The sequence below is a fragment of the Cupriavidus taiwanensis genome, assembly GCF_900250075.1.
GTDB classification, from domain to species: Bacteria; Pseudomonadota; Gammaproteobacteria; order Burkholderiales; family Burkholderiaceae; genus Cupriavidus; species Cupriavidus taiwanensis_C.
Map to the genome: position 1 here is coordinate 1 of NZ_LT977070.1, position 54758 is coordinate 54758.

Genomic DNA, 54758 nt, shown 5'->3' on the forward strand with positions numbered 1-54758 from the left:
CCGCGCCAACCTTCCGGTCGACCCCGCAACCCTTGCTGCGCCTGCCTTGCAGTGCCGCGTTGTGTTGCGAGGGGGCGAATAGTAAGCGAGCGCAGCGGGGTTGGCAAGCGGTTCCACGAAATAATTCGATGACGCCGGAAAGACCTGCCCAATGCGCACGACGATGAGCACAGTTTGTCAGCCGCAGCACCATGATTCATGATCTGGGGCTGGAGCGAAGCAGGCGCACCGCCGCCGCGGCTCTGCATGGCGGCCAGAACCAAACCGGGATCCTCATGACCATCAGAATCGTAAGACTGGGTACACCGCGCGCGGCTGACGAAGGACTGCGCGTCGGTACTGTACGCCGGCCGCCGCGGGGCGTGCCCAAATCGGAGTTTGCGAGCCGCGACTACTATGATGTCTGGTATCCGGCGCTTTCCCCATCACCGGAGCTAGTCGCCCAGGCGCTGCATGCGACCGACGACAAGCAATGGCGCGCCTTCGTGCGGCATTTCCGCAAGGAAATGGCCGAGCCGGACGCCAGCCGCACGCTGGACCTGCTGGCGGCGCTGTCGCACCAGACCAATTTCTCGGTGGGCTGCTATTGCGAGGACGAAGCGCGTTGCCACCGCTCCGTCCTGCGCGAGTTGCTCGCGGAGCGCGGGGCCGTGATCGACTGAGTTGCGCGACGTGCCGGCATCTTCGCGGCATTGTTTTCACGCTTTTCCGCTCCCCTTTTCCCGCTTCCCAATTTTCCGATGGCGCTGAACGTAGTCTGGCTCGGCTTCTTCCTGATTTCCTTCGCCGCCGCCTGCGTTCGGGTGGCGCAGGGTGACCTCGCGGTCTTTCCGGCGATGCTCGGCAGCCTATTCGACAGCGCCCGCACGGCCTTCGAGATCGCGCTCGGACTGGCCGGGGTAATGAGCCTGTGGCTGGGCATCATGCGTATTGGCGAGCGCGCCGGCGTTGTCGACGCGTTTGCCCGGCTGGTGAACCCGCTGCTGCGGCACTTCTTTCCCGGGGTGCCCCAGGGCCACCCGGCACAGGGCGCGATGATGATGAACGTGTCGGCCAACCTGCTCGGGCTCGACAACGCCGCCACGCCGCTGGGGCTGAACGCCATGCGCGAGCTGCAGACGCTGAACCGGCGCCCGGACGTCGCCACCGACGCCCAGATCATGTTCATCGTGCTGAACTCTGCCGGGCTGACGCTGATTCCGACTTCGGTCATCGCCATCCGCCAGGCCATCGCGGTCAAGCAGGGCCTGGTCGGTTTCAACGCCGCGGACATCTTCTTGCCGACGTTGCTGGCCACAGGCGGCGCCTGCCTGGCCGGATTGCTCGCGGTGGCGTGGGTCCAGCGGATCAACCTGCTGCGGCCCGCGGTGCTGGTGACGTTCGGACTGGTGATCGCGTTGCTGGGGGTAATGTTCGCGTGGTTGCAGCATGCGCCGCCCGAGCAGGTTGGCACCGTGACGGCGCTGGCTGGAGCCGGCTTCATCCTGTCCTTGATCACTCTCTTCCTGATTTGCGGCGCGCTGCGCCGGGTCAATGTGTATGAGGCGTTCATCGACGGCGCCAAGGAAGGCTTCGGCGTCGCGGTGCAGATCATTCCCTATCTGGTTGCGATCCTGATCGCCATTGGGCTGTTCCGCGCTGCCGGCTGCATGGACGTGCTGATGCGCTGGCTCATGCACGGCTTCGCCATGCTGGGCGTCAACACCGACTTTGTCCCGGCGCTGCCGGTCGGGCTGATGAAGATCCTGTCCGGTGCCGGGGCGCGCGGGTTGATGGTGGACGTGATGACCACTTATGGCGTCGATTCCTTCCAGGGACGCCTGGCGGCGATTATCCAGGGTTCTACTGAAACGACCTTCTATGTACTGGCGGTCTATTTCGGAAGCATCAATGTGCGCAACACGCGCCACGCGCTTGGCTGCGCGCTGGTTGCGGACGCGGCTGGCATTATTTGTGCCGTTGGCGCCGCATACCTATTCCGCTGACCGCCCCGGGGGTGTCGGTTTGTTGCCGTCTTACAACAATATTGTGCGCATCATCGTACATTGACACATTGCACTTGGTGCGTCGCAACAAAGCCTGTATAGTGAAGTCTGTCTCCTCCACCACCTCGGTGGATTCCAACCCACGCACAACCTGCGTGGGTTTTTTTTCGTCCGTATGCAGCCACTGCCGCGATGGATTTCCGCATCGCAACAACGGGGGCCCAAAGGCCAAGCCATGGCAGGTCAGCGGAACATCGGCGACGAGGGAAACATCGTATGGACGGGCAGCTTGGCGCGGGGCTTTACGGAATGCCGACTTGGCCTATATTGATTGGATACGCCCGCCGCCAGCACGAGGCACGCCATGCCAGACATCACGTTCCCTCGCAGCCTCCCCACCTACTGTGCAGCCAGCCTGACGCTGTCCTGCCCCGCGACGGTCAACGGCAGTCCCACCTTGTATTCCGTCACCGCCGAGGCGCTCGAAGCCCATTTCGGGGCGCGCTCGCCGCGCGAGGAAGATCTGGTGGCTGCCTTCACCAGTAACCGCCAGCGCATCGAACGCCTCGCCGAAAGCCTGTTCGAGCTGACCGAGGCGCGCGAAATCGTGCTGCGCAGCGGCCACTTCCGCTTTGCGGGCTGAGCTTCAGAGGCGCTTCAGTCGGCTTTCGCTTCGCCGCGCACCAGCAGCACCGGCACGGTGGACTGGCGGATCACCGCTTCGGCCACGCTGCCCAGCACCAGCCGGCGCACGCCGCGTCGGCCATGCGTGCCGATTACCAGAAGGTCTGCTCCCCATTGGCGTGCGGCCTCATTGATGGAAGCACCAATGTCCCCAGGCACCGCAGCTACGGTCACGAGTTGGGTTTCGTGCGTGACGCCGGCACCAGCCAGGCGCCGTGCTGCGTCCTGCAGGGCGCGCTGCCCGCTTTCCTCGAACGCCTTCTGCACCTGGCTTGGGTCGTAGTAGCCGGCGTCGAACATCGGCGTGCCGGTATCGACCACATAGAGCGCCAGCACAGTGGCTCCGCCTGGAGATGCCACGCGAATGGCTTCGTCCACCGCCAGGTCTGACGTGCTGCTGCCGTCCACCGCCACCACGATCCTGCTGTATGCCGCGCTTGTCATGAGCGTACCTCCGTCGATGGAAGAGAGATGCGGCGCGGGGCCGCCTGTCTTGAATAGTACACATCGGGCGAAGCCGGCATCATGCGCCGACGCAAACCCACCGGCGGGCATACCGGCTTTAATTGACCGACCGGTCGGCTTATATATAATAGGGCCAGCCACGCCGGACCGATTTGGCGCGGCGCCCCCGCCAGAGGAGACGATATGTACACGCAGAGTCTTGACCTGCCCGGCCAGCACGCCGATGCAGCACAGGCCAGCGCGCCCCCCGATGAAGCCGCCCGCCAGGCAGCGTTTGACGCCTGCATGGCCGCCGACGGCAAGATCGAGCCGCAGGACTGGATGCCGCAGGCCTACCGCAAGACCCTGGTGCGGCAAATCTCGCAGCACGCGCACTCCGAGATCGTCGGCATGCTGCCGGAGGGCAACTGGATCAGCCGGGCGCCGTCGCTCAAGCGCAAGGCGATCCTGCTGGCCAAGGTCCAGGATGAAGGCGGCCACGGGCTCTACCTGTATTCGGCGGCCGAGACCCTGGATGCGTCGCGCGACGACCTCGTCGATGCGCTGCACAGCGGCAAGGCCAAGTATTCGTCGATCTTCAATTACCCGACGCTGACCTGGGCCGACGTGGGCGTGATCGGCTGGCTGGTCGATGGCGCCGCGATCATGAACCAGATTCCGTTGTGCCGCTGCTCCTACGGGCCGTATGCGCGCGCCATGATCCGCATCTGCAAGGAAGAGTCGTTCCACCAGCGTCAGGGCTTCGACGCGCTGCTGGCCATGATGCGCGGCACCGACGCGCAGCGCGAGATGGTGCAGGACGCGGTCAACCGCTGGTGGTTCCCGGTGCTGATGATGTTCGGCCCGCCCGATGCGGCCTCGACCAACAGCGCCCAGACCATGGCCTGGGGCATCAAGCGCATCTCCAACGACGACCTGCGCCAGAAGTTTGTCGACGCCACCGTCGAGCAGGCGCGCGTGCTGGGCGTGACCCTGCCCGACCCCGGCCTGCAATGGAATGCCGAACGCGGCCACTACGACTACAGCCCGTTGGATTGGGATGAATTCTGGCGTGTCATCAATGGCGACGGCCCGTGCAACAAGGAACGTTTGGCCACCCGCGTGAAGGCGCACGAGGACGGCGCCTGGGTGCGCGAAGCCGCGCTGGCGCACGCCGCCAAGCTGGCCGAACGCGAATCCGGCGCCGGTCGCGCCGCCGCCTGAGCCCTGACATCGCCGAGGAGACCACGATGCAACGCAAGGAATGGCCGCTGTGGGAAGTGTTCGTGCGCAGCAAGCAAGGCCTGGAACACAAGCATTGCGGCAGCCTGCACGCGGCCGACGCGCAGCAGGCGCTGCACATGGCGCGCGACGTCTATACGCGGCGCCAGGAAGGCGTGTCGATCTGGGTGGTGCCCTCCGCGGCGATCACCGCCAGCGTGCCCGAGGAAAAGCCGGAGCTGTTCGACCCGATGGCCGACAAGATCTACCGGCATCCGACGTTCTACCAGCTGCCCGACGAAGTCAACCACATGTAAGGCCCGCACGATGACCGCGTCACCACAGCCCGCCGTGCCCGCTTCGATCGACCACCTGCCACCGGCCCGCACCGCCGCGCTGCGCTACGTGCTGCGCCTGGCCGACAACGCCCTGATCCTCGGCCAGCGCAATGCCGAATGGTGCGGCCATGGGCCGGTGCTGGAAGAAGACATTGCGCTGGCCAATATCAGCCTCGACCTGATCGGCCAGGCGCGACTGCTGTATGGCCGCGCCGGCGAACTAGAGGGCGAGCTGACCGGCCTGCCACGCCATGAAGATGACTACGCCTACTGGCGCGCGGAGCGCGAGTTCCACAACTGGACGCTGCTGGAGCTGCCGCATCGCGGCCCGCTGGCCGGCAACGCCGCCGCCGAACGCGACTACGCCGTCACCATCGTGCGCAACTTCCTGTACAGCGCGCTGATGGTCGAACTCTGGCAGGCCTTGCACGCCAGCCGGGACGAACAGCTGGCCGCAATCGCCGCCAAGGCGATCAAGGAGGCGCGCTATCACCTGCACCACGCCGCCGGCTGGATGGTGCGGCTGGGCGACGGCACCGAGGCCTCGCACGCGCGCATGCAGCGCGCGCTGGAACACCTGCTGCCGTACATGAACGAGTGTTTTGCGGAGGACGCGGTCGAAAGCGACGCCGCCGCGCAGGGCATCGGCGTGGTCACCGCCACGCTGCGCCCGGCCTGGGACGCCACCGTCGCCGAGACGCTGCAGGCGGCCACGCTCGCAATGCCGCCGGCCACCGGCTTTGTCTCGGCCGGCAAGCACGGCGTGCATTCGGAACACATGAGCTACCTGCTGGGCGAGATGCAGGGACTGGCGCGGGCCCATCCGGGCGCGCAATGGTGAACACACTGGTGAGCGCACGCTTCAACGCAAAGGCCCGATCCACATGAACGTCACCGCCCTTCCATCCCATCACGTGGACAACGCAGGGGCCACCGACGCGCGCGTCGCGCGCGCGTGGGCGGCGCTCGAGGCGGTGCCGGACCCGGAGATCCCCGTGGTGTCGATCCGCGAACTGGGCATCCTGCGCGAGGTGGCAGCGGCGCCGGACGGCGTGCTGGAAATCGTCATCACGCCCACCTATTCCGGCTGCCCGGCGATGTCGCAGATCAGTGAGGACATCGGCCACGCGCTGGCCCGCGCCGGGCTGGCGCCGTGGCGCATCCGCACCGTGCTGGCGCCGGCCTGGACCACGGACTGGATCACGCCGGCCGCGCGCGAGCGCCTGCGCGCGTTTGGCATCGCGCCGCCGGGCCAGTGCGGAGCGCCGGCCATGGGGCAGCCGCTGCGCTTCGTGCCGCGCGCCGCGCGTGCCGGCGCGCCCGATGCCGTGCCCTGTCCACGCTGCGGCAGCGTCCATACGCAGGAGATCTCGCGCTTTGCCTCGACCGCCTGCAAGGCGCTGTACCGGTGCCTGGACTGCCGCGAGCCGTTCGACTATTTCAAACCCTACTGAGCCCCCGGGCCGAGCCAGGCTGCCATGACTCCACAGTTCCACCCGCTGCGCGTGGCGCAGGTGCGCCCCGAGACCGCCGACACCATCTCGATCGCGTTCGAGGTCCCGGACGCGCTGCGCGATGCCTACCGGTTTACGCAAGGCCAGTTCCTGACGCTGAAGGCGCCGGTCGACGGCAAGGACCTGCGGCGCTCCTACTCGATCTGTTCGGCGGTGCAGGACTATGACGCGCATGGCGAATTGCGGGTCGCGGTCAAGCTGGTGGAGGACGGGCTGTTTTCCAGTCATCTGCACGATTCCATCGCCCCCGGGCAGGTGATCGATGTGATGACGCCCGACGGGCGCTTCCACGTGCCGCTGGATGCCGATGCCGCGCGCCACTATGTCGCCTTTGCCGCCGGCAGCGGCATCACCCCGGTGCTGTCGCTGGTCCGCACCACGCTGCAGGCCGAGCCACACAGCCGCTTTACGCTGGTTTATGGCAACCGCAATGTCGACAGCATCATCTTTTCCGAAGCGCTGGAGGACCTGAAGAACCAGTACCTGGCGCGCTTCACGCTCTATCACGTGCTGTCGCGCCAGCCGCAGGAAGTAGACCTGCTGCATGGCCGGCTCGACCACGCCCGGGTGACCGCCTTCCTGCAGACGCTGATCCCGGTCGACGATATCGACGCGGCCTTCGTGTGCGGGCCGGCCTCGATGATCGACGAGGTCGAAGCGGCGCTGCGCGATGCGGGCCTGGACCCGCACCGCATCCACGCCGAGCGCTTCGGGGTGCCGCTGGCACCGACCCGGCGCAAGCCGGCCGCCGCCCATGCCGCGCACGCTGACCATGCCGGCACCGCGGAGCTGGTGGTGGTGCTCGATGGCAAGCAGCACAGCATGCGCCTGCCGCTGGAAGACGCCAACGTGCTCGACACCGCGCTGGCCGCCGGGCTGGACCTGCCCTACGCCTGCAAGGGCGGTGTCTGTTGCACCTGCCGGGCCAAGGTGCTGGAAGGCAAGGTCGAGATGGAAAAGAACTACACGCTCGAGCCCTGGGAGATGGACAAGGGCTTCGTGCTTACCTGCCAGGCACGCGCGCTGACGCCGCGGGTGGTGGTCAGCTACGACGAACGCTGACCCCGGCGCGCCGTCGCGTGCGTCGTCAGACAATTGCCGACATTGGCCAGCACGGGCCGTGACTACAATGGCGGCAGGCGGCGCCCTGCTGGCGCGATGCTTGCAGGCGGGTGATCAGGCGCGCGGTGCGGGCAGCTGTCGCGCCGCCGCCGCGGCGGCGCCAGCGAACCGCCTCACCCATATACAATCACGGCCATGCAATATATCCACGTCGTCAACGGTGATGTAGCAGGCACGACCCTGCGCCAGGCGCTGGCCCAGGCGGCGCGGCCTGATCCTGTCGTGGTGCTGCGCGACGATCTCGCCGTCGGGCCGCTGGCGGACATCGACAGCACCGGGATGATCCGCTCCGGATTCTGGCAGCGCGTCGCCCCGCACACCGACATCGACTTCGCCGCCGAGATGCGCCAGGCGCTGGACCAGTTGCTGGCGCTGCGGCAGGACGACATGGAAGTGGCGATCTGGCACGGCCAAAGCGCGGCGGACCAGCTGATGCTGCGCCGGGTGGTGTTCCACCTGTACCAGGCGCCGCAGCGGATCAACGAGGTCGCGATGGACCTGCGCGAACTCGAAATGCCCGCGCAGGGCAACCTGGCTGCCATCGGCATGTACTCGCCGGCGCGGCTGGCGCGGCGCTTCTCCACCATCGCGCCGGTCTCGGTGCTGCGGCTGGGGCGCCTGGGTTACGAATGGCAGCAGAACGTCAAGGAAAACGCCGACGTGCGGCTGTGGAAGGGCAACACGCTGGTGCCGGCGGCCTACCGCACCATTGACGACATCATCATGGAGCGCGCGCCGGCCGAATGGACCCCCGCGGCGCAGGTGGTGGGCAGCGTAATGGGCGCGATCGAGGGCCTGCTGGCCAGCGACTGGTTCGTGTTCTGGCGCTGCCGCGAACTGATCGCCATGGGGCAGCTGGTGCTGCGCGGCAACGCCGACTCGCTCGACACCTGTGAGCTGCGCCGCCATGCCGGCGGCGGGGGCGAATAAACAAGAATATATGGCCCGTACCAAGGCACCCGATTTCGAGGCGCAGCGCGAGCAGATCCTGGACCTGGCCGCCGCCGCCTTTGCCAACAGCAGCTACCCCAGCACCTCGATGGCCGACCTGGCCGCCGCCTGCGGCACCTCCAAGGCGCGGCTGTACCACTACTACGAGAGCAAGGAAGCGATCCTGTTCGACCTGCTGGACCGCTACACGCGCCGGCTGATGCTGCTCGTCACCGAGGTCGAAGCCGATGCCGAGCGCCATGCGCGCACCGACAAGGACGCCTTCGGCAACCTGATCCGCGCCTTCCTGGCCGAATACGAGACTTCGCAGACGCGCCATATCGCGCTGATCAACGACGTCAAGTTCCTGGCCGAGACCCAGCGCGACCTGATCCTGGGCCGCGAGCGCGACGTGGTCGCGGCGTTCTCGCGCCTGCTGCGCCGCGCCTACCCGGAGCGCGTCACGCGCGAAAACCAGACCGCGCTGACCATGACCATCTTCGGCATGATCAACTGGACCTTCACCTGGCTCAAGCCGGGCGGCCGGCTCTCGTACGCGGACTTTGCCGAGATGGTGGTGGACCTGCTCGAAGGCGGCCTGCCCGGCCGCGCTGCCGCCGGCCGCTAGGCCGGCCACGCCGGGCCACGCCAGCGCCTACATCCACTCGGCCTCTTCACGCTGGCGCCGCTGCTCGCGGTCCTGGCGGAACATCTCTTCCAGCTCGTCGCGCGCCTGGCGCGCCAGCGAGACCAGCTTCTTCTGGTCGGTGTAGTGCGGGTAGAAGCGGTCGATCGCCTCGATGTTGTGGCGCCGGAACCGCAGCGCCACGTTGCGCGCCTCGCCCGGATCGAAGCCCAGCCCTTCCAGCACGCGCCGGCCCAGCATCAGCGAGCCCTCGAACATCTCGCGTTCGAACAGCTGCACGCCGCGGTCCTTGAGCTGGTAGACATGCGAGACGTGGCGCGCGCGGGCGTAGATCTGCAGATCGGGGAAGCGCTCGCGCACGCGATCGATCAGCGCCAGGCTGTCCTCCATGCTGTCGATGGCCACCACCAGGATGCGCGCGTCGGCAATGCCGGCGGCCTCCAGCAGGTCCAGCCGGGTGGCGTCGCCATAGAAGACCTTGAAGCCGTACTGGCGCAGGAATTCGATCTGGTCCGGATCGTGGTCCAGCACCGTCACGCCCACGCCCTGGGTGTACAGCAGGCGGCCGATGATCTGGCCGAAGCGCCCGAAGCCGGCGATCAGCACCGGGTTGTGCTGCGGCGTGATGACTTCGTCCAGCCGCGCCTTGCCGGCGCCGATGCGCGGCGCCACCAGCCGGTCATAGGCCAGCAGCAGCAGCGGCGTGGCCACCATCGACAGCGCCACCACCAGCACCAGCAAGGCCTCGGTCTCGCGCGGCAGCAGCCCGGCGCCGCCGGCGACGCCGAACACCACGAAGGCGAACTCCCCGCCCTGCGAGATCAGCAGCGCGAACAGCAGGCGCTGGCCGCGGGCAATCGCAAAATACCGCGCCAGCAGCGCCAGCACCGCGGTCTTGGCCACCACGAAGGCCGCCACCAGGCCCAGCACCAGCCAGGGCGAGCGCGCCAGCACGGCAAAGTCGATCGACATGCCGACCGCCATGAAAAACAGCCCCAGCAGCAGACCCTTGAACGGCTCCAGGTCCGCCTCGAGGGCGTGGCGGTATTCCGAATCGGCCAGCAGCACGCCGGCCAGGAAAGTGCCCAGCGCCATCGACAGGCCGACCGCGTCCATCATCAGCGCGATGCCCACCACCAGCAGCAGCGCAAAGGCGGTGAACATCTCGCGCATGTCGGTGCGGGCGATGAAGCGCAGCGCCGGGCGCACCAGGTAGCGGCCGCCGGCCACCACCGCGCCGATGACCGCCACCGCCTTGCCCGCCGCGAGCCAGCCGGCCGCGCCGGTGCCGGTCCCTTCGGCGCCCTGCGTGGCCAGCAGCGGCAGCAGCGCGATCATCGGGATCGCGGCGATGTCCTGGAACAGCAGGATGCCAAAGCTGGCGGCGCCGGCCGGCGTGCCGAACAGGTTGCGCTCGGTCAGCGTCGCCAGCGCGATCGCGGTGGACGACAGCGCCAGCCCCAGCCCCGCCACCAGCGCCACCTGCCAGGGCGCGCCGGCCAGCGCCGCGGCCACGCCGATCACCAGCGCGCAGGCGGCAAGCTGCGCGCCGCCGTAGCCGAAAATGCTACGCCGCAGCGCCCACAGCTTGCGCGGCTCCAGTTCCAGCCCGATCACGAACATCATCAGCACCACGCCAAACTCGGAGAAGTGCAGGATCGATTCGACATCGGTCACCAGGCGCAGCGCGAACGGCCCGATCGCCGCCCCGGCCAGCAGGTAGCCCAGCACCGCGCCCAGTCCGCCGCGCCGCGCCAGCGGCACCGCCACCACCGCCGCAACCAGGAACACCAGCAGCGCAATCAGGAAATCATGCTGGTTCATCCCTGCACCTCCGCCGGCGCCGCATGCGTGCCCAGCCGCCCGCAGACGTGGGCGATATGGTCGGCCAGCGCCTGCGCGTCGGCATTGTTGGCGTCGTGCAGCACCACCGGCGGCAGCCAGGTCATGCCGCACAACAGGGCGGTCTGCTCCAGCGGCAGCAGGAATTCGGCGATCGGGTGGCCATGCGTGCCTTCGGGCCCGTACGCGTCGGCCGTGCCGCCCGTGCTGACCACCGCCAGCAGCGACTTGCCGCGCAGCGCGGTGCCGCCCGGGCCATAGGCCCAGCCCGGCTCGAGCACTTCATCCAGCCACAGCTTGAGCAGGGCCGGCACGCTGTACCAGCGCACCGGGAACTGCAGCACGATCGTGTCCGACACCGACAGCACGCGCTGCTCGGCGACGACATCGATGTCGTAGTCGACATAGCTGCGGTAGAGGTCGCGTACCTGGACCTGCGGCAGCGCGTCCAGCGCGTCGGCCAGCGGCCGGTTCACGCGCGAGCGGCTGGGCGTCGGGTGCGCGTAGATCACAACGATGGGGGGCTCTTTCATTGAAAGAAGTCAGGGCTGTCTGGGTGATCGGAAAGTTCGGCAGGGTGCTTGTGAATTGCCGCGTTGCACCAAATCCACACCTGACGGCGCGCAACAATTCATCACATTTTTTTAAGTCGTTGTTTTTACTTAAATTTATTTCCCAGCGTGGCCGCAAAGGCTTCTGCTGCGGCGCAGGATGCTTACGTCAAACTGACAATTCCACTACAATACTTTTCGTGCTGCATCAAGTTGGTGTTTCCCCGAGTCTCGCACGGTTTCGGGGAAAAGTGCCTGGAAAAACACCACCGCAGTGCCTATTTTTTTATCTGAGAGCACCGGAAGGAATCATCGTGAACCCGCTCGAACTGAGCAAGGCCGTCGGCGCACTGACCGACGAAGATCTACGCAAGGCAGCCGAAGCCGCCCAAGCCGCCCACCGCGCCACCGTCCTGGTGCGCGAGCTGTCGGCCCACCACCGCTCGCGCCTGCTCAAGCATTTCCTCGCCCTGGGCGAGGAGGATCGCCTGCTCCGTTTCGGCCAGTCGGTGGGCAACCACGTGATCGAGGCCTATGTCGACAGCATCGACTTCGACCACGACAGCGTGTTCGGCGTCTACGACGACAAGCTCGAGCTGATCGGCGTGGGCCACTTCGCCAACCTGCGCGACAACGCCCAGGGTCGCGTGGCGGAGTTCGGCGTGTCGGTGTCGGGCAGCGCCCGTGGCCGCGGCATCGGCAGCGCGCTGTTCGAGCGTGCCGCCATCCACGGCCGCAATACCAATGTGCGCACGCTCTACATGCACTGCCTGTCGCGCAACGCGGCGATGATGCATATCGCCAAGAAGGCCGGCATGAAGGTCCAGTACGCCTACGGCGAAGCCGACGCCTACCTCGAACTGCCGCCGGCGGATACCGCCAGCCGCCTGAGCGAGGCACTGGACGAGCAGCTCGCCGACCTGGACTACGCGGTGCGCCGCAACCTGCGCGACGCCCGCCGCTTCGGCCTGCGCTTCTGGCGCACCATGGTGCCGCAGAAGCATACCGCCTGAGCGGCCGCAACCCGGTCCGCACGGCATCGACAAAAACGGCGCATCGCAACGATGCGCCGTTTTACTTTGCCGGCCCGGGCCGCGCCGCTCAGGCCGCGCCGCCCACCGGCAGTGCCGTGGTGTCCTTGATGCTTTCCAGCGCAAAGCTCGAGCGCACGTCGATCACCGATGGATGCGCCAACAGCTGTTCCTGCATGAAGCGCGCAAAGTGCTCCATGTCCTCGACATAGACCTTGAGCAGCAGGTCCATCTCGCCGGTCATGGCATGGCACGCCGCCACTTCCGGCCAAACGGCGATCGAGGCGCGGAACAGGTCCAGCGGAGCCTTGCCCTTGGGCGCGCCGCCATGCTTTTCCAGCCGCACATTGATATAGGCCAGCAGGCCGAGTCCGATCTTGTTGGGCTCAAGCAGCGCCGCGTACTGCCGGATCACGCCGATCTCTTCCAGCCGCCGGATGCGGCGCAGGCAGGGGCTGGGCGACAGGTTCACGCGCTCGGCCACCTCCAGGTTGGTCAACCGGCCGTTGGTCTGCAGCACTTCCAGGATCTTCCGGTCGATCTTGTCCAACTCCACCTTGCTCACGATATTGTTGCTCCGCAATATGTTTATTGGCAATTTTTTTGCGCAAATTTAGCAAGCCGTGCACAAGTACGCAATTTTTTATGAAATTACATCCGATCCGCGCCCGATTTAGTGGGTGGGCGGCCTTATCGGTCACTCGCGCTTCAGCCGTTCTGGCCGGGCAAATCCCAGTCTGGCGGCGCTGCCCGGGTGTCGCAGCCGCGCGCTGACCGGAGAACGGGCGAGGTGGTGCGCAGGTTCCGGCAAACAGGGGAAGCGGCATTCTACGGGCGTTTGCGTCCGCGCCAGTGCGTTCCTGTCCCGGAGTTCTCCACGATGTCCGCTGAACGGACAAAAAAAGCGCGCGGCCCTCAGGCTCGCGCGCTTGGTCGGTATGCCGGCAGCGGCGCTCGGGCGGCGCTACCGGGACCGTTCAGCCGCCGCTGGTCGACGGCGCTGCCGGGTTGGCGGGCGCCGGCTGGTTGTCCGGGGCGCCCTGGCCGCGCGGGCCGCGTTCGCCACGCTCGCCGCGATGGGGACGATCGCGGTGCATCTTCTCCATGCCGGCGCGGATTTCATCGCGGGTCAGCTTGCCGTCGCGGTTGGCGTCGAGCTGGTCGAAGCGCTTGGCCAGGCGCGGCAGGCCGGCGTTGGCCTCGGCCTTGGTCAGCGCGCCGTCGCCGTTCTTGTCGGCGGCCTTGAACTTCTCGTCGAAGGCGGCCTGCATGCGCGCGTGATGCTCGGCCATGGCGGCCTTGCGCTGTGCGTCCATCTCGGCCTTGTCGATCTTGCCGTCGCGGTTGGTATCGAGCTTGTTGAACCACGCGTCGGCCTCGGCCTTGGAAATGGCGCCGTCGCCATCGGTATCGATCGCCTTCATCCACATGCCGCCCCCGTGGTGGCGGTGGTGGTGGCCCATGCCGGGCTTGCCGGCCGGTGCTGCGCCCGGTGCAGCGGGAGCGCTGGCCTGGGCAAAGGCGCCGCCGGCGACCAGCAGCGCGGCCGAGGCGGCCAGGAACTGTTTCAGGATCTGCGGCTTGTGATTGCGTTGCATGTCTTGCTCCTTGTCATCACGTTGGCATGTACGGATTAGAACGCAGACGATGCAGCGGAGTTGGCGCTTTTAATACGATGTTACCCGCCTCACAGAAAGCCGGGAGCGGCGTAAGGGAACGCAAGCAAGCGCGAATATTCGGTGCGCCGGCAGCCTAGGGCTGCGCTTTCGGCACGATCTGGCCTTCATCCGCCGCCTCGGGCGATATTCCAGGCTGGTACTGACGCGGATCGACGGGTTGAGGCTGGGGCTGGGCCGGCTGGACCGATGGGGCCGGCTGGACAGGTTGTGGCTGAGGCTGGACTTGTGGCTGGATCTGGGACTGGGCTTGCGGCTGCGGCTGGGCCTGTTGCCCGGGCGGCTGGCCACGCGGCGGCTGGGCCGGGGTGGGCTGCGCGGCGGCCTGCGCTGGCGGCGGCATGGGCGTTGCCATGGGCGCCGCCGCGCCGGCGGGCGGGGTCGGCAGCGGGCTGGCGGCACGCGGCGCACCGCGCGTGGCAGCCGCCTGCAGCGGCAGGGCAATCTCCTGGCGCACGCCATTGCGCTCGATCACCACGCCGCGCTGGCGCACTTCCACCAGCCGGATCTGCGGCGCCAGGTCGGCACCCATGCGCACCGCCTTGGCCGGGCCGCCATCGATGGAGACGATCGCCGCGCTGGCGCCACCGCCGAGCTCGGCCACCACGCCGAGCAGCTGCACGTTGCTGGGGCCGGCCTGCGCGGAGCCGCCGAACAGCGTGGCGATCGCGCCGGTCTCGACCGCTTCGGTCTGCGCCACGCGCGCGCTCTTGGGCACCGGAATGGTCCGCATCGCACTGAACGTCAGCACCCAGTAGGTGACCAGCGCGCACAGCGCGATAAACAGCGCCACGCTGGCCAGGCGCGGCAGCCACAGCGCGGAGGCATCGAAGCGGAACGAAGGCCGGAGGGACAATTGCATGGATCGGGACCCTGGATACCCGCCGCGGCGGGTCATGGCGCGAGAGCGCGGACGCGCCAAGCGTACCAGAGCCCCATGACGCTGTCTGCCGCGCCGGCGATGCTGCCGCCGGCCCGGCCCGGGCGCTTAAAGCAGGTCGTCCAGCAGGTCGGGACCGAACACTTCGCGCTCGATATGCGCCACCGGCACGCCCGCGCTGAGCAGCGCGTGACGCTGCGCCTGCATGAAGCCAAGCGGCCCGCACAGGTAGAAGCGGCCATCGACGAAGCGTTGCAGCTCGGGCTGGCGCAGCATCTCGGCCAGCGGCATGGTGCCGGCGTGGTCGTAATCGCGGCCTGCGGCGTCGCCGGCTTGCGGGAATTCGTAGCTGATGTGCGTGACCAGTCCCGGCAAGCGCTCGCGCGCCCATTGCAGGTCGGCGCGATGGGCATGGTGGTGGCCGTCGCGGGCGGCGTGGGCGAACAGCACCGGCCGCTGCGAGCCTTGCGCGGCCAGGGTGCGCAGCACCGACAGCATCGGCGTGATGCCGATCCCGCCCGACAGCAGCACCAGCGGCCGGCGGCTTTCCAGCGCCGGCGTGAACTCGCCGAACGGCGCGCTCACCTTGAGCCCGGTACCCTCGTGGGCGTTGGCGTGCAGCCAGTTGGAGACCGCGCCGGCCGGCGTGGCCCGGTCGCCGTCCTCGCGCTTGACCGAGATGCGCCAGGTCGGCAGGCCGGCCTCGGCCGACAGCGAGTACTGGCGCAGCTGGCGCGCGCCGTCGTCCAGGCGCGCCTCGACGCTGATGTACTGGCCCGGGCGGAACTCACGCAGCGGCTGGCCGTCGGCCGCGGCCAGCGTCAGCGCCACCACCTGGCTGCCCTGCCCTTCGCGTCGCACCACGCGCACCGGCATCAGCTCGCCGGCGGCGACGCCGGTGCGCTGGTACAGGCGCGCCTCGGCGGCGATCAGCTCGCCCGCCAGCAGCCAGTAGGCCTCGTCCCACGCCGCCAGCAGCGGCGGCGTGGCGGCTTCGCCCAGCACCGCGGCGATGGCGCCGAGCAGGTGGCGGCCGACGATCGGGTAGTGCGCGGGCGTGATGCCCACCGCCGCATGCTTGTGCACGATGCGCTCGACCACCGGCCCCAGCGCCGCCGCGTTGTCGATGTTTGCGGCGTAGGCGAACACCGCCGACGCCAGCGACTGCTGCTGGCTGCCGTTGGCCTGGTTGCCCATGTTGAACAGCTGGGTCAGCTCGGGCCGGTCGGCGAACATCTCGCGGTAGAAATGCGTGGTGATGGCCAGGCCATGCTCGCGCAGCACGGGCACGCTTGCATCGATATAGGGGCGGGAAGCGGCGGACAGCATCAGGTATCACTCCGTTTTATTCATGCAAACCATATGCATGTTTTTGGACAACAAAAAACCGGCATTCGCCGGCCACGCGCGGATCCCATCCGCTCAGGCCGAACGCCGGTTCAGGAAATCACGATGCAGGCGGATGATCGATTCGGCGGTGTGGCTGCCGGTGACATCGGCCAGCGTGACGTCGTCGAGCGCGCGGTAGAAGGCTTGCTCGGCCACGTCCAGCGCGCGCTTCAGGTGGCAGTTGCCGTGCAGCGCGCAGGGCGGGTTGTCGCAGTCGATCACCGGCCGGTGCCCTTCCAGCTCGCGCAGGATGGTGCCGATGGTGAGGCGCTCGGCGCCGGGGCCCAGCTGCAGGCCGCCGTGGCGCCCGCGCGTGGCGCTGACCCAGCCCAGCTTCGACAGCCGCGCCGCCACCTTGACCAGGTGGTTGTGCGAGATGCCGAACTGCTGGCCGACCTCGGCGATCGTGATCGGCCGGCTGCCGTCGCCACGGGCGACGTACATCAGCAGGCGCAGCGCATAGTCGGAGAAGCGGGTCAGTTGCATCGTGGCGTCATGTTAAAAAAGATGCATCCTGGATGCAAGTTATATTTTTCCGCGGCGTGCTACGGTTCGGGATCCGCCAACAGGCGCCGGCCACCATTGTGATTCACAACAGACTTCGCTGCAGCCCCATCCAGGGCCGCCCATAAAAGAGTCATAAGGCGCCGGTTATACTGATTGGCGAACCCGGCCCCGCCCGCCCCGTGGCGCGGGGCCTCGCCATTCCAGCAACGAGGTCTTACCAACAATGCGCAGATTCACTTCCCAGCTTGCCCGCCCCGCCCGTCCTGCCCGCCGCGCGCGCGGCTTTACCCTGATCGAGATCATGGTCGTGATCGTGATCCTCGGCGTGCTGGCGGCACTGGTGGTGCCCAAGATCATGAGCCGTCCGGACGAAGCCCGCATCGTCGCGGCGCGCCAGGATATCTCGTCGATCATGCAGGCGCTCAAGCTGTACCGCCTTGACAACAGCCGCTATCCGAGCACCGAGCAGGGCCTGGGTGCGCTGGTGGCCAAGCCTACCACCGAGCCGGTGCCCAACAACTGGAAGGGCGGCGGCTACCTGGAAAAGCTGCCCAAGGATCCGTGGGGCCATCCGTACCAGTACCTGAACCCCGGCGTGCGCGGCGAAATCGACGTGTTCAGCTTCGGTGCCGACGGCCAGGCCGGCGGCAACGCCAACGACGCCGATATCGGCAACTGGGAGTAAGCGCCCCTGCCGCCCGCCCTTGCCGCTTCCCTGATGACCACGGCGCCGCGCCGCCGCGCCCTCCGGCAGCGGCACTCCGGCTTCACGCTGCTGGAGTTGCTGGTGGTGATGGTGATCGCCGGCATCGTGATCTCGCTGGTCGCGGTCAATGCCTCGCCCAACGAGCGCGGCCGCGTGCTTGACGACGGCCAGCGCATCGCGCGGCTGTTCGAGCTGGCGCAGGAAGAAGCGCAACTGGGCGCGCGCCCGATCGCCTGGGAAGGCGACGCCGGCGGCTGGCGCTTCCTCGAATCGACACCCAACGGCTGGATCCCCTTGCGCACCGACGTGTTCGCGCCCGGCACCTGGCGCCTGGCGCTGGACCAGGTCATCGTCGCCGAAGGCGGCCGCAGCACCGGCACCAACAGCCCGCCGCGGCTGATTTTCGGGCGCGAGCTGATCGATGCCCCGCAGCGCCTGGTTCTTGTGCGCGGCGATATCCGCGTCGACGTGGCCGGCGACGGCAGCGGCCGCTATTTCGCCAGCACGCCATGATGCGCCCGCGCTTGCCCGCACGCCGGCGCGCCCGCGCCGCCGGCTTCACGCTGATCGAAGTGCTGGTGGCACTGACCATCCTGGCGGTGGCTTTGACCGCGGCGATGCGTGCGATGGGCTCGATGGTCGATGCCAGCGCGTCGCTGCAGACCCGCATGCTGGCCGAATGGAGCGCCGAGAACCACCTGGCCTCGCTGCGCCTGGCCAAGACCTGGCCCGAGCCCGGCGTCAGCGGCTATGCGTGCCCGCAGGGCGGCACGCCGCTGTACTGCGAGCAATCCGTGTCGGCCACGCCCAATCCGGTATTCCGCCGCGTCGAGATCGCGGTCTATCCGTCGGCCACCGACAAGTCGGTGCGGCTGGCGTGGCTCGTCACCATCGTTCCCAATGAAATCCGCAACGTGCTCTGAGCGCCGGCGCGGGCGCCGATCCGCCGGCGGCTTCACGCTGCTGGAAATGCTGGTCGCCATCACGCTGCTGGCGGTGATGGCGGTGATCGGCTGGCGCGCGCTGGACAGCCTGACGCGCGGCCGCGAACGGCTGATCGACCATGACACCCGGCTGGATGCGCTGAAGGTGCTGTACGGCCAGCTGCAGGCCGATTGCGAGCATTTGGCCAACCCCACGCTGCTGCAGGGCAGCCCGGTCGAGCTCGGCCCGGACCGCCTGCTGCTGGTGCGCGACCGCCGCGACGAAGGCCAGCCGCCGGCATGGCAGGCGCTGTCCTACCAGCTTGACGGCAACACGCTGGTGCGCGTGGCCGCGCCGCCGGTGAGCAACCGCGCCGCGCTGCAGTCGTCGCTGCTGGCGCTGCGCCAGGGCGGGGAAAACAACGCGCAGGTGCGGCGCGTGCTGGGCAACGTCGACGGCATGAGCGCGCGCGCCTGGGTCGAACCCGGCGGCTGGCAGGCCGACAGCAACCGCATCCGCAACGTGCTGTTCAGCGGCAACGCGGCCAGCGCGGTGCAAGCGTCGGAGGCCGGCGCGGCGGTGCCCAATACCGCGGTGCGCGCGGTGGAACTGACCATCCTCGCCCGCATGGGCGACGGCGACGCGCCGCGGCAGTTCCAGAAGATCTGCATGTCGGGGCTATGACGCACGCCCGCCGCCCCCTCCGCCCCCTCCGCCCCCTCCGCTTCAGGCCTTTGCGCCGCGCGCGCGGCGCCGCCGTGGTCACCGCGCTGCTGATGGTGACGCTGGCCGTGGTGGTGGTGTCGGGCATGCTGTGGCGGCAGCAGGTGCAGATCCGCGCCATCGAGAACCAGCGGCTGCTGGCCCAGGCCACCTGGATCGAGCGCGCCGCGGTCGACTGGGCGCGGCTGATCCTGCGCGACGACCAGCGCCGCAGCAATGTCGACGAACTGGGCGAGCCGTGGGCGGTGCCGATCGCCGAGACCCGCCTGTCGGATTTCCTGGGCGCGTCGCTGCGCACCGACGTGGCGGGCGAGACCTCGTTCCTGTCCGGGCGCATCCTCGATGCGCAGGCGCGCTTCAACCTTGCCAACCTGGTGACATGGTCCGCCACCGGCGGCCAGGGCGCGCCGGCCGGGCGGGTCGCCAATATCGACCAGTCGGCACAGGCCGCCTATGGCCGGCTGCTGCGCACCGTGGGCCTGAACCCGGCGCTGGCCGAGTCCACCGCGCGCCACATGCTGCAGGCCGCGCAAGGCGGCCACGGCGGCGAGGGCTCCGGCCGGCAGGCGCCACGCCCGCTCGACAGCGTGCAGGGCCTGCTGGCGCTGCCCGGCTACACGCCCGAGATGGTGGCGGTGCTGGAGCCCTTCGTGATCGTGCTGCCCGAGCGCACCCTGGTCAATGCCAACACCGCCGAGGCCGAGGTGCTGGCGGCCATGATCGACAAGCTGCCGCTGGAGCGCGCGCGCGAACTGGTGCGCCAGCGCGACCGGGCGTACTTCAACAATATCGGCAACCTGCAGACGCAACTGTCCACGCTGGCGCCGCAGGCCAGCAGCGGCAACCTGGGCAACCTGCTCGACGTGCGCACGCATTACTTCCTGGTCTACGGGCTGGTGCGGCACGAGCGCGCCAGGCGGCTGCAGGTGTCGCTGATCTACCGCGGCGAACCGCTCGGTGCGGCCAACACCACCCGCGTGGTGTGGGTCCAGGACGCGGACCGGCTGCCGGACCTGCGCTGAACCATGCAAGGCGGCCTGGCGCACATATGAAAACGGCACACCGGAGCAGACGGGGAGAATGGTATTGACGCGATTTTGTCACGCAGGCAAGGTATGCTGCGGCGCTGGCGCGAGCCTGACACCAGCCCGCTCGCCGCTGATCGGCCTCCCAGGCCGCCCGCCGGCATCCCCGCACTCCGGCAAGTTTCCTGCGCCGGGGCGTTCCCGGGCGCACCCCCATGGGCCAAGCGCCTTATCGAGCCGTTCTACTGAAGCCAAAGCAAGGACACCTTGAGCACCACTCTGTACGTGCGCTTGCCGCACCGGCCGCATGACCAGCCGCAACCGTGGCAGTTCGGCGCCCTGCCCTTTGCGCTGGTGCGCACGGCGGCGGGCGAGCCGACACGGCGCGGATCGCCTCGCGCCGCACCGGAAGTGTTGCGAGAAGGCCACGCCCGCATCGCCGACCTGCCCGCGGCGGAGCGGCTGGTGCTGATCCTGGCCGCGAGCGACGTACTGCTGACCACCGCCAGCGTGCCGCCGCTGCCGCCCGCGCGTTTGAAGCAGGCGCTGCCCAACCTGGTCGAGGACGCGCTCGCCACCGACGCGCAGCCCTGCCATATCGGCATCGGCCCTGCCCTCGACGACGCTACGACCGGCCGCGGCCCGCGCCGGCGCTTGCTGATGGTGGCGGACCGCGCCTGGGTGCGCGCGGTGCTGGATGCCTTTGCCGAGCACCGCCACCGCCGCCGCCACATGCTGCCCGCCCAGTTGTGCGTGCCGTTGGCCGCGCTGGCCGAAGCAGAAGCCGGCGCCGAGCCGTCGCTGGCGCCGCCCGGCGCTGAGCCGGCACCGGTGCAGCCGGCCACGCTGGTGGTCGAGGCCGCCGCCAGCGCACTCGCCGAAGGCGGGGCGCTCGGCGATGCATTGGGCGAAGCCTTGCCGGACACCGCCAGCAGCACCACACGCCAGTGGCAACTGACCGTGCGCACCGGTGCGCACGCCGGCTACGGCCTGCTGCTGGGCGACGACGCCCTGGCCGCATGGCAGGCGCTGGCGCCTGAAGGCGCCTGGTATGCCGATGCCGACGCCGCTGCGATGGCGCCGGTGCCCGGCCTGCGCCAGGCCGCTCGCACCGGCTGGCAGCTGTGGATCGATGGTGCGCAGGAATGCCTGCGCGAGCCGGGGCTCGACCTGGCGCAGTTCGAGTTCGCGCAGGGCCGCGTCGACCGCTGGAACCTGGTGGCGTGGCGCCTGCCGCTGGCACTGCTGGCGGGCCTGGTGCTGGTCCAGCTGATCGGCATGAACACGCACTGGCTGCTGCTGCGCAACGAACAGCAACGGCTCGAAGCCGCGCAGGCGCAGACCCTGCGCGGCACCTTCCCGCAGACGCCGACGGTGATCGACGCCCCGCTGCAGATGCGCCGGCAGGTCGAGCAGCTGCGCATCGCCAGCGGGCGCAGCACGCCCGATGATTTCCTGCCGCTGGCCGACCGCTTCGCCCAGGCCGCGCGCCGGCTGCCGCCCGATGGGCTGCAAGCCCTCGAGTATCGCGGCCGCATGCTGGTGGTGACGCTCAAGCCCGGCACCGACACCGCCGGCCTGCGCAGCGCGGCGCGCCAGGCCGGGCTGCAGATGGAAGAAGACAAGGCCGGCAATGCCGCGGGCAGCACCGGCTCCAGCGCAGGCACGCCGGTGACGCCCGGCTCGCGCTGGACCGTCAAGCCCGGCCTGTGACCGGCGGATGCCCGACATGAACCCATTGAAAGATTCCACCCGCCACCCCTCGCCCGCCGCCCGCCGCAGCGGCGCCGCAGCGCTGCGCACGCGCCTGGCGCGGCTGCGCCCGTCGGTGCCGCAGGCATGGCGGGAACGCTTCGACGCCTTCTGGTCCGCGCGCAACCCGCGCGAGCAGGCCATCCTCGGCGGCGGCGGCGCGGTACTGGCGCTGGTGCTCGGCTACCTGCTGCTGTGGGAGCCGGCCGCCGACGGCCGCGAGCGCGCCGCGCGCAACCTGCCGCAGCTGCGCGCCGACCTGGCCGAGATGGAAACGCTGGCGCAGGAAGCCCGCGGCCTGAAGGCCACGCCGGCGCCGTCGCTGCGCGGCGATGAACTGACCCAGGCGCTGCAGGAAAGCCTGGGCCAGTACGGCCTGAAAGCTACCCGGCTCGCGGCTGCCGCCGACAACAGCGTGCAGGTGCAGCTCGACAAGGTCCCGTTCGGGGCGGTCAGCACCTGGCTGCAGGACGTGCGCCAGCAGCAGCGCATGAAGGTGATCGATGCGCGCGTGGTCTACGTCGGCGCGACGGCGCTGGTGAACGTTACCGCGACCCTGCAGGGTCCGGCTGGCCGCAGCTGATGGTGCGGCTGGAAACCCTTCGCCTGCCGCGCCGTGCGCTGCGCCAGCCGGCCGCCGCGCGGCGCCTGCGCTGGCTCGGGCTGGGCCTGGCCACGGCCGCGGTCACCACGGTGGCGATGCTGCCGGCGACATGGATCGCCACGCGCGTCGCCACGCAGACGCAGGGACGTGTGTTGCTGGCCGATGCCAGCGGCTCGCTGTGGCGCGGCAGCGCCACGCTGGCGCTGTCGGCCGGCGCAGGCAGCCAGACCGCCACCGTGCTGCCCGGCCGGCTGCACTGGACGCTGGCGTTCTGGCCGCTGCTGACCGGGCACGCGCGGCTGGTGCTGACCCACGCCGAGGCCATGGCCGCGCCGGTCGCGGTCACCGCGACGCCGGGCGGCTGGACCGCGCAATCCGGCGCGATGCGGCTGCCCGCCTCGCTGCTCGAGGGCGTGGGCGCGCCGTTCAACACGCTGCGCCCGGACGGCCTGATGCGGGTGGACTGGTCCACGCTGCAGGGCCGGTTTTCCGGCAAGGGCATGACCGGCCATATGACGCTGCGCATCGAGCAGGTATCGGCCGCGGTCAGCCGGCTGCGCCCGCTGGGCAGCTACCGCGCCGAGATCGACTGGACCGGCGAAGGCGGCGGCAAGCTGCAGCTGAGCACCATCGATGGTCCGCTGCACCTGGAGGGCAGCGGCACGCTCGGGCGGCAGGCGCGCTTCGAGGGTACCGCGCATGCCGAACCGGACGCCGCGACGCAGCTGGCCAGCCTGCTGAGCCTGCTGGGACGACGAGACAACAATGTGACTAGGCTGCGTTTCTGATGCCACGCAGAGCGCACAGCCCACGGAAATGACTATGACCACCCACGCCAACCGACCTGTTTTCAAGACCGCCTGCGCCCGCGCCGTGGCATTGCTCTGCGGGCTCTCCTTGCTGGCGCCCGCGCCGCTGTGGGCCCAGCCCGGGGCGCCGGCCTCGCGTACCCAGGCCACCCCGCCGGCACCGCCCGACGTAACGCCCGCCAATCGGGACCAGGTGGTGCTGAACTTCGTCAACGCCGACCTGGATTCCGTGATCAAGGCGGTCGGCCAGGCCACCGGCAAGAACTTCGTCATCGACCCGCGCGTGAAGGGCACCGTCAACCTCGTCACCGAGCAGCCGGTCTCGCGCGCGCAGGCGCTGCAGACGCTGGGCTCGGTGCTGCGCATGCAGGGTTATGCCATGGTCGAGAGCAACGGCTTCACCAAGGTCGTGCCCGAGGCCGACGCCAAGCTGCAGGGCTCGCCCACCGTGATCGGCGGCAGCCCCAGCCGCGGCGACCAGGTGGTGACCCAGGTGTTCCGGCTGAACTACGAGTCGGCCAACAACCTGGTGCCGGTGCTGCGGCCGATGATCGCGCCCAACAACACCATCACCGCCTACCCGGCCAACAACACCCTGGTCATCACCGACTACGCCGACAACCTGCGCCGCATCGCCCGCATCATCGCCGCGGTCGATGCGCCGGCCTCGGGCGAGGTCGAGCTGGTGCCGCTCAAGCACGCGCTGGCCAGCGACACCGCTGCGGTGCTGCAGCGCCTGCTGGACCCGGGCGCCGCCGGTGCCACCGGCGGCGGCGGGGCCGCGGCCGTCGATGCCAGCCTGCGCACCTCGGTGGTGGCCGAGCCGCGCAGCAATTCGCTGATGATCCGCGCCACCAGCCGCGCGCGCCTGCAGCAGGCGCGCCAGCTGATCGAGAAGCTCGACCAGCCCTACGCGCGCCCCGGCAACATCTGGGTGGTGCCGCTGAAGAACGCCGATGCGATCAAGCTGGCCGCCACGCTGCGCGCCATCGTCGCCGCCGACAGCAGCTTCGCCAGCACCACCCAGCCCGGCGGACAGGCCGGCGGCATCGGCGGCGCGGCGGGCATGACCAATGTCTCGACGCCAACCGGCGGCCAGTTCACCGGCGGCGCCACCACCACCCAGACCGGCATGCGCAGCGGCACCGGCACCGGGGGCGGCACCGGCGGCGCCTATGGCAACTCGGCCTTCGCGGCGTCGTTCGGCACCACCACGCAACCGACCACGGGCGGCATCATCCAGGCGGACCCCTCCACCAACTCGCTGATCATCACCGCCAGCGAACCGGTCTACCGCAACCTGCGCGGCGTGATCGACGACCTCGACGCGCGCCGCGCGCAGGTCTATATCGAGTCGATGATCGTCGAAGTCACCGCCACCCAGGCGAGCGAACTCGGCATCCAGTGGCAGGGCCTGATCAGCTCGTCAAGCGGCAACAACAACGTCTTTGCCGGCACCAACTTCGGCACCGGCGGACAGAACATCCTCAACCTGACCCTGGCCGGCGCCCTGGCCGACGCCAACCGCTCCGCCGGCATCGCTGCCGCGCAGCAACTGGTCCCCGACATCGGCGGCCTGAACCTGGGCATCGTCAACCGGGCCATGGGCCTGGGCGCCCTGCTGCGCGCGCTGGGCACCAACGGCAGCGTCAACCTGCTGTCCACGCCGAACCTGATCACGCTGGAGAACGAGGAAGCCAAGATCCTGATCGGCCAGAACATCCCGATCACCACCGGCTCCTACGCCCAGACCGGCGGCGCGGCCTCGGTCACGCCGTTCCAGACCTTCGACCGCAAGGACGTCGGCATCACGCTGCGGGTCAAGCCGCAGATCACCGACGGCGGGCTGGTGAAGATGCAGATCTTCCAGGAATCGTCGAACGTGGTGCAGGCGACCGCCAACCTGATCCAGGGCCCGACCACCAATGTGCGCTCGATCGAGACCAACGTGCTGGTCGACGACGGCCAGATCATCGTGCTGGGCGGCCTGATCGAGGACAACTATGGCGACGGCGTGCAGAAGGTGCCGCTGCTGGGCGACATCCCGCTGATCGGCGGCCTGTTCCGCTACGAGAACAAGAACCGCTCGAAGACCAACCTGCTGGTGTTCCTGCGGCCCTACGTGATGCGCACGGCCGGCGCCACCGACCGCCTGACCGCGGACCGCTACGACTATATGCGCGCGCAGCAGCAGGGCTTCGTATCGCCTAACATCATGGTGCGGGACACCAACACGCCGCTGCTGCCGCCGGCCGACGCGCCGAGCACGCCGTTCGTCAACCCCCGCACCAACGGCCCGGTGGCGGGCCCGCTGCCGCTGCCGCAGACGCTGCCGCAGAGTGCGCCGCAGCCAGGCGTGCCGGGTCAGCCACAGCCGCTGCAGGCGGTTCCGCAACCGGTGCCCGAACCGGTCCCGCAACCCGCGCCCCAGCCCGTGCCGCAAGCGCCGGTGGGCGCCCCGCAGCCGCTCAACCCGCGCGGCGAAGCCGCACTCCCGTACTGAGGCCCGCCATGGCCAGCGAAGTCCAAACCGCCCTCTCCACCGCTCCAGCCGGCATCGCCGGCATCAGCCCGCCGGCCGAGCTCGAGCCGCCCTCGCCGATGGCGGCGCGGCTGGTCTCGTACGGCTTTGCGCGCGAGGCCCCGCTGCTGATCGCGCACCAGCGTCCCGACGGGCTCGAGGTGTGGGTCAGCCGCGCCACCTCGCCGACGGCGCTGGCCGAAGTGGCGCGCGTGCACGGCGCATTGCGCCTGCGCGTGCTGGAACCCGAGGCGCTGGAGCATGCCATGTCCGACGCCTATAACCGCCAGGACGGCAGCGCCGCGCAGGTGGTGGGCGAGGTCGAGGGCGAGGTCGACCTGTCGCGCCTGATGCAGGACATTCCCGCGGTGGAAGACCTGCTGGAATCCGAAGACGATGCGCCGATCATCCGCATGATCAACGCGCTGCTGACGCAGGCGGCGCGCGAAGGCGCCTCGGATATCCATATCGAGCCGTTCGAATCGTCGTCGGTGGTGCGCTTCCGCGTCGACGGCACGCTGCGCGACGTGGTGCGGCCCAAGAAGGCGCTGCACGGCGCGCTGATCTCGCGCATCAAGATCATGGCGCAGCTCGACATTGCCGAGAAGCGCCTGCCGCAGGACGGCCGCATCACGCTGCGCGTGGGCGGGCGGCCGGTCGACGTGCGCGTGTCGACGCTGCCCACCGGCCACGGCGAGCGCGCGGTGCTGCGCCTGCTGGACAAGGAAGCCGGCCGGCTGGACCTGGCCAAGCTGGGCATGGCGCCCGACACGCTGCGTGGCTTCGACCACCTGATCCGCCAGCCGCACGGCATCGTGCTGGTGACCGGGCCGACCGGCTCGGGCAAGACCACCACGCTGTATGCCGCGCTGTCGCGGCTGGATGCGCGCACCACCAACATCATGACGGTGGAAGACCCGGTCGAGTACGACCTCGACGGCATCGGCCAGACCCAGGTCAACCCGCGCATCGACATGACCTTCGGCAAGGCCCTGCGCGCAATCCTGCGCCAGGACCCGGACGTGGTCATGATCGGCGAGATCCGCGACCTGGAAACCGCGCAGATCGCGGTACAGGCGTCGCTGACCGGCCACCTGGTGCTGGCCACGCTGCACACCAACGACTCGGCGTCGGCGGTAACGCGGCTGGTCGACATGGGCATCGAGCCGTTCCTGCTGTCGTCGTCGCTGCTGGGGGTGCTGGCGCAGCGGCTGGTACGCCGCCTGTGCCCGCACTGCAAGCGCGAGGAAGTGATCGAAGTCACGCCCGCCGAGGCCGACGTGCTGCACGCGCAGGGCAAGCCGCTGCAGACCGTGTGGCATCCGGTCGGCTGCGACAAGTGCGGCCAGTCGGGCTACCAGGGGCGCATGGGCGTCTATGAACTGCTGACGGTGGACGACGAAATCCGCACCATGATCCACCGCCAGGCGCCCGAGTCGGAGATCAAGCAGGTGGCGCTGGCGCACGGCATGCACACCATGCGCGGCGACGCGCAGCGCTGGATCGACAGCGGCGCGACCTCGCTCGAGGAAGTGCTGCGCGTCACGCGCGACTGACGCGGAGCCGCCCGCATGCCAGCTTTCCGCTATGAAGCCGCCGATGCCGCCGGCAAGACCGACCGCGGCGTGATCGAGGCCGACAGCGCGCGCCAGGCCCGCACCCAGTTGCGCGCGCGCGGGCTCACGCCGCTGACCGTCGACGCGCTGGCCGGCGCCGGCCTGGCGCCGCGCGGCGGCAGCCAGCTGTTCGCGCGCAAACTGTCGACGCAGGAGCAGGCGCTGTTCACGCGCCAGCTGGCCAGCCTGATCGTGGCCGGCCTGCCGCTGGACGAAGCGCTGGGCGCGCTGGCCGACCAGGCCGAGCGGCCCTACGTGCATGAACTGCTGGCCGGCATCCGCGCCGAAGTGATGGGCGGCAGCGCGCTGTCGGTGGCGCTGGCGCAGCATCCGCGCGATTTTCCGGACATCTACCGCGCGCTGGTCTCGGCCGGCGAGCACTCCGGCCACCTGGGCGTGGTGCTGGAGCGGCTGGCCGGCTACATCGAATCGCGCAACACGCTGACCTCCAAGATCCGGCTGGCCTTCACCTATCCGGCCATCGTCACGGTGGTGGCGTTCGCGATCGTGATCTTCCTGCTGTCGTATGTGGTGCCGCAGGTGGTGAGCGTGTTCGCCAACACCAAGCAGAAGCTGCCCACGCTGACCATCATCATGCTGTGGCTGTCGGATTTCGTGCGCAACTGGTGGTGGGCGGCGCTCGCGGTGATCGCGGTGGCCGCGTTCAGCATCCGCCGGCTGCTGAGCCAGCCCGCGGTGCGGCTGGAATGGCACCGCTGGCTGCTGACCGCGCCGCTGGTCGGCAAGCTGGTACGCGGCTACAACACTGCGCGCTTTGCCGGCACGCTGGCGATCCTGGTTTCCGCGGGCGTGCCGATCCTGCGCAGCCTGCAGGCTGCCGGCGAGACCCTGACCAACGAAGCGCTGCGCGCCAACGTGGAAGACGCCAACACCCGCGTGCGCGAAGGCGCCTCGCTGGCGCGCGCGCTGGCGGCGCAGAACCAGTTTCCGCCGGTGCTGGTGCACCTGATCCGCTCGGGCGAAGCTACCGGCAACCTCCCGGTGATGCTGGACCGCGCCGCGCAAGGCGAAGCGCAGGAACTGGAACGGCGCACGCTGTTCCTGACCAGCCTGCTGGAACCGCTGCTGATCCTGACCATGGGCGTGGTGGTGCTGCTGATCGTGCTGGCGGTGCTGATGCCGATCATCGAGATCAACCAGCTGGTGCGGTAAGAGCGCTGTGCTGGCAACCAGCAACGCTCGCATTGCCTGACGCCGCTGGTGCAGGCTCCCCTCTCCCGCGAAGTGGGAGAGGGGAGAAAATCAGCAGGCCGCTCTACTCCGCCTTCTTGCTCGGACGCTTGCGCGTCTTGCGCGCCGGCGCCGGCACCGGTGCGGCCTCGGCCTCGACCGCAGCCGGTTGCGGTTCCGCCTCTACCGTCGCCGTCAGCACGGTCGTGCCCGGCGCCGCGAACACCGATTGGTCGATCGGCCACGGCGTCTCGCTCAACGTCACCTCCGGCCGGCGCGCCGCGCGCTTGCGCGCGCTGGTGCGGCTGCCCGCCTTCGGTTGCACATCAGGCTGCACTTCGGGCTGCACTTCGGGCTGTGGGTCCGGCTGCGGCGCCGCTTCCAGCGGCGGCACCGGTTGCGGCTCGGGCTCGGCCTGCACCGCGTCGGCCGCGACAAAGGGCGGCTCGGCTTGCGCCGGGGCTTCCGGCTCGGACGCAACCGTCTCCGGCGTGGGCAGTGGCTCGACCCCGCGGGCCGGTTCCGGCGCCGGCGCGGGTGCGGGTGCGGGCTGGCGACGCGCTGGCTCCGCGTGCTGGGCCGGCGGCTGCGGCGTGCGCTGCTGCGGCTCGCCGCCCTTGGCGCGCTTCTTCAGCCGCACCCAGATGGTCTTGTTGTTGCCGCCGTTGCGGGTCTCGACCTCGAACAGGCCGGTCGCCGCGACCAGCTCCGACAGCTTGCCGTAGCCGTAGTTGCGCGAGTCGAATTCCGGCGCCTGCTTGGCGATATGGTTGCCCATGCTGCCCAGCGCCAGCCAGCCGTCTTCGTCCGACACCGCCTGCGCCGCGTTCTGCAGCAGGCGCACCAGGCGCGAGTCCTGGCGCAGCTCGCCGGTGCTGCGCCTGCGCGTGGGCGCGGCGGCGCCGTCGGTCCCGTCCGCGCCGTCGGTGTCGACTTCGGCGCGCAGCACGTCGGAATAGATGAACTTGTCGCAGGCGGTGACGAACGGCTTGGGCGTCTTGCGCTCGCCAAAACCGTACACCGTCAGGCCCTGTTCGCGGATGCGCGAGGCGAGCCGGGTGAAGTCGCTGTCGCTGGAGACGATACAGAAGCCATCGAAGCGCCCGGTGTAGAGCAGGTCCATGGCGTCGATGATCATCGCGCTGTCGGTCGCGTTCTTGCCGACGGTGTAGCGGAACTGCTGGATCGGCTGGATCGAGTGCGACAGCAGCCGCTCCTTCCAGCCGGCCAGGTTGGGGCGGGTCCAGTCGCCGTAGATGCGCTTCACGGCGGCCACGCCGTACTTGGCAACCTCGGCCAGCAGGCCTTCGACGATGGCGGGCGCCGCGTTGTCGGCGTCGATCAGCACGGCCAGGGTCGCAGTGCCCTGGCGGGGGGAATTGGTCATGTTCGGATATTCGCTGGCAAGCCGCGCACTGGCGCGGGCGGACTAGATCGGGTTGCACCAGGATGGCAACGCAGATATGACGCACAAGAGACCGCCCGGCCGAGGCGCGAGCGATCTCGATGCAACGCAGTGTACACGCCAGGCCCTGTCGGTAAGGGAAATCACGGCCATGACCGGCACGCTTTGTGCTGCATTGCAAGGTACCGCCGCTTTTGTGGCGGTGCTACCATGCCGCGCAGAGACACAGCCGCTCCGGGCCTTCACAAGAGGCGACGAGGCGGTTGCCCACAACTGCAGGTTTCGGTGATCCCGACAGCACGCCCATAGAGGAGCACGCATGAATGCCCCCCTGACCTCGCCGGTCAGCGACGCCATCCGCCAGGCGCTCGCCAACGTTTCCCTCGAAGACAAATACACACTCGAACGCGGCCGCATCTATATCAGCGGCACGCAGGCGCTGGTGCGCCTGCCGATGCTGCAGCAGGAGCGCGACCACGCCGCCGGGCTGAACACCGCCGGCTTTATCTCCGGCTATCGCGGCTCGCCGCTGGGCGCGCTCGACCAGTCGCTGTGGAAGGCCAAGAAGCACCTGGCCGCGCACAACATCGTGTTCCAGGCCGGCCTGAACGAAGACCTCGCCGCCACCTCGGTGTGGGGCTCGCAGCAGGTCAACATGTACCCCGACGCGAAGTTCGACGGGGTCTTCGGCATGTGGTACGGCAAGGGGCCGGGCGTCGACCGCACCGGCGACGTGTTCAAGCACGCCAACTCGGCGGGCTCATCGCAGCACGGTGGCGTGCTGGTGCTGGCCGGCGACGACCACTCGGCCAAGTCGTCGACGCTGGCGCACCAGTCCGAGCACATCTTCAAGGCCTGCGGCCTGCCGGTGCTGTATCCGTCCAACGTGCAGGAGTACCTGGACTACGGCCTGCACGGCTGGGCCATGAGCCGCTATTCGGGGCTATGGGTGGCGATGAAGTGCGTGACCGACGTGGTGGAATCGTCGGCCTCGGTCGAGCTGGACCCGCATCGCGTGCAGATCGCGCTGCCGGGCGACTTCATCATGCCGCCGGGCGGCCTCAACATCCGCTGGCCCGATCCGCCGCTGGAGCAGGAGGCGCGGCTGCTCGACTACAAGTGGTACGCCGGCCTGGCCTATGTGCGCGCCAACAAGCTCGACCGCATCGAGATCGATTCGCCGCATGCGCGCTTCGGCATCATGACCGGCGGCAAGGCCTATCTGGACACGCGCCAGGCGCTGGCCGACCTGGGCCTGGACGACGCCACCTGCGCGCAGATCGGCATCCGGCTGTACAAGGTCGGCTGCGTGTGGCCGCTCGAGGCGCATGGCGCGCGCGCCTTTGCCGAGGGCCTGCAGGAAATCCTGGTGGTCGAAGAGAAGCGCCAGATCATGGAGTACGCGCTCAAGGAAGAGCTGTACAACTGGCGTGACGATGTCCGCCCCAAGGTCTACGGCAAGTTCGACGAGAAGGACAACGCCGGCGGCGAATGGTCGATCCCGCAGGGCCACTGGCTGTTGCCGGCGCACTATGAGCTGTCGCCGTCGATCATTGCCAAGGCCATCGCCACGCGCCTGGACAAGTTCGACCTGCCGGTGGACGTGCGCGCGCGCATCACCGCGCGCCTGGCCATCATCGAGGCCAAGGAAAAGGCGCTGGCCACGCCGCGCGTGGTCGGCCAGGGGAAGGACCAGCCGAAGGCCGAGCGCAAGCCGTGGTTCTGCTCGGGCTGCCCGCACAACACCTCGACCAACGTGCCCGAGGGCTCGCGCGCGCTGGCCGGCATCGGCTGCCACTACATGACGGTATGGATGGACCGCAGCACCAGCACCTTCAGCCAGATGGGCGGCGAAGGCGTGGCGTGGATCGGCCAGGCGCCGTTTGCCGGCGACAAGCATGTGTTCGCCAACCTGGGCGACGGCACCTACTTCCATTCCGGCCTGCTGGCGATCCGCGCGTCGATCGCCGCGGGCGTCAACATCACCTACAAGATCCTGTACAACGACGCGGTGGCGATGACCGGGGGCCAGCCGGTGGACGGCCAGCTGTCGGTGCAGGACATCGCCTGGCAGGTGCACAGCGAGGGCGCGAAGCAGATCGTCATCGTCAGCGACCAGCCCGAGAGGTACAACGCGGCGATCAAGCTGCCGCCAGGCATCGACATCCATCACCGCGACCAGCTCGACCGCGTGCAGCGCGAGCTGCGCGAGGTGCCGGGGTGCACCATCCTGATCTACGACCAGACCTGCGCCACCGAAAAGCGCCGCCGCCGCAAGCGCGGCACGATGGAAGACCCGCCGCGCCGCGCCTTTATCAACGACGCGGTCTGCGAAGGTTGCGGCGACTGCTCGGTCAAGTCCAACTGCCTGTCGGTGGAACCGCTGGAAACCGAGTTCGGCACCAAGCGCCAGATCAACCAGTCGTCATGCAACAAGGACTTCTCGTGCTTGAACGGCTTCTGTCCCAGCTTCGTCACGGCCGAGGGCGCGCAGGTGCGCAAGCCCGAGCAGCACGGCGTGTCGATGGACAGCCTGCCGGCGCTGCCTGAGCCGCAGCTGCCGGCGATCCGCCGCGCCTACGGCATCCTCGTGACCGGCGTCGGCGGCACCGGCGTGGTGACCATCGGCGGCCTGCTGGGCATGGCTGCGCACCTGGAGAACAAGGGCGTCACCGTGCTCGACATGGCCGGCCTGGCGCAGAAAGGCGGCGCGGTGCTGTCGCACGTGCAGCTCGCCGCGCGCCCCGACGACCTGCATGCCACCCGCATTGCCATGGGCGAGGCCGACCTGGTGATCGGCTGCGATGCCATCGTGTCGGCCTCCGACGAGGTCATCTCCAAGACCCAGGCCGGCCGCACCCGTGCCGTGGTCAATACCGCGCAAACCCCGACCGCCGATTTCATCAAGAACCCGAAGTGGCAGTTCCCGGGCCTGTCGGCCGAGCAGGACGTGCGCAATGCCGTGGGCGAGAAGTGCGACTTCATCAATGCCTCCGGGCTGGCCGTGGCGCTGCTGGGCGATGCCATCTACACCAACCCGCTGGTGCTGGGCTACGCCTGGCAGAAGGGCTGGATCCCGCTGACGCTGCAGGCGCTGGAGCGCGCCATCGAGCTGAACGGGGTGGCGGTGGAAAAGAACAAGGCCGCCTTCGACTGGGGCCGCCATATGGCGCACGACCCGGAGCACGTGCTGTCGCTGAGCGGCAAGCTCAAGAGCACCGCGGAAGGCGCGGCCGTGGTCAAGCTGCCGGCGTCGACCGGCGCCCTGCTCGACAAGCTGATCGCGCGCCGCGTGGAACACCTGACGGCGTACCAGGATGCGGCTTATGCCAGCCGCTACCGCGAAGCGATCGAGCGCGTGCGCGCGGCCGAGAGCGCGCTGCTGGGCAGCGGCAAGGCCCTGCCGCTGACCGAGGCGGCGGCGCGCAACCTGGCCAAGCTGATGGCGTACAAGGACGAGTACGAAGTCGCGCGCCTCTATACGGACCCGGCCTTCCTGGACAAGCTGCGCGCGCAGTTCGAGGGCGAGCCCGGGCGCGACTACCAGCTCAACTTCTGGCTGGCACCGCCGCTGAACGCGAAGCGCGACGACAAGGGCCAGCTGGTCAAGCGCAGGTTCGGCCCGTCGACGATGAAGCTGTTCCGCGTGCTGGCGAAGATGAAGGGCCTGCGCGGCGGCATCTTCGACATCTTCGGCAAGACCGAAGAGCGCCGCACCGAGCGCGCGCTGATCGGCGAGTACCGCGCCCTGCTGGATGAACTGGTGGCGGGCCTGAATGCCGCCAACTACGACACCGCCGTGGCGCTGGCCAACCTGCCGGACGATATCCGCGGCTTCGGCCACGTGAAGGAAAACAACCTGAAGGCGGTGCGGGCGCGCTGGCAAAAACTGCTGGAGCAGTTCCGGCATCCTGAGACGGCGCAGCGGGCGGCTTGAGGCTCGCTTCTTCCTCCCCTCTCCCGCTCGCGGGAGAGGGGCCGGGGGAGAGGGCCGGCGTTTCTCGATGCGTGGCGCCTTGCCAGACCACCCCTCACCCTGCCCTCTCCCCATGAGGGGAGAGGGGAACACCATCGGTTTGGGTCAGTCGTCGGCTTACGCCTGCGCCAGCGTCGTTTCTCCCGGCTTCACATACATCGAATGCTTCGGCTGCGACAGCACCCGGCGCACCATCGGCTCGAAGAACGACAGCGGCAGCGTGTCGTAGTCGGTCATGAAGGCGGCGGCATCGTACTTGCGGCAGAACTCCGCGGTGCGCTCGAACAGTTCGGGCTGGCGGCGGTATTGCTCGCGCAGGTTGCGATCCAGGCCGAGATGATGGAAGAAGTAGTAGCCCTGGAACACGCCGTGCTTTTCCACCATCCACAGGTTCTCGGCGCTGACGAAGGGCTTGAGGATGGCGGCGGCGATATCGGGATGGTTGAAGCTGCCCAGCGTATCGCCGATATCGTGCAGCAGCGCGCAGACCACGTACTCCTCGTCCTGGCCGTCCCGGTGCGCCAGCGTCGCGGTCTGCAAGGAATGCGTGAGCCGGTCCACCGGGAAGCCACCGCAATCGCCGCCGAGCAGGCGCAGGTGCGCCAGCACCCGGTCCGGCAATGCGCGTGCGAACGGCATGAACTCGGCGGAGATGGCGGCCCAGTCCTCGCGGGTGCCGTGTTCCATATGGCTGAAGCTGGCGCGTGCTTGGGTGTCGCTCATGCGGGTCTCCTTTGATGGGATGGGGCGCGGTGGCCGCGCGTGTCGTTGTCTTTTGCCGGCATTGTGGCACCCGTGGCCGGACTACACTGTCAAAAACCAAACAATGTGCCGGCATATTGCGGCGCAGCAGCGTTGATGTGATCCCCGGGTCGAACGAACCCTGTCGCAAGGAGATAGACATGACCTTCAACGGAAGCTGCCATTGCGGCAACATCGCCTTCGCGGTCGAGGCCGACAGCATTCCCAGCGTGATCCGCTGCAACTGCTCGATCTGCCGCCGGCGCGGCCACCTGCTGTGGTTCGTGCCGCGCGCGGCCTTCAGGCTGGAAACGCCCGAGAGCAATGCCTCCACCTACCGCTTCAACACCATGAAGATCGCGCACCGCTTCTGCCCGGTGTGCGGCTGCGGCCCGTACGCGGACGGCCAGGACAAGGACGGCAAGCCGATGGCCGCGGTCAACGTGCGCTGCCTGGACAATGTCGACCTCGACAGCCTGAAGGTCATCGACTATGACGGCCTGCACCACTGACCCCATGTTCCGCATCCTCGGCATCGACCACCTGGTATTGCGCAGCGCCGATGTGGCGGCGCTGCGGCGCTTCTATGTCGACGTGCTCGGCTGCAGCGTGGAGCGCGAGCAGGCCGAGCTGGGCCTGACCCAGCTGCGCGCGGGCGGCGGCCTGATCGACCTGGTCGCGCTCGATGGCCCGCTGGGCCGCGCCGGCGGCGCCGGGCCGGGCGAGGAAGGTCGCAACCTCGATCATTTCTGCCTGCGCATCGACCCGTTCGACGCCGACGCGCTGCGCGCGCAGCTGGCGCGGCACGGTGTCGACGCGGGCGAACTGGCGCAGCGCTTCGGCGCCGAGGGCAAGGGCCCCTCGCTGTATGTGCGGGACCCGGACGGCAACGTGGTCGAGCTCAAGGGACCGCCCACGCCGGTGACCGCACAGTAACGCGGTGGCGTCCGGCGCGCCGCGCGCAGTATCGCTACAATTTGCGACTGGCCCCAGGCGCGCCGCTTCCCTGGCGGCCATCCCCCGCCGGGCCCGCCATGACCACACTAGAAGCCAGTCCCGGCACGGACGCTGCCGACCACCGCCATGATGTCAGCGCGACCCGCACCGGGCCGGCGCAGCCGGCCACGCCGCCGCGCCGGCTGGTGTGGATCCTCGGCCTGACCGAGACCATCTCCTGGGGCACGCTGTTCTTCGCCTTCACCGTCTTCATCGAGCCCATGATCGGCAGCCTGGGCTGGTCCAAGCCCTTCCTGGCTGGCGGCTATTCGCTGGGGCTGCTGGTATGGGCGCTGTGCTCGTTCGCGGTCGGCCGGCTGCTGGACCGCGCCCCGGCGCGCAAGGTGATGGGCGCGGGCTCGGTGCTGGCCGGGCTGGGCCTGCTGCTGTGGGCGTGGACGCCGTCGCAGTCCGTGTTCCTGCTGATGTGGGTGCCGCTCGGCCTGGCCATGGCGACCACGCTGTACGAGCCCGCCTTCGTCGTGCTGCGCCAGGCCTATGGCGACCAGTACCAGAAGCCGATCGTCGCGGTCACGCTGATGGCCGGCTTTGCCAGCACGATCTTCGTGCCGCTGGCGCAATGGCTGGTGCTGCATGTCGGCTGGCGCCCGACCCTGGTCGGCTTTGCCCTGCTGAACCTGCTGGTCTGCGCGCCGCTGCATGCGCGCATGCGCTACGCCCTGCATCCCTCTTACTCCGGCGCTGGCGCCGGCACGGCCTCCGCCGGCGGCCGCGACATTGCCCGCGCCACGCTGCGCCAGCCGGTGTTCTGGGCGGTGGTGCTGGCCTTTACCGCGACCGCGGTGGTGGCGTCGCTGCTGGGCGCGCACCTGATCCCGATGCTGACGGAGAAGGGCATGCCGGTGGCACAGCAGCTGGCGGTCGCGGCGCTGATCGGGCCGGCCCAGGTGGCGGGCCGCATGCTGATGATGCGCGCGGGCGGGCGCCACCCGGTGCGGCTGTCGCTGCCGGTCTATGCGCTGATGAGCGCCGGGCTGCTGTGCTTTGCGCTGGGGCATGGCGCGTGGCTGATGGTGGCGGCCGTGCTGTACGGCTGCGCCAACGGCGTCAACACCATGCTGCGAGCGATGGCCATGCCGGAGCTGATCTCGCGCCACCACTACGCCACCCTCAACGGGCTGATGATGACGCCGGTACTGCTGATGCAGGCGGCGGCGCCGTGGCTGGGCGCGCTGTTGTGGCGCGCGGCCGGCGGCTACTGGCTGATGCTGTGGGTGATGCTGGCGCTGGCGCTGGCCGCGCTGGTGGCCTTCGGCTACGCGCTGCACCGGCGCGGGCTGCTGCGCGTGGAGGCGGGCCGCCCATGACCGGCGCCCCGGCGTCCGCCGCCGTGCTGCCCGCTGGCCGGGTCGCGCGCGCCACGCGCGGCACCATGGCGCTGTTTTTCGTCAACGGCGCTACCTTTGCCACCTGGGGCGTGCATATCCCCACCATCAAGGCACGCTTCGGCCTGTCCGACGCGATGCTGTCGCTGGCGATGCTGGCGGTGGCGGGCGGCGCCATCGTGGCGATGGGCCCGGTCGGGCGCTGGGTGGCGCGCGCCGGCAGCGCGCGTGCCTCGATGGCCGGCGGGCTGCTGTTCGCGCTGGCCACGGTGGCGATCCTGGCGATGCCGTCGTTCTGGCTGCTGCTGCCGGCGCTGCTGGCCTTCGGCATGACCAACGCGGCGTTCGATGTCGCCATGAACGCGCAGGCCGCCACGGTCGAAGCCAGCCGCACGCGGCCGGTGATGTCGTCGCTGCATGGCATGTTCAGCCTGGGCGGCATGGCGGGCGCCGGCTTTGGCGGCTTGATGCTGGCCTTGGAGGTGCCGCCGCTGGCGCATGCCGCCATGATGGCCGGCGTGACCGCGGCGGTGGCAGTGGCCACGCTGCCGGGGCTGCTGGCCGACCACCCGGTGTCGCCTTCCGCGCCCCACCATCGCGACCATGCGGTGCGGGCGCTATGGCTGCTGGGGCTGCTGGCGTTTCTGGGGCTGGTCGGTGAAGGCGCGATGTACGACTGGACCAGCGTCTACATGCGCGATGTGGCACGCGCGCCCGACGGCTGGATCAGCCTGGGTTATGCCGCGTTCTCGGGCGGCATGGCGTGCGGGCGCTTCGGCGGCGACCGCCTGCGCGCGCGCCTGGGCGACAGCGCCACGCTGACCGGCAGCGCCTGGCTGGGCTTTGCCGGCATTGCGCTGGCGCTGGCCGTACCGCTGCCGCTGGCCGCGCTGGCGGGCTTTGCGCTGATGGGGCTGGGCGCGGCCAATATGGTGCCGATCTTCTTTGTCGCCGCGTCGCGGCTGCCGGGCGTGGCGCCGGCCGAAGCGATTGCGCGCGTGGCGCGCTTCGCCTATGTGGGGCTGCTGCTGGGCCCGGTGCTGATCGGCGGCGTGGCGCACCTGGCCAGCCTGCGCGCCGGCCTGGCGCTGGTGGCGCTGACCATGGGCTGGATCGCGCTGGCGGGAGCGCGCTCGGCGCGGCGCTACCTGCCGCCGCGTACCCCGGCCGGCCAGTAAGCCTTCAGGCCGCGGCCCGCAGCGGTGCCCCGGCGCCCATGCCCTCGAACACGAAGCTGTCCATGGCCAGCACGCCATAGGTGACCTCGTCGGCGACCCGGGACACCGTGGCCGGCTCCGGCAGCGCCGCGCGCGCGCCCTCCGGGCCGAGGGCAGCGCCCAGCGCCACATAGAAAGGCAGCAGGTGCTCGTCGGTCGGGTGTGCCCGGCGCGCATAGGGCGCCTGGGCACGGTAGTCGGCAATCAGGCGGGTGTCGCCGGTGGCCAGGGCCTGGTCCAGTGCCTCGGCCATCCACTGGCGGAACGCTTCGACATAGGGCTCGGCTGCCGGACCGTGCTGTTCGCGCCGGCCGCCGCCAAATACTTCCTGCAGGTTGTGCGTGAAGCTGCCGGAGGCCAGCACCAGCACGCCTTCGTCGCGCAGCGGCGCCAGCGCGCGCCCGATCGCGATCTGCGCCTGGGGAGCCAGATATGGATTCAGCGCGAGCTGCACCACCGGCATGTCGGCATCGGGAAAGAAGTGGCGCATCGGCATCCAGGCGCCATGGTCCAGCGGGCGCTCGTCGTCGTGGCCGACAAAGCCCGCGCCGGGAATCGCCGCCGACTCGACCAGCACCTTGACCCGCGCCGCCAGTTCCGGCGAACCCGGGGCGTCGTAGCGCAGCGCGTACAGCTCGCGCGGGAAGCCGCCGAAATCGTGCCAGGCCTCCTGGCGCTCGCGGCTGGTGACCGCCAGCGTGCTGTAGATCCAGTGCGCCGAAATCACCAGCACCGCACGCGGGCGCTGCGCGCGCAGCCGGGCGCCGAGCGCCTCGAACGCGGCGCCGGTGGGGCCGGGATCGATGGCCAGCATCGGCGAGCCGTGGGAGATATAGAGCGAGGGAAGCATGGCAATACCGCCTTCAAACGGTTTGTGTACTGGCTTCCAGTTTGGCAAAGAACGGCGGCGCTCGCGGGCGCCGTTTGCGGACACCTCATGCAAAAAAATTGAATCGCGGCGGCCTTCGTGGCGCTGCCCACACAACTCGCGCCGAGCCCGCACCGCGGCGGATGCAAGGGGCTTATGCTGCAGCCGGAAGCCCCCTGCTGGCACTCCGCAGGGAATTCCGCAACAGGAGACTAGGGTGGCATCGCGCAATCCGCGCCGCGCCGGACGGCACAACCTCATCCCGGGCCAGTGGTGGCAACCGGGCGTCTACGGCAGCATGCCCGCCGTGGCGCTGTGGATCCTGGCGCGACTGCCGGCCGGACTGCTTCTGTCCGTGACCGGCATGCCGGCCGCGCCGGCCTGGCTGAACCGGGCCGGAGACACGGTGTTCGTGGCGGGCTGGGTGGCCAGCGCGTTGCTGCTGTGGCTCACACGACGCCGCCTTGCCCCCGCCCCCTCGGCTTGCGCCGAGACTGTCCCCGCGAGCCCGCCAAAGCCGGAGCAGCGGGCGACTGAACCTGCACTGCCCGGCTGAAGTCGCGCGCGACGGCGCGCAGGCCTGCGATTAAGGAATCGCTTAATATGGCGGTTTCCTCGCATGACCAACGCTTCATGACCGCGACTACCGCCCCCGTTCCAGAACTGACCAACGCCACCCGCCGCAAGGCGATCATCGCCGCCACCATCGGCAATGGCCTGGAGTGGTTCGACTTCACCGTCTACAGCTTCTTTGCCGTGATCATTGCCAAGCTGTTCTTTCCCACCGGCAATGACCTGACCTCGTTCCTGCTCACCGTCGCCACCTTTGGCGTGGGCTTTTTCATGCGCCCGGTCGGCGCCATCGTGCTGGGCGTCTATGCCGACCGCGTCGGCCGCAAGGCGGCGCTGACGCTGACCATCCTGCTGATGGCGCTGGGCACGGTCATCATCGGCCTGGCCCCGACCTACGACCAGATCGGCCTGTGGGCCCCGGCGCTGATCGTGGTCGCGCGGCTGATCCAGGGCTTTTCCGCCGGCGGCGAAGTGGGCGGTGCCACCGCCTTCCTGATCGAGCACGCGCCCGACGCCGAGCGCGGCGCCTACGCCAGCTGGCAGCAGGCCAGCCAGGGCATCTCGTTCATGCTGGGCGCGGCCATGGGCGCACTGGTCACCAACGGCCTGTCGCCGGAACAGATCGACGCCTGGGGCTGGCGCATCCCGTTCCTGTTCGGCCTGCTGATCGGGCCGGTGGGCATGTATATCCGCTCGCACCTGCACGAGCCGCCCGAGTTCGAGGCGCGCCAGGCCGCCCGCAAGGCCGCGCAGGTAAAGTTCTCGCCGCTTTCGCAGGTGCTGCGCGACCACCCGCGCGAGGTGCTGGCCGGCCTCGGCGTGACCATCCTGTGGACGGTCTGCACCTACGTGCTGGTGTTCTACATGCCGTCGTACGCCAAGCAGCAGCTGGGCTTGCCGCTGGGCGCGACGTTCCAGTCGACCGCGCTGTGCGGCGCCATCATCCTGGTGCTGTGCCCGCTGATGGGCATGCTGTCCGACCGCGTCGGCCGCAAGCGCATGCTGGGCGTGGTGGCGCTGCTGATCGGCGTGCTCGCCTATCCGCTGTTCCACTGGCTCAACGTGGCGCCGACCACGCAGACGCTGCTGCAGGTGCAGATCGTGCTGGGCATCCTGCTGGCGGCGTTTACCGGCCCGGCGCCTGCGGTGCTGGCCGAGCAGTTCCCGACCGAAGTACGCTCGACCGGCCTGTCGCTGGCCTATAACTTCGCCGTGACCATCTTCGGCGGCTTCGCCCCGCTGATCGTGACGTGGCTGATCGAGTCGACCCAGAACAAGCTGGCGCCGGCCTACTACGTGGTCGCCGCCGCCGTGGTCAGCTTTGTCGCGCTGGTGTTCATGCACGACCGGACCGGCAAGCGGCTGGCCTGAGCGCGCCGCGCGTCTTCATCGAAAAAGCCAGCCGCGAGGCTGGCTTTTTTGTGGCCGGCTGGCGGTCGCTCAAGTTCGGCTCAGGCGTCCTCGTCGCCTTCACGATAGATATGGATCACGTGCCGGGCCTCGAAACACAGCGGCATGCCGGGATTCATCTCGTCGGTGCAGTACGGCTGGTTGTCGAGCTCGCCGGTATAGAGCGCGCCTTCGCGCCCGGTGACATTGACCCACATCCGCTCGACGTGGACTTCCTCGTTGCCATCCTCGTCGGCGACGAGGATGCGGAAGATCAGCTTGACCTGCTGGCCCGCGGCAAGCGCGTCGCGTTCAGCGCGCGGCGGCAGCCAGAAGGTATCTGGGTGGGCGGCCGCGATGGGCTCGGCGTCGTCGAGCTCCCATCCGTCCTCGTCCAGGGTGGTCAATCGCATGTCCATTTTCAGCCTTCCGCAATCTCTCAGGTGCGGGCATGATCGCAGCAAATGCGCCGGCCGGCGAGAGGCTGGCCGGCGCTTCAATTATTCAATACTGGAAAGGTACGCATGACGAGCAACAAGGAAGCGCCGGGCGCGCCGGTGCGCTGCGGCTGGTGCGGCACGCTGGAGGACTACTGCCACTACCACGACACCGAGTGGGGCTTTCCGGTAGCCGACGACCGCCGGCTGTTCGAGAAACTGTGCCTGGAAGGGTTCCAGTCCGGCCTCAGCTGGCTGACCATCCTGCGCAAGCGCGAAGCCTTCCGCAAGGCGTTCGCCAATTTCGACATCGAGAAAGTTGCGCGCTTTACCGAGCGCGATATCGCTCGCCTGCTGGGCGATGCCGGCATCGTGCGCCACCGCGGCAAGATCGAAGCCGCGATCAACAATGCCCAGCGGGCCCGCGAACTGCTGGAATCGGAGTCCTCGCTGGCGGCCTACTTCTGGCGCTTCGAGCCCGATCCGGCCAGCCGGCCGAAGGTGCTGACGCCAGAGGTACTGCGCACCATGGCCATTTCGCCCGAGTCCACCGCGCTATCCAAGGACCTGAAGAAGCGCGGCTGGCGCTTTGTCGGGCCCACCACGATGTATGCGCTGATGCAGGCCATGGGCCTCGTCAACGACCACCAGGAGGGCTGCGCCACGCGCGCGCAGGTTCTGGTTGCGCGCAAGGCGTTCAAGGTGCCGCGCTAGCCGGTATACGGGCCGCCCCGTATACGTACCGCCCAGGCAATACCGTCTAGCGCAAAGGTCCTGGCTGTCGTCTTTATATTGTTTACGTATGTAAACATAGTAGTAGTAGGTAAACCGGGCTCCGGGCCGTGGATAAGTCACCTTTTCCCTTCCGGGTCAGTGACTTGCAGCGAAGATAACGACTCCGGGATAACCCTGGTTTGCCGGGACAAGACGGCGGTAACGTATACATCTGCCACGCGCCCCCGCGAGTTGTTCGTATACGTCCCACAGCGCGTCCCCAGGCGCGACACAGCTTGTCCGGCCGGTTATCCCCAGGCTTGGGCCAAGCTGTCCACAGCCTGGGCTCAGCCATCGGCCGTGGTTGCGACCACGTATACCGGGTCGACGTGCGTCATCACGTTCAGCACGTGGTGGTGTTCCAGCGTGCGGCGCCGCGCTTCCACCGCGATGGCATGACCCTGCGCCACGGTCAGGGTGGCGTCGATCTCGAGGTGCACGTCGACCAGGACCTGGTCGCCCATCTTGCGCGTGCGCAGTTCGTGCAGGCCGAGCACGCCGGGCGTGGCCAGCATGGTGGCGCGAATCGCGGCGACGGTTTCCTCGTCGGCGGCGCGGTCCATCAGGTCGTTGAGCGCGTTCCAGCCGAAGCGCAGTCCCATGCGCGCCACCATCAGCCCGACCACGATCGCCGCGATCGGGTCGAGGATGTGGTAGCCCAGCAGGTTGCCGCCAATGCCGAGCGCCACCACCAGCGACGACGCCGCATCCGAGCGCGCATGCCAGGCGTTGGCCACCAGCATGCTCGAGCGCACCCGCCGCGCCACGGCCAGCATGTAGCGGAACAGCAGTTCCTTGGACGCCAGCGTGGCCAGCGCAACCCACAGCGCCACGGGCTGCACCGGCTGCGCGCCGCCCGCGGACTGCAGCTTGCCCAGCGCCGCCCACAGCATGCCGGCCCCCACCGTCAGCAGCAGCACGCCCAGAGCCAGCGAGGCGGCGGTCTCGAAGCGCAGGTGGCCGTACTGGTGGTCGGCATCCGGGTCCTTGCGGCTCTGCCAGCCGGCGGCCAGCACGACGAAGTCCGAAAGCAGGTCGGACAGCGAATGAGCGGCGTCGGCGATCAGCGCCTGCGAGCCAGAGATCACCCCAGCGACCGCCTGCACCGCGGTCAGGCCGATATTGACCGCCACGCTGACCAGCGTGCTGTTACGGCCGGCGCGATGGCGCGCCTCGGCTTGCGCGGCCGGCGTGGCGTCGTCGTCGGGCAGGCTGCCCGGTTTTGCGTGCATGCGGGGCGAGTGCGAATCCATCGGGTGACTATAGCCGAACCTGCGGGCAGCGCGGCGCGGCAGCGACGCTCGGTCGGGCCGCGCCATCGTGCCGATTTCGTAACAGCGCTGGCTAACTTATTGCGCCGCCTTTACCGTAGAAAGGACGGGCACCGCACGGAGCGTGCGGACCCGCGCCAACGGGCGCACCCGGTCTTTGCAAGGAGGGCTCTCACGATGGCGATCCGTTCGCTAGCCTCGCACAGCACATCCCAGCTACGCCGCCTGGTCGGACAGATGCAGGCGGAAGTCGACGCACTCGAAAACCTTTCTACGCCCGATGCCGATGCGCAAAGCCGCCTGGGCTATGCCACCGGCCGCCTGCGCGACGGCATCGAAGCGGTCGAGGATGCCCTGCAGTCACTGCGCGCGCTGCAACAGGTACGCCCGTCGGCGATGAAGGCCCGGCGGCCGACGCGCGTGGCCTAGCCCGCCTTTGGTGGCTTAAGCGCCGGCCGCGGCCGCAGCCGGCGCATCCGCCGGCCCCTGGCGCGGCGCCAGCCCCAGGGCGCGGGCCAGCGCTTCGCATGCGGCCGGGATCGGCCCGATCACGGGTATCGCGAAGCGCTGTTCCAGCGCCCGCGCGGCCTTGCCCAGCGGCCCGCCGCCGATGATCACGGCCTGCGCGCCATCGTCGATGCACGCCTGCACCGCGCCGGCGAGCCGTTCCTCCTGTTGCTGCGGCGCGCTGCCCAGTGCGCGCGGGTCGCCATCGGTGAAGCGCGCGCCGGTAAACCAGGCCTCCAACCTGTGCCGGCGCACGCCGGATTCGATCGATGCCGCCAGCCGCGGCGTGGTGGTGGCGATGCCGAAGCGCCGCTCGCCCGCCGCGGCGGCGCGCATCGCGGCCTCGCCGATGCCGACCACCGGCGCCGCCACCTGCGCGCGCAGCGCGTCGAGGCCCGGATCCCCGAAGGCGCCGACGATCACGCCTCCGGCAAGGCCAGCCAGGCGCACCATGTCCGCGTCATTGACCGCGCCGGCGGCCACCGCCAGATCGTTATCGTCGACGATCATTGGTGCGCCGCGCGCCACCGTCGCGCCGACCACGGCCGGCGGCGCGGCCAGGCGCTGCGCCAGCCAGGCGCGCGCGATGCCGACCATCATCTGCGTGGTGGCGCTGGAAGTGTTCGGGTTGATCAGCAGGATATGGCTCATTCGCGTCTCGGGACTCAGGAGTGCTGGCTGGCGGCGGACTGGCCGGCCGGATGCCGCGGTGCGTCGCCGGGCTCATCGTCGGCGCCATCCAGCGCCCGGCCGAAAGTTTCGGGGGCAAACTGCAGCACCAGCGCGAACACCGCGTACCTGCCGGCCATCATGCCGAACATGGCGTCGATTCCGTACTGGTCAAAATCAGCGCCAGGATTTTCTTTTGCGACGGGGTGACGCCGATATCGTCCAGCGCCCGCTCCAGTTGCTGCAGCCGCGGCTGCGCTGAAGAAACCATGACTTCCGCACCCATGCCTTGCCTCCATGCGCCCCCAGGCGCTTTCTTTTTCGGGCCGGGGCAGCTGCTCCGGACGGTTTGATTTATTTGTTTCGCATGATATCCGCGCCGGCTGCGCTTTCGGTGGCGGCCAGCAACAGCGGCGAGCCCGCGCTCTTCTCCGAGCGCACATGCTTGCGCGCGTCGTCATACGAGGCATAGCCCATGCGGCGCACGAAGCGCGTCACGGTGGCATTCGACACATTGGCCAGCCCGGCCAGTTCCGAGGCGGTATAGCCCGCGAGATCGCCGGGGAAATCCAGCGCGAACTCCGCCAGCCGGCGCTCCGATGGCGACAACTGGTCCAGCTGTTCGCTAATGCGTCCGACGAACGATTTCCTGGTGGCTTGCATGGGACGAGGTCGGCTTTGGTGCGCGCGGTCGGCCACTCACGCCGGTGTGCGCGGAGGGCTCCAAGCGGCTCAACGATAACGTATGGCGCCGCGCGAAGCGAGCCGCAGGCGCCGGCCTCCCGGACCCACCGCGCGTGGCGCTTAACGCCACGTGCCGCTGGCATTCATGTGGAATTCAGGTGGCATTAACCCTCGCCCTACTGGCGCCGCGCTGGCATTAAATACCCGCCCGGAGCTGTTTCAAATCCCTCCGATTACCCGTTTTGTCAGCCGTGAAAATCGCGCGCGATGATATTGCCGCGTACGGAAGCCTGTCCACAAATCGAACAAATCCTTACATGTGATCCAGACGCGAGTAATCGTTACGCCGCATGTGCGCACCGCAATAGTGCACAGGTGCGCCGCCCGAAAATCACACGTAACCCATTGTTACCAGCCTGTACGGTCTCGGACACGTACCCCTAGTATCGCCGCTGCCGGGTTTTCCAAGGGGTTAACCCGATCCGCTTTTTATGCCACTGCAATTGGTCGCGCACACTGCAAACCGGCACAAGAACGGGCGTGGTGATGTTTATTCACTTTCATCTTTTATCCATTCACTTAAAAATCAATGACTGGGAAAAATCTACCTCGCGATAACCCATCCGACCTGCGCAGAGCGCGCAATTCTTACATTCTGCCGAGCCTGAACTTCCTGGCTGCCGCCTGTGCCGCTGTGGTGCTTACGGCATGCGGCGGTGGTGGCGATGGCAGCGATGCCACCACCTCCGGTAGCACCTCGTCGACCGAAGCTTCGCGTGGCCCGACCACTCCGGCAGCGGAATCCACTCAAGTCGCCGACGAGATTTTCGACGGCTCGGGCAATTTGAATGCCGACGAATATGTCGCTATTGCCTCGGATTATTCGGGCGAAAAAGCCATGGCTTATCGCTACGGCCCGAGTAATTCCGCCCCCGCAGCGGTTGGTACGGTGTGGAAACCCGAGGACAAGACCTTTTACCCGCACGGCAATACCTGTTTCCAGCAGGATTACCCCGGCGCCACGATGGATACCAGCACCAACGTGATCTATCAGCTGGGTAATATCGACTGCGCCCGCAATGATTACGGCAGCAACATGGGCGACGTGATTTTCCGCGCGGACTCCTCGTCGGACTCCGGCGTCACGCCGCTGCTGACGCTCGCGCTGAGCGCCGGCACCATTGCCGAAAAGCCGCAGACCCCGTGGTTCTGGGGCCATGCCACCACCAATCCGCTGCTGAAGGAACACGTTACGGCCAACGGTGGCGCGATGCCAACGCAGCCGATCGCCATGGGCCGCTGCAGCGAGCACGATTGCGCACAATCGCTGGTGGCTTTTCAGAACGGCCTGATTGCCTCGGTCGGCATGAATACGGCTTCGCACTCGGCGTCGGTGAAGCTGCCGGAGGGCAAGGTGCCCACGGCCATCGCCATTACGTCGAATTCCGAATTTGCCCTGGTGACCATCTGGGACACCAAGAACCTGAAGGGCCAGGTGGCGGTGATTGCGCTGGGCAGCCTCGCCGACGGCAGCCAGGTGGGCGGTCCGTATGACTCCAGCGATATGTCGTGGCATGGCCTCTATCCGGGCTTCCGCAACATGTCGAACTTCGTCTTCATGAAGCTGCTGGGCTTCGTTGACCTGCCGGATATGAAGGCCCCGACGGAGATTTCCGCCGTGACCGACTTCAGCGTCATGCAGGACAACACCACCCAGGGCTGGATGCGTGACCCGGTGGGTGACCGCGGCGCGAGCCTGGGTCGCGACGAAGCGACGCCTGGCCTGAGCGAAGCCAACCAGAAGAGCTACGCCGTGGGTGGCGTCAACGCCGACCTGATCTCCCGCGCCGGCGTGGCCGCAGTGATCTCGAAGTCGGAAAAGAAGGTGGTGTTCCTGGACCTGAAGCCGCTGTTCGACAAGGTCAACAACACCTACTTCGAAGGCAGCTTCAGCGATCTGCAGAACACCCTGAACAATACCGGCCTGGAAGACTCGCAATGGCCGCAGACGTTCTCGGTGGACAACTACGCTCCGACCATCGTCAAGACCATGAGCCTGGCCGAAAAGCCGACCGCGGTGAGGGTATCGTTGCTGGCCAACCCCGGCCAGGCCTGGGTGGCGACGGAAGACGGCGTGATCCACGCGATCTCGGTGGCTGGCGTGCAGTCCGGTACCAACCTCGATCCGGAACTGATCAAGGAAGTGACCAGCCTGCAAGTGGGCAAGAACCCGACCAGCATGATCCACCAGGTGAATCGCGAGAGCTTCGGCAACTCGAACACCAAGTTGTGGGTGGTGTCCCGTGGCGAGCAGAAGGTCCAGCTGGTCGACATGGCAACGCTGACGGTCGAAAAGACGCTGCAGGATTCGCGTATGGTCGATCCGATCACGGTGTCTGAAACCCAGCAAAGCCCGCTGCTGACCAGCGTGTTCTCGGTGACCGACTATGCCGGCAAGCAGGTGCTGAACTATCGCTATGCGCCGATCAACCTCCAGGGCGGCAACACCCCGCTGTATATCGGCGTGGGCCAGTCGGGCAATGAAGAGTTCGAGTTCGGCGGTTCCTATGCGGTGGCCGGCAAGCCGTTCAACTTCACCCAGAGCAATGTACCCTGAGCGCCATGTCAGCCTGAAGCGCGCCGGCTGATCCCGGCAAGCTTCACCCCCTGATAGCGCTTGTTCGAGGCCCGCACGGTTCGCCGTGCGGGCCTTTTCCATTGGGGCCGACGCCGGCCACGCCGTGACGCGGCGTGCGCTGGAGCACAGATTGCCTGCCCGGGGACATGACAACCTCGCCATATGCGCAAGGAGCCCGTCCCAATGCCGAATCCATCCGTCCACGACCTGAACGCCCGCGGCATCGGCGCCCCCATCAGCCTGGTCGCGCCCGGCGAAGGTGGCGTCAGGGACTATGCCGCGACGCTCAACGGGCTGCTGCAGGGAAAGCTGCTCGAGGCGACGCCCGACCTGCCGGCAGCCGCGCTGGCCGGCGCCGACGTGATCCTCCATTACGTTGGCTACGGCTACGCCACGCGCGGCACGCCGTTGTGGCTGCTGCGGCGCCTGCGCGAGGCGCGCCCGCACATCCGCCGCCTCGGCGTCTTCTTCCACGAACTGTATGCCGACGGCGCGCCATGGCGCTCGGCATTCTGGCTCTCACCGGTGCAGCGCTACATTGCCGCCGAACTGGCAGCGCTGGCCGACTTCTGGGTGACCAACCGCGAGGGGTCGGCGCGCTGGCTCAACGCCCACGCGCCGGCGCGGCCGCACCGGGTGCTGCCGGTGTTTTCCAATCTGGGGGAAAGCGGCGTGCCGCAGCGGGACCGGCAAGCCGCCGTGGTGGTGCTCGGGGGCACCGCGCTGCGCGCCCAGACGTACCAGGAGGCGGGCGAGGCCCTGTTCGACTGGGTCGGCAGCGCCGGCTTCACGCTACACGACATCGGCCCGCCCCTCGCCGACACCGGCCTCGCCGCCCGCATCGCCCGGCGCGGCGCGGTGGTGCACGGCCGCCTCGACGCCGCCGAGGCGGCGCGGCTGCTGTCGGTATCGACCTATGGGGTGCTGGCCTACCCCGTCGACTATGCCGCCAAGAGCGGGGTCTTTGCCGCCTACTGCGCCCACGCGGTCTGCCCGGTGCTGCTGTCCCGCAGCAGCGGCGTGCACGATGGCATCACGCCCGGGCACTACCTGCCGTCGATCCAGGCCATGACACCGGACCCGGATGCCGCCTGGCGCATCGGCCGGGCCGCCCACGCCTGGTATGCGCCGCATGCGCTGCGGCATCACGAGGCGGGGTTCAGGGAGTTGCTGGGGTTGGAAACGCTGCCGGCGCAGGTCGCTGCGGCGTTGTGAGGAGGGACGGCGGGAACGCCGCCAACAAAAAACCCCGGCAGCCTGGCGGCTCCGGGGTATTCGTTCGAATTACGGACTTGCGAAGAATTCTGGTGGACCGAAGGAGGATCGAACTCCCGACCTCTGCATTGCGAACGCAGCGCTCTCCCAGCTGAGCTATCGGCCCGTCGCGGAGGATTGTAGCGTACTTGGGCGGCGCGCTTCAATCCTCCGCGCGGCCGTGCGTGCTGTTTGCCACATCACGCCGCGATGCCGGCATTGCCGTCCATGCCGCGCACGCGCGGCAGGTTCAGCGGGCGCGCGCTGACTTCGCGGGTGTTGCGCAGCCACTGCGCCATCACGTCCCAGACCGGCGCCCCGCCGGCCTCCCGCGCTTGCTCCGCGACCGGCGCCCAGCCCGCTACCTTGTAGGTCTTGCCCGCTTCCAGCGGCTTGCCCGCCAGGCGCATGTCGGTGATGCGCTTGCCCATGCCGGCGGCGGGATCGATGGTGTACTGCAGCCCGCCGACGCGCACCATGTCGCCGCCCTGCTGGTAGTACGGATCGGGATTGAACAGGTTGTCGGCGACGTCTTCGAGGATGGTCTTGATGGTCTCGCCGCTCATCGCCGTCACAGTGGTGTACGGGTAGGTGATGGCGGTCTGGTCCATCAGGTGTTCCATGGTGATGGCCTGGCCCGGCAGCAGCGTGGTGCCCCAGCGGAAGCCCGGCGAGAACGCGATCTGCGCGCCCTGCACCTGCATCAGGCCATCCAGGATCAGCTGGTCGAAGGTGCCGTTGAAATTGCCGCGGCGATACAGCAGGCCGCGGTTGACGGCGAGGACTTCGGACAGCTTCTTTTCATACGGCGCCCGTACCTTGTGGATGAGCGCATTCATGGCCGGGTCGGCCGGCAGGTAGTTGGCGAAGACCGGCAGCAGCCGGTAGCGGAAGTCCGCGACCTTGCCGTTCTTGACGTCGAAATCGAGCACGCCGAGGAACTTGCCGTTGGAGCCGGCATTGGTCACCAGCGTGGTGCCGCCGGCGTTCTTCACCGCCACCGGCGCGGGCACGCCGTCATGGGTGTGGCCGCCGAGGATGGCGTCGAGCCCGCGCACGCGCGAGGCCAGCTTCAGGTCGACATCCATGCCGTTGTGCGACAGCAGCACCACCGCCTGCGCGCCCTTGCCGCGCGCCGCGTCGATGACCTGCTGCAGGTTTTCTTCCTGGATGCCGAAGGTCCAGTCCGGCACGAAGTAGCGCGGGTTGGCGATCGGCGTGTACGGGAAGGCCTGGCCGATGATGGCCACCGGCACGCCGTTGATCTCGCGGATCACGTACGGATCGAACACCGGGTCGCCGAAGTCGTTGGTCTTGATGTTCTGCGCCAGGAACGCGACCTTGCCCTTGAAGTCCTTGTCGACGATTTCCTTGACGCGCTCGGCGCCGAGCGTCATTTCCCAGTGCGGCGTCATCACGTCGACACCGAGCGCCAGCGCCGCATCAACCATGTCCTGCCCCTTGGTCCACAGCGCCGTGGCCGAGCCCTGCCAGGTATCGCCGCCGTCGAGCAGCAGCGCGCCCGGCCGGCCCGCCTTGAGCCGCTTGACCAGCGTGGCGAGGTGCGCAAACCCGCCGACCTTGCCGTAGCGTCGCGCGGCCTCGTTGAAATCGAGATAGGTGAACGCATGCGCCTGCGGCGTGCCGGGGCGGATGCCGTAATGGCGCAGCAAGGCCTCGCCGACCAGGTGCGGCGGCTTGCCGGCGTAGTCGCCGATACCGAGGTTGACGCTGGGTTCGCGGAAGTACACCGGCCGCAGCTGCGCATGGCAGTCGGTGAAATGCAGCAGGTGGACATTGCCGAAGCGAGGCAGGTCGTACATCGACTCGACGGCCTGCGCGGCGTGCGCGTCCTGGTGGGAAAAACTCATGCCGCCGGCGCCGGCGATGGCCAGCACCTGCAGGAACTCGCGTCGGTTCATGTCTCGTCCTGTGGATAAGTGCGTGCCGGTGGGCGCATGGCGTCCGGCATCGCATCGCTATGGCTTCGCGTAACGCTCCAGCGCGGCCACGTCGTCTTCGAGCATCTCGCCCACTTCCTTCTGCACCACGCGCCCGCGCGCGTCGATCACGTATAGCTCGGGCAGGCCCTTGCGCTTGCCGAACACGGCCTGCAGCGCGGCGGAATCCATCGTCGCGGGAAAGGTGTAGCCGCGCTTCTTCATGTAATCGGCGGCCTCGCGCGGGTCCTTGTCGATGCTGATGACCAGCACCTGCAGCGGCGTGCCGCGCGTGCGCTCGTACAGCTTCTGCAGGCGCGGGTTCTGCATCGCGCAGAACGGGCACCAGGTAGCCCAGTATTCGACCACCAGCGGCTTGCCCGCCAGCGCGGCCGCGCTCAGCGTGCGGCCGTCGAGGGTGCGGACCTCGGGCAGGCGCACCGTGTCGCCCACTTCCAGCGCGGCGGCGCCGGCCGCGGCCATGAACAGGCCCGCGGCCAGCAGCGCGCGCAGCAGCATGGCGGGCGCGCGCACGGCGTTACTGGTTGACCGGCGAGGCCGGGTCGAGCAGCAGCGCCATCACGTCGCGGATCTGGGCCTCGGTCAGGATGCCCTTGTGGCCGAAGCGCGGCATGTTGGAGCAGGCGGCGTAGGCGCTGGAGTCCCAGATCTTGCCCCAGGTGTACTTGATGACCTCCTGCGAGTTGCCGCGCAGCTTGCCGTACTGGTACAGCGACGGGCCGATATTGCCGAACGAGATCTCTGCCTTGGTCATCTGGTGGCAGGCGTAGCAGTTGCCGCCGTTGGTGCCGCCGACCTGGTCGGTGAACTGCATGCCGCGGCCGTTCTGCGCGACCTTCTCGCCTTCCTTCCAGTCGCCCAGCCATTTGTCGTCGGTTGGGTACTTGACCTGCTTCAGCTCCGCGGCCTCGATCTTCTTCGCCAGCCTGGCCGGCACCCGGGTGCGGTCGGGATACTGGCTGCAGGCCTGCTGCATGCCGTCCTGGTTCAGCACGCCCTCGACCGTGACCGGGCCGCGCGAAGAGAACGAGTCTTCGATCAGCTGCTTCATGTCGGCGCCGCTGACGGCGGCGGGCTTGCCCTTGGCGGGGCGGGCCTTGGCGCTGTCTTGCGCGCGTTCCTGTGCGGAGGCGCCGGTTGCCAGCAGGGCGGCCACGGCCGCGACGGCCACTGCCTTGGTATGTCGTTGCATGGTGTCTCTCCCGTACTGGTCAGCGCTTCATCGCCGGGCCGTCGTAGGTGCCGCCGTTGGCGTTTTTCGCCAGGAACATGGTCAGCGCGGTGATCACGTCCGAGCCATAGGCGGGTTCGGGAAAGCGCTGCTGGCGCAGGCAGTCGTACAGGCGGTGCTGCATGGTGCGGACCTCGCCCTGCGACACCCGGTACGCCGGCCAGGTGGTGTAGGCCGCCTGCGCGCCCTTGTCGGTCAGCAGGTTGGGCAGGTCCTGCAGGCGGATGCGCTGGCCGTCGACCGCGTGGCAGGTGGCGCAGGCAAAGTCATAGGCGCCGCCGCGGTAGAAGAACATCTTCTCGCCCAGCGCATAGGTGCGCTTCTCTTCCGGATGGCTGAGCTGCACGTTCATCTTCACGCCGCGCGACTCGCCGGTCAGGTAGGCCACCAGGCGCTCGATCTCGGACGGCTTGCCCGACGACGAGAACGGGGCTTTGGTGGCCTCTTCCTTGCTCAGCCCCTGCAGCGTCATGCGGCAATGGGCCAGCCGCTGCTCCAGGTCCATCACCTTGTTGGTGTCCTTGAAGTAGCGCGGCAGTTCGGCGTAGGCGCCCTTGGTCACGCCCGGGCCCTTGCCGAGATCGCATTGCTCGAGCGAGGCGTTCTTCGGGCCGGCAGGCTTCTTCCACAGCTCTTCGCCGGCGGCTTCCCACAACTCGGCGGGATTGCCTTCGGCCAGCATCTGGCGGTATTTGGCGATTTCGTCGGCGGTGCTGCCCTGCGCATGCACGGCGGCGGCGCCTGCAACCGCCGCGGTGGCGGCCGCGGCCAGCGCGGCGCGCCGGAGCTGGCTTCGGATGGTGTTCATGGGGCTTCTCCTCGCGGCCGCGCCCTCGTGGACGGGCCGTTCTTCTCTTGTCTTGCCTTCAGGCAGCGCCAGCCCGGCTCAGGGCTTGATATAGGCGTAGCCTTCCTCGGCCTGCAGCCGGGCGATCTCGACCACGCCGGCCTGTACCACCTTGGCTTCCATCAACAGCTGCGATTCGGAAATCTTGCGCGCGGTCAGCGTATTGCGGCACACGCGGAACTCCACGCCGTCGGCCGCGAGCGCGCCCACCGGGCTCTCGAAGCCGTTGCCGCGCGCGTCCTTGGCGCCTTCGACGAGAAAGTCGACGCCGTAGCCGAACGCGACCACCACGATCCTGGTGCCGGGGGCGCCATTCAGGTGGTTGCGCAGGTTGCCCATCGCGCGCACCGCCTGGTCGATGCCTTCCGACAACTGGTACACCACCTTCACGCGCCCGCCCTTGCCCGCACCGGCCGCGGTCGACTGACCGGACTGGGCCGAAGCCCTGGCTGCCAGGCCGATGGCGGCCAGGGCCGCCGATGCTCGAATAAATGCTCGCCGCATAATGCTCCTTCCGGCCGGGTCCGTCCCGGCATTCCGCCCCGAACCTTAGCAGAGGACGGCGCGACGTGCCGGCGACAGGCCAGGCGCAGGCCGGACGCAGACCGGAACCGCGCGGCCTCAGGCGATGGTGGCCTCGTCGGTGCGCTTGTCGCCCTTGTTGTCGGTCCAGGTCACGGCGACCTTGTCGCCCTTGGCGCCGCCCTTGAACTTGAAGTTCAGGAACGGGTCCTTGGACACCGCCGGGCCGAACTGGGCGCGGAACACTTCCTTGCCCTTGCACTGGGCGGTCACGGTCTGGATATGCCAGGCCGGGACGACCTTGCCGGACGCATCCTTGCGCTGGCCGGTCTCCATGTCGTGCTTCATCAGAATCTTGACGTCGACCACGCCGCCGTTTTCGGTGGCGCGTACGCGCATCGGGTCTGCCATGTGTTTCTCCTGTTGCAGTTTGGCGGGAATCTCGGTCCAGGGGCGCGGCGTCAGCCGCCGCAGCCGCCCAGCGTGACCTTGATTTCCTTCGATGCCACGTACCACTTGCCACCGGCCTTGACCGCGGCGTGCACCACCGAGGTCTGGCCCATCTTCACGCGCGTGGAGACGAACGGCTCGGTGCCGGCCGGGATGATGAAGTCGGCGGCCAGGGTGTTGGGGTTCTTTTCCACCAGGATCGCGATCTGCTCGGTATCCGGCAGGGTGCTGGTCACGGCCACCGGCACCACGGCGCCGTTCTCGGCGATATCGGGGGCGGTGAAAGTGATGGCGGTGCTTTTCTCGGTGCCGCTGCCGCCGAGGGCCTTGATCACGTCGGCAACGCTCTTGCCGTCAAAGGCGTTCTTGTT

Annotated in this window: 57 protein-coding genes and 1 tRNA gene (1 of these 58 running past the window's edge); 33 read left to right on the top strand and 25 right to left on the bottom strand. The window is 68.6% G+C overall.

Annotated features, from left to right (window positions below):
• Positions 1–275 precede the first annotated feature (275 nt).
• From CBM2588_RS00005 to CBM2588_RS00015, 3 genes are all read left to right on the top strand, one after another.
• Positions 276–662, top strand: a complete 387-nt coding sequence (locus CBM2588_RS00005) for a DUF488 domain-containing protein (RefSeq protein WP_115681339.1) — start codon at positions 276–278, stop codon at positions 660–662.
• Between the two features lie 78 nt (positions 663–740).
• Positions 741–1985: a nucleoside recognition domain-containing protein gene (locus CBM2588_RS00010; RefSeq protein ID WP_115678828.1), complete on the top strand. Its 1245-nt coding sequence runs from the start codon at positions 741–743 to the stop codon at positions 1983–1985.
• Between the two features lie 364 nt (positions 1986–2349).
• Positions 2350–2628 (top strand): DUF1488 domain-containing protein, encoded by a 279-nt coding sequence (locus CBM2588_RS00015; protein ID WP_078198172.1) that lies wholly within the window; start codon positions 2350–2352, stop codon positions 2626–2628.
• 14 nt (positions 2629–2642) lie between these two features.
• Here CBM2588_RS00015 and CBM2588_RS00020 read toward each other — a convergent pair whose 3' ends face one another.
• Positions 2643–3113, bottom strand: a complete 471-nt coding sequence (locus tag CBM2588_RS00020; protein ID WP_115678829.1) for a universal stress protein — start codon at positions 3111–3113, stop codon at positions 2643–2645.
• A gap of 204 nt (positions 3114–3317) precedes the next feature.
• Here CBM2588_RS00020 and paaA point away from each other — a divergent pair, with 204 nt between their 5' ends.
• The 7 genes from paaA to CBM2588_RS00055 all read left to right on the top strand — a co-directional run bounded on the left by paaA (position 3318) and on the right by CBM2588_RS00055 (position 8866).
• Complete coding sequence (gene paaA / locus CBM2588_RS00025; RefSeq protein WP_115678830.1) at positions 3318–4337, top strand: 1,2-phenylacetyl-CoA epoxidase subunit PaaA; 1020 nt, start codon at positions 3318–3320, stop codon at positions 4335–4337.
• A gap of 26 nt (positions 4338–4363) precedes the next feature.
• Positions 4364–4651, top strand: coding sequence for a 1,2-phenylacetyl-CoA epoxidase subunit PaaB (paaB, locus tag CBM2588_RS00030; protein WP_012354162.1), 288 nt, complete (start codon positions 4364–4366; stop codon positions 4649–4651).
• 10 nt (positions 4652–4661) lie between these two features.
• Positions 4662–5513 (top strand): 1,2-phenylacetyl-CoA epoxidase subunit PaaC, encoded by an 852-nt coding sequence (gene paaC, locus CBM2588_RS00035; protein WP_115678831.1) that lies wholly within the window; start codon positions 4662–4664, stop codon positions 5511–5513.
• Positions 5514–5556: 43 nt separating this feature from the next.
• Positions 5557–6126 (top strand): 1,2-phenylacetyl-CoA epoxidase subunit PaaD, encoded by a 570-nt coding sequence (paaD, locus tag CBM2588_RS00040; protein WP_115678832.1) that lies wholly within the window; start codon positions 5557–5559, stop codon positions 6124–6126.
• Positions 6127–6150: 24 nt separating this feature from the next.
• Entirely contained in the window at positions 6151–7248 is a 1098-nt protein-coding gene (paaE, locus tag CBM2588_RS00045; RefSeq protein ID WP_115678833.1) for a 1,2-phenylacetyl-CoA epoxidase subunit PaaE, read from the top strand.
• A 195-nt stretch (positions 7249–7443) separates the two neighbouring features.
• Complete coding sequence (locus CBM2588_RS00050; protein ID WP_115678834.1) at positions 7444–8238, top strand: DUF1835 domain-containing protein; 795 nt, start codon at positions 7444–7446, stop codon at positions 8236–8238.
• Positions 8239–8248: 10 nt separating this feature from the next.
• A complete protein-coding gene (locus CBM2588_RS00055; protein WP_018006092.1) occupies positions 8249–8866 on the top strand; it encodes a TetR/AcrR family transcriptional regulator in 618 nt (205 codons plus the stop codon).
• A 27-nt stretch (positions 8867–8893) separates the two neighbouring features.
• Here the strand turns inward: CBM2588_RS00055 and kefC are convergent, their stop codons facing one another.
• Complete coding sequence (kefC, locus tag CBM2588_RS00060) at positions 8894–10708, bottom strand: glutathione-regulated potassium-efflux system protein KefC (RefSeq protein ID WP_115678835.1); 1815 nt, start codon at positions 10706–10708, stop codon at positions 8894–8896.
• Positions 10705–11259, bottom strand: a complete 555-nt coding sequence (locus tag CBM2588_RS00065) for a glutathione-regulated potassium-efflux system oxidoreductase KefF (RefSeq protein ID WP_115678836.1) — start codon at positions 11257–11259, stop codon at positions 10705–10707. The genes kefC and CBM2588_RS00065 overlap by 4 nt, the downstream gene beginning before the upstream one ends.
• A 332-nt stretch (positions 11260–11591) precedes the next feature.
• Between CBM2588_RS00065 and CBM2588_RS00070 the strand changes: the two genes are divergently transcribed.
• The gene (locus CBM2588_RS00070) at positions 11592–12290 is read left to right on the top strand and encodes a GNAT family N-acetyltransferase (protein ID WP_115678837.1); all 699 of its coding nucleotides are present in this window, start codon (positions 11592–11594) and stop codon (positions 12288–12290) included.
• An 88-nt stretch (positions 12291–12378) separates the two neighbouring features.
• On the opposite strand, the gene CBM2588_RS00075 is transcribed toward CBM2588_RS00070, so the two are convergent.
• The 5 genes from CBM2588_RS00075 to CBM2588_RS00095 form a co-directional block, all read right to left on the bottom strand.
• Entirely contained in the window at positions 12379–12873 is a 495-nt protein-coding gene (locus tag CBM2588_RS00075) for an Lrp/AsnC family transcriptional regulator (RefSeq protein ID WP_010813460.1), read from the bottom strand.
• Between the two features lie 412 nt (positions 12874–13285).
• Complete coding sequence (locus tag CBM2588_RS00080) at positions 13286–13906, bottom strand: EF-hand domain-containing protein (RefSeq protein ID WP_115678838.1); 621 nt, start codon at positions 13904–13906, stop codon at positions 13286–13288.
• Positions 13907–14060: 154 nt separating this feature from the next.
• Entirely contained in the window at positions 14061–14846 is a 786-nt protein-coding gene (locus CBM2588_RS00085) for a type II secretion system protein N (RefSeq protein WP_115678839.1), read from the bottom strand.
• 126 nt (positions 14847–14972) lie between these two features.
• Positions 14973–16193, bottom strand: a complete 1221-nt coding sequence (locus CBM2588_RS00090) for a globin domain-containing protein (RefSeq protein WP_115678840.1) — start codon at positions 16191–16193, stop codon at positions 14973–14975.
• A gap of 93 nt (positions 16194–16286) precedes the next feature.
• A complete protein-coding gene (locus tag CBM2588_RS00095; protein WP_115678841.1) occupies positions 16287–16739 on the bottom strand; it encodes an RrF2 family transcriptional regulator in 453 nt (150 codons plus the stop codon).
• Positions 16740–16983: 244 nt separating this feature from the next.
• Here CBM2588_RS00095 and gspG point away from each other — a divergent pair, with 244 nt between their 5' ends.
• The 11 genes from gspG to gspF all read left to right on the top strand — a co-directional run bounded on the left by gspG (position 16984) and on the right by gspF (position 28613).
• Positions 16984–17445 carry a type II secretion system major pseudopilin GspG gene (gene gspG / locus CBM2588_RS00100; RefSeq protein ID WP_115678842.1) on the top strand — a complete coding sequence of 154 codons (462 nt, stop codon included), beginning with the start codon at positions 16984–16986 and terminating at the stop codon, positions 17443–17445.
• Between the two features lie 33 nt (positions 17446–17478).
• On the top strand, positions 17479–17979 hold the full coding sequence (locus tag CBM2588_RS00105) for a GspH/FimT family pseudopilin (protein ID WP_115678843.1): 501 nt from the start codon (positions 17479–17481) through the stop codon (positions 17977–17979).
• Positions 17976–18389 (top strand): type II secretion system minor pseudopilin GspI, encoded by a 414-nt coding sequence (gene gspI / locus CBM2588_RS00110; RefSeq protein WP_115678844.1) that lies wholly within the window; start codon positions 17976–17978, stop codon positions 18387–18389. Before CBM2588_RS00105 ends, gspI begins: the two co-directional genes overlap by 4 nt.
• Positions 18367–19074 carry a PulJ/GspJ family protein gene (locus CBM2588_RS00115; RefSeq protein ID WP_115678845.1) on the top strand — a complete coding sequence of 236 codons (708 nt, stop codon included), beginning with the start codon at positions 18367–18369 and terminating at the stop codon, positions 19072–19074. Before gspI ends, CBM2588_RS00115 begins: the two co-directional genes overlap by 23 nt.
• Positions 19071–20135 (top strand): type II secretion system minor pseudopilin GspK, encoded by a 1065-nt coding sequence (gspK, locus tag CBM2588_RS00120; RefSeq protein ID WP_115678846.1) that lies wholly within the window; start codon positions 19071–19073, stop codon positions 20133–20135. Before CBM2588_RS00115 ends, gspK begins: the two co-directional genes overlap by 4 nt.
• 270 nt (positions 20136–20405) lie before the next feature.
• On the top strand, positions 20406–21851 hold the full coding sequence (gene gspL, locus CBM2588_RS00125) for a type II secretion system protein GspL (protein ID WP_115678847.1): 1446 nt from the start codon (positions 20406–20408) through the stop codon (positions 21849–21851).
• A gap of 16 nt (positions 21852–21867) precedes the next feature.
• Positions 21868–22473, top strand: a complete 606-nt coding sequence (locus CBM2588_RS00130) for a type II secretion system protein M (protein ID WP_115678848.1) — start codon at positions 21868–21870, stop codon at positions 22471–22473.
• Positions 22473–23282, top strand: a complete 810-nt coding sequence (locus tag CBM2588_RS00135) for a type II secretion system protein N (protein ID WP_115678849.1) — start codon at positions 22473–22475, stop codon at positions 23280–23282. Before CBM2588_RS00130 ends, CBM2588_RS00135 begins: the two co-directional genes overlap by 1 nt.
• A gap of 34 nt (positions 23283–23316) precedes the next feature.
• Entirely contained in the window at positions 23317–25806 is a 2490-nt protein-coding gene (gene gspD / locus CBM2588_RS00140) for a type II secretion system secretin GspD (protein WP_115678850.1), read from the top strand.
• An 8-nt stretch (positions 25807–25814) separates the two neighbouring features.
• Positions 25815–27380 (top strand): type II secretion system ATPase GspE, encoded by a 1566-nt coding sequence (gene gspE / locus CBM2588_RS00145; protein WP_172583538.1) that lies wholly within the window; start codon positions 25815–25817, stop codon positions 27378–27380.
• Between the two features lie 15 nt (positions 27381–27395).
• A complete protein-coding gene (gspF, locus tag CBM2588_RS00150) occupies positions 27396–28613 on the top strand; it encodes a type II secretion system inner membrane protein GspF (protein ID WP_115678851.1) in 1218 nt (405 codons plus the stop codon).
• Between the two features lie 103 nt (positions 28614–28716).
• On the opposite strand, the gene CBM2588_RS00155 is transcribed toward gspF, so the two are convergent.
• Positions 28717–30018, bottom strand: a complete 1302-nt coding sequence (locus CBM2588_RS00155) for an NYN domain-containing protein (protein ID WP_115678852.1) — start codon at positions 30016–30018, stop codon at positions 28717–28719.
• Between the two features lie 337 nt (positions 30019–30355).
• Here CBM2588_RS00155 and CBM2588_RS00160 point away from each other — a divergent pair, with 337 nt between their 5' ends.
• On the top strand, positions 30356–33973 hold the full coding sequence (locus CBM2588_RS00160) for an indolepyruvate ferredoxin oxidoreductase family protein (protein ID WP_115678853.1): 3618 nt from the start codon (positions 30356–30358) through the stop codon (positions 33971–33973).
• A gap of 156 nt (positions 33974–34129) precedes the next feature.
• Here CBM2588_RS00160 and CBM2588_RS00165 read toward each other — a convergent pair whose 3' ends face one another.
• Complete coding sequence (locus CBM2588_RS00165) at positions 34130–34735, bottom strand: HD domain-containing protein (protein WP_115678854.1); 606 nt, start codon at positions 34733–34735, stop codon at positions 34130–34132.
• Between the two features lie 179 nt (positions 34736–34914).
• On the opposite strand from CBM2588_RS00165, the gene CBM2588_RS00170 reads away from it, so the two are divergent.
• From CBM2588_RS00170 to CBM2588_RS00185, 4 genes are all read left to right on the top strand, one after another.
• A complete protein-coding gene (locus tag CBM2588_RS00170; protein WP_115678855.1) occupies positions 34915–35265 on the top strand; it encodes a GFA family protein in 351 nt (116 codons plus the stop codon).
• 4 nt (positions 35266–35269) lie between these two features.
• Positions 35270–35689: a VOC family protein gene (locus tag CBM2588_RS00175; RefSeq protein WP_115678856.1), complete on the top strand. Its 420-nt coding sequence runs from the start codon at positions 35270–35272 to the stop codon at positions 35687–35689.
• A 98-nt stretch (positions 35690–35787) separates the two neighbouring features.
• Positions 35788–37077, top strand: a complete 1290-nt coding sequence (locus CBM2588_RS00180; RefSeq protein ID WP_172583539.1) for an MFS transporter — start codon at positions 35788–35790, stop codon at positions 37075–37077.
• Entirely contained in the window at positions 37074–38273 is a 1200-nt protein-coding gene (locus CBM2588_RS00185; protein ID WP_115678857.1) for an MFS transporter, read from the top strand. The genes CBM2588_RS00180 and CBM2588_RS00185 overlap by 4 nt, the downstream gene beginning before the upstream one ends.
• Before the next feature lie 4 nt (positions 38274–38277).
• Here the strand turns inward: CBM2588_RS00185 and CBM2588_RS00190 are convergent, their stop codons facing one another.
• Positions 38278–39162, bottom strand: a complete 885-nt coding sequence (locus CBM2588_RS00190) for a DODA-type extradiol aromatic ring-opening family dioxygenase (protein WP_115678858.1) — start codon at positions 39160–39162, stop codon at positions 38278–38280.
• A gap of 235 nt (positions 39163–39397) precedes the next feature.
• Here CBM2588_RS00190 and CBM2588_RS00195 point away from each other — a divergent pair, with 235 nt between their 5' ends.
• Both CBM2588_RS00195 and CBM2588_RS00200 read left to right on the top strand, forming a co-directional pair.
• Complete coding sequence (locus tag CBM2588_RS00195; protein ID WP_115678859.1) at positions 39398–39736, top strand: hypothetical protein; 339 nt, start codon at positions 39398–39400, stop codon at positions 39734–39736.
• Between the two features lie 77 nt (positions 39737–39813).
• Positions 39814–41124, top strand: a complete 1311-nt coding sequence (locus CBM2588_RS00200) for an MFS transporter (RefSeq protein ID WP_115681341.1) — start codon at positions 39814–39816, stop codon at positions 41122–41124.
• 80 nt (positions 41125–41204) lie between these two features.
• Here the strand turns inward: CBM2588_RS00200 and CBM2588_RS00205 are convergent, their stop codons facing one another.
• A complete protein-coding gene (locus CBM2588_RS00205; protein ID WP_115678860.1) occupies positions 41205–41561 on the bottom strand; it encodes a DUF2314 domain-containing protein in 357 nt (118 codons plus the stop codon).
• Between the two features lie 105 nt (positions 41562–41666).
• On the opposite strand from CBM2588_RS00205, the gene CBM2588_RS00210 reads away from it, so the two are divergent.
• A complete protein-coding gene (locus CBM2588_RS00210) occupies positions 41667–42293 on the top strand; it encodes a DNA-3-methyladenine glycosylase I (RefSeq protein WP_115678861.1) in 627 nt (208 codons plus the stop codon).
• A gap of 347 nt (positions 42294–42640) precedes the next feature.
• On the opposite strand, the gene CBM2588_RS00215 is transcribed toward CBM2588_RS00210, so the two are convergent.
• The gene (locus CBM2588_RS00215) at positions 42641–43585 is read right to left on the bottom strand and encodes a cation diffusion facilitator family transporter (protein ID WP_231942079.1); all 945 of its coding nucleotides are present in this window, start codon (positions 43583–43585) and stop codon (positions 42641–42643) included.
• A 216-nt stretch (positions 43586–43801) separates the two neighbouring features.
• On the opposite strand from CBM2588_RS00215, the gene CBM2588_RS00220 reads away from it, so the two are divergent.
• Complete coding sequence (locus tag CBM2588_RS00220; protein ID WP_018006124.1) at positions 43802–44053, top strand: hypothetical protein; 252 nt, start codon at positions 43802–43804, stop codon at positions 44051–44053.
• A gap of 15 nt (positions 44054–44068) precedes the next feature.
• Here CBM2588_RS00220 and CBM2588_RS00225 read toward each other — a convergent pair whose 3' ends face one another.
• The 4 genes from CBM2588_RS00225 to CBM2588_RS00240 form a co-directional block, all read right to left on the bottom strand.
• Positions 44069–44782, bottom strand: coding sequence for an aspartate/glutamate racemase family protein (locus CBM2588_RS00225; RefSeq protein ID WP_115678863.1), 714 nt, complete (start codon positions 44780–44782; stop codon positions 44069–44071).
• A gap of 14 nt (positions 44783–44796) precedes the next feature.
• Positions 44797–44952: a hypothetical protein gene (locus CBM2588_RS00230; protein ID WP_172583540.1), complete on the bottom strand. Its 156-nt coding sequence runs from the start codon at positions 44950–44952 to the stop codon at positions 44797–44799.
• Entirely contained in the window at positions 44940–45086 is a 147-nt protein-coding gene (locus CBM2588_RS00235; RefSeq protein ID WP_172583541.1) for a hypothetical protein, read from the bottom strand. The genes CBM2588_RS00230 and CBM2588_RS00235 overlap by 13 nt, the downstream gene beginning before the upstream one ends.
• A gap of 68 nt (positions 45087–45154) precedes the next feature.
• Positions 45155–45463, bottom strand: a complete 309-nt coding sequence (locus tag CBM2588_RS00240) for a MurR/RpiR family transcriptional regulator (protein WP_231942080.1) — start codon at positions 45461–45463, stop codon at positions 45155–45157.
• Between the two features lie 919 nt (positions 45464–46382).
• Here CBM2588_RS00240 and CBM2588_RS00245 point away from each other — a divergent pair.
• Both CBM2588_RS00245 and CBM2588_RS00250 read left to right on the top strand, forming a co-directional pair.
• The gene (locus CBM2588_RS00245) at positions 46383–48101 is read left to right on the top strand and encodes a hypothetical protein (RefSeq protein WP_115681342.1); all 1719 of its coding nucleotides are present in this window, start codon (positions 46383–46385) and stop codon (positions 48099–48101) included.
• A 204-nt stretch (positions 48102–48305) separates the two neighbouring features.
• Positions 48306–49337 (top strand): hypothetical protein, encoded by a 1032-nt coding sequence (locus CBM2588_RS00250; RefSeq protein ID WP_115678864.1) that lies wholly within the window; start codon positions 48306–48308, stop codon positions 49335–49337.
• A gap of 90 nt (positions 49338–49427) precedes the next feature.
• On the opposite strand, the gene CBM2588_RS00255 is transcribed toward CBM2588_RS00250, so the two are convergent.
• The 8 genes from CBM2588_RS00255 to soxY all read right to left on the bottom strand — a co-directional run.
• Positions 49428–49503 (bottom strand) — tRNA-Ala (locus CBM2588_RS00255).
• 73 nt (positions 49504–49576) lie between these two features.
• Positions 49577–51298 carry a thiosulfohydrolase SoxB gene (soxB, locus tag CBM2588_RS00260; RefSeq protein ID WP_115678865.1) on the bottom strand — a complete coding sequence of 574 codons (1722 nt, stop codon included), beginning with the start codon at positions 51296–51298 and terminating at the stop codon, positions 49577–49579.
• A 57-nt stretch (positions 51299–51355) separates the two neighbouring features.
• On the bottom strand, positions 51356–51850 hold the full coding sequence (locus CBM2588_RS00265) for a TlpA family protein disulfide reductase (RefSeq protein WP_115678866.1): 495 nt from the start codon (positions 51848–51850) through the stop codon (positions 51356–51358).
• A 4-nt stretch (positions 51851–51854) separates the two neighbouring features.
• Positions 51855–52529, bottom strand: a complete 675-nt coding sequence (gene soxX / locus CBM2588_RS00270; RefSeq protein WP_115678867.1) for a sulfur oxidation c-type cytochrome SoxX — start codon at positions 52527–52529, stop codon at positions 51855–51857.
• Between the two features lie 19 nt (positions 52530–52548).
• Positions 52549–53376: a sulfur oxidation c-type cytochrome SoxA gene (soxA, locus tag CBM2588_RS00275; RefSeq protein WP_115678868.1), complete on the bottom strand. Its 828-nt coding sequence runs from the start codon at positions 53374–53376 to the stop codon at positions 52549–52551.
• Positions 53377–53454: 78 nt separating this feature from the next.
• Positions 53455–53919, bottom strand: coding sequence for a DsrE family protein (locus tag CBM2588_RS00280; protein WP_115678869.1), 465 nt, complete (start codon positions 53917–53919; stop codon positions 53455–53457).
• A 117-nt stretch (positions 53920–54036) separates the two neighbouring features.
• Positions 54037–54348 (bottom strand): thiosulfate oxidation carrier complex protein SoxZ, encoded by a 312-nt coding sequence (gene soxZ, locus CBM2588_RS00285; protein ID WP_025586032.1) that lies wholly within the window; start codon positions 54346–54348, stop codon positions 54037–54039.
• Between the two features lie 50 nt (positions 54349–54398).
• Positions 54399–54758, bottom strand: the 3' portion of a protein-coding gene (gene soxY / locus CBM2588_RS00290) for a thiosulfate oxidation carrier protein SoxY (protein ID WP_018006136.1). Its footprint extends 96 nt past the window's final position; 360 of the gene's 456 nt are visible here — the last part of the coding sequence; its start codon lies off the right edge, out of view; the stop codon is at positions 54399–54401.

Coding starts and splice junctions, on each gene's coding strand:
- CBM2588_RS00005 (WP_115681339.1), top strand. CDS start 276: ATGACCATCAGAATCGTAAGACTGGGTACACCGCGCGCGGCTGACGAA.
- CBM2588_RS00010 (WP_115678828.1), top strand. CDS start 741: ATGGCGCTGAACGTAGTCTGGCTCGGCTTCTTCCTGATTTCCTTCGCC.
- CBM2588_RS00015 (WP_078198172.1), top strand. CDS start 2,350: ATGCCAGACATCACGTTCCCTCGCAGCCTCCCCACCTACTGTGCAGCC.
- CBM2588_RS00020 (WP_115678829.1), bottom strand. CDS start 3,113: ATGACAAGCGCGGCATACAGCAGGATCGTGGTGGCGGTGGACGGCAGC.
- paaA (WP_115678830.1), top strand. CDS start 3,318: ATGTACACGCAGAGTCTTGACCTGCCCGGCCAGCACGCCGATGCAGCA.
- paaB (WP_012354162.1), top strand. CDS start 4,364: ATGCAACGCAAGGAATGGCCGCTGTGGGAAGTGTTCGTGCGCAGCAAG.
- paaC (WP_115678831.1), top strand. CDS start 4,662: ATGACCGCGTCACCACAGCCCGCCGTGCCCGCTTCGATCGACCACCTG.
- paaD (WP_115678832.1), top strand. CDS start 5,557: ATGAACGTCACCGCCCTTCCATCCCATCACGTGGACAACGCAGGGGCC.
- paaE (WP_115678833.1), top strand. CDS start 6,151: ATGACTCCACAGTTCCACCCGCTGCGCGTGGCGCAGGTGCGCCCCGAG.
- CBM2588_RS00050 (WP_115678834.1), top strand. CDS start 7,444: ATGCAATATATCCACGTCGTCAACGGTGATGTAGCAGGCACGACCCTG.
- CBM2588_RS00055 (WP_018006092.1), top strand. CDS start 8,249: ATGGCCCGTACCAAGGCACCCGATTTCGAGGCGCAGCGCGAGCAGATC.
- kefC (WP_115678835.1), bottom strand. CDS start 10,708: ATGAACCAGCATGATTTCCTGATTGCGCTGCTGGTGTTCCTGGTTGCG.
- CBM2588_RS00065 (WP_115678836.1), bottom strand. CDS start 11,259: ATGAAAGAGCCCCCCATCGTTGTGATCTACGCGCACCCGACGCCCAGC.
- CBM2588_RS00080 (WP_115678838.1), bottom strand. CDS start 13,906: ATGCAACGCAATCACAAGCCGCAGATCCTGAAACAGTTCCTGGCCGCC.
- CBM2588_RS00085 (WP_115678839.1), bottom strand. CDS start 14,846: ATGCAATTGTCCCTCCGGCCTTCGTTCCGCTTCGATGCCTCCGCGCTG.
- CBM2588_RS00090 (WP_115678840.1), bottom strand. CDS start 16,193: ATGCTGTCCGCCGCTTCCCGCCCCTATATCGATGCAAGCGTGCCCGTG.
- CBM2588_RS00095 (WP_115678841.1), bottom strand. CDS start 16,739: ATGCAACTGACCCGCTTCTCCGACTATGCGCTGCGCCTGCTGATGTAC.
- gspG (WP_115678842.1), top strand. CDS start 16,984: ATGCGCAGATTCACTTCCCAGCTTGCCCGCCCCGCCCGTCCTGCCCGC.
- CBM2588_RS00105 (WP_115678843.1), top strand. CDS start 17,479: ATGACCACGGCGCCGCGCCGCCGCGCCCTCCGGCAGCGGCACTCCGGC.
- gspI (WP_115678844.1), top strand. CDS start 17,976: ATGATGCGCCCGCGCTTGCCCGCACGCCGGCGCGCCCGCGCCGCCGGC.
- CBM2588_RS00115 (WP_115678845.1), top strand. CDS start 18,367: ATGAAATCCGCAACGTGCTCTGAGCGCCGGCGCGGGCGCCGATCCGCC.
- gspK (WP_115678846.1), top strand. CDS start 19,071: ATGACGCACGCCCGCCGCCCCCTCCGCCCCCTCCGCCCCCTCCGCTTC.
- CBM2588_RS00130 (WP_115678848.1), top strand. CDS start 21,868: ATGAACCCATTGAAAGATTCCACCCGCCACCCCTCGCCCGCCGCCCGC.
- CBM2588_RS00135 (WP_115678849.1), top strand. CDS start 22,473: ATGGTGCGGCTGGAAACCCTTCGCCTGCCGCGCCGTGCGCTGCGCCAG.
- gspD (WP_115678850.1), top strand. CDS start 23,317: ATGACCACCCACGCCAACCGACCTGTTTTCAAGACCGCCTGCGCCCGC.
- gspE (WP_172583538.1), top strand. CDS start 25,815: ATGGCCAGCGAAGTCCAAACCGCCCTCTCCACCGCTCCAGCCGGCATC.
- gspF (WP_115678851.1), top strand. CDS start 27,396: ATGCCAGCTTTCCGCTATGAAGCCGCCGATGCCGCCGGCAAGACCGAC.
- CBM2588_RS00155 (WP_115678852.1), bottom strand. CDS start 30,018: ATGACCAATTCCCCCCGCCAGGGCACTGCGACCCTGGCCGTGCTGATC.
- CBM2588_RS00160 (WP_115678853.1), top strand. CDS start 30,356: ATGAATGCCCCCCTGACCTCGCCGGTCAGCGACGCCATCCGCCAGGCG.
- CBM2588_RS00165 (WP_115678854.1), bottom strand. CDS start 34,735: ATGAGCGACACCCAAGCACGCGCCAGCTTCAGCCATATGGAACACGGC.
- CBM2588_RS00170 (WP_115678855.1), top strand. CDS start 34,915: ATGACCTTCAACGGAAGCTGCCATTGCGGCAACATCGCCTTCGCGGTC.
- CBM2588_RS00175 (WP_115678856.1), top strand. CDS start 35,270: ATGTTCCGCATCCTCGGCATCGACCACCTGGTATTGCGCAGCGCCGAT.
- CBM2588_RS00180 (WP_172583539.1), top strand. CDS start 35,788: ATGACCACACTAGAAGCCAGTCCCGGCACGGACGCTGCCGACCACCGC.
- CBM2588_RS00185 (WP_115678857.1), top strand. CDS start 37,074: ATGACCGGCGCCCCGGCGTCCGCCGCCGTGCTGCCCGCTGGCCGGGTC.
- CBM2588_RS00190 (WP_115678858.1), bottom strand. CDS start 39,162: ATGCTTCCCTCGCTCTATATCTCCCACGGCTCGCCGATGCTGGCCATC.
- CBM2588_RS00200 (WP_115681341.1), top strand. CDS start 39,814: ATGACCGCGACTACCGCCCCCGTTCCAGAACTGACCAACGCCACCCGC.
- CBM2588_RS00205 (WP_115678860.1), bottom strand. CDS start 41,561: ATGGACATGCGATTGACCACCCTGGACGAGGACGGATGGGAGCTCGAC.
- CBM2588_RS00210 (WP_115678861.1), top strand. CDS start 41,667: ATGACGAGCAACAAGGAAGCGCCGGGCGCGCCGGTGCGCTGCGGCTGG.
- CBM2588_RS00215 (WP_231942079.1), bottom strand. CDS start 43,585: ATGCACGCAAAACCGGGCAGCCTGCCCGACGACGACGCCACGCCGGCC.
- CBM2588_RS00220 (WP_018006124.1), top strand. CDS start 43,802: ATGGCGATCCGTTCGCTAGCCTCGCACAGCACATCCCAGCTACGCCGC.
- CBM2588_RS00225 (WP_115678863.1), bottom strand. CDS start 44,782: ATGAGCCATATCCTGCTGATCAACCCGAACACTTCCAGCGCCACCACG.
- CBM2588_RS00230 (WP_172583540.1), bottom strand. CDS start 44,952: ATGTTCGGCATGATGGCCGGCAGGTACGCGGTGTTCGCGCTGGTGCTG.
- CBM2588_RS00235 (WP_172583541.1), bottom strand. CDS start 45,086: ATGGGTGCGGAAGTCATGGTTTCTTCAGCGCAGCCGCGGCTGCAGCAA.
- CBM2588_RS00240 (WP_231942080.1), bottom strand. CDS start 45,463: ATGCAAGCCACCAGGAAATCGTTCGTCGGACGCATTAGCGAACAGCTG.
- CBM2588_RS00245 (WP_115681342.1), top strand. CDS start 46,383: ATGGCTTATCGCTACGGCCCGAGTAATTCCGCCCCCGCAGCGGTTGGT.
- CBM2588_RS00250 (WP_115678864.1), top strand. CDS start 48,306: ATGCCGAATCCATCCGTCCACGACCTGAACGCCCGCGGCATCGGCGCC.
- soxB (WP_115678865.1), bottom strand. CDS start 51,298: ATGAACCGACGCGAGTTCCTGCAGGTGCTGGCCATCGCCGGCGCCGGC.
- soxX (WP_115678867.1), bottom strand. CDS start 52,529: ATGCAACGACATACCAAGGCAGTGGCCGTCGCGGCCGTGGCCGCCCTG.
- soxA (WP_115678868.1), bottom strand. CDS start 53,376: ATGAACACCATCCGAAGCCAGCTCCGGCGCGCCGCGCTGGCCGCGGCC.
- CBM2588_RS00280 (WP_115678869.1), bottom strand. CDS start 53,919: ATGCGGCGAGCATTTATTCGAGCATCGGCGGCCCTGGCCGCCATCGGC.
- soxZ (WP_025586032.1), bottom strand. CDS start 54,348: ATGGCAGACCCGATGCGCGTACGCGCCACCGAAAACGGCGGCGTGGTC.